Here is a 55,545-nt window from a genome sequence, read left to right on the forward strand (position 1 = left end):
GGTGACCGTGCTGGAGACCATCCCGGAAACCGGTGCCCGCCTACACACCGAGATGGCGCGGATCCAGAGCGACACAGCACCTGCCAACGCGCGCGAGTGGCTGCGCCAAGCCGGCGCCGGGCAGGCCGCCGACCGCACCGGCTACCAGCTTCATGCCCGGATCGCGATCACCTTCAACGCCCACACCGAGGCCAAACGCAAAGACCCGATGGTAATGGTCGGTGAGCTGGCCGGCCGGCTCCCGGAGTTGTGCGAGCAATTGAGTCGCTGCCAGGTGATCGCCGAACCGATGTCGGATCACGAGATCGCGGCTACCGTGCGCCGCTGCTATGACCCGCGCCGGGATACCGAGATGGCAGTGGAGAAGCTGATGCGCTACCGCGGCGCGCCACCACCGGGAGAGACAGTCGATTGGACCGACGCCGGACCGATGATCGCCGACGAGCTGGACAAACAGACCTACTCCCACGACAGCGCCTACTCGCGTACCTGGGTGATGGTGGACCCGCCGCGTGGATTCTTCGATGAAACCGTCCTGCGTTCGCTCATCGCTGGCCGCGCGGATGTCCGTCGCAAGCGGGTCGCATTGACCCATCGGCCGCTCTCGTCCGCCGACGCTGCCGAGAGTGTGAACGCCGACATGCTCTCGGCGGTCGGTGAGGTGACCGCGACGCGTGGGTTGTCCACGGCCCGCGCCAACCTCAGGGTGGCCGCCACCAATCAAGCCCGCGTAGAGCAGGCCCGCGGCGCGGGAGTCACCGACTACGACCTGGTGATCACTGTGAGCGCCGCGTCCGTCGAGGAGCTCCATGCTGGTGGCGAGATCACCGACGACCTGGCCACCGGCGCACATTTGCGGATCCGGCCCGCGTTCGGTCAGCAGGCCGCAGCGTTCCAGACCGCACTCGGGATCGGTGTCCTGCTACCCGATCACGCCACCGTCAGCCGCACTCTGCAAGGAGAATGAGATGCGCCGACTCTATGGTTCTCGCCGTTTCGTCGAGGACCGGCTGCTGCGCTCGTATGAGGCGCGCACCCCAAGACTGAAACCGGCGTCCCCGGACGCGCTGGTGCTGGGACGCCAACGCCGCCGAGACGCCGCCAAGGCCAAAGCCCGCGCCGATGCCGAGCACTACCGCGAAGAGCTCGCCGCGCGTGACCCGTCACGCCGGGAACCGCGGTGGCGGCGAGCATATCGGTTGACCGACCGAGGGTTCGCGGGAGCCGGCGGGGGAGCGATGGGGGTGATCGACCCGCCTCCGCGATTCCGGGCGACGACCGTGCAGGCCTGCGGGCTGTACCCGTTTCCGATCGGGGACACCCACCCCCTGGTGGGCACGCCGCTAGGCATCAACTCCAACACCGGTGGCACATTCTGCTATGACCCGACCTCGGCGACCTACTGGTCGAGAACCCAGGTCACGCCGAGCCTGTTCGTTCTCGGGTTGCCATCGTTCGGAAAGTCCAGTCTGGCCCGCGAACTGGTGATCGGTGAAGTCGCCGCCGGACGCTGCCCGATCATTTTCGCCGATACCAAAGGCGAATACACCAAGCTCGTCGACGATCTCGGTGGCGTGGTGATCGGGCTGGGCCACGGCCACGGCCACCTCAACCCGCTGGCAGTCGGCGCCCTCGGTTCGATCGTTCCTCGCCTGCTCACCGCCGGGCGCCCGGACCTCGCCGCGAAAGTCCGCGCCGAAGTCTTGGCCCGCCGCAGGCGTTTGGTGCAGGGCTTGTGCGAGATCGAGCGCGGCGAACGACTGGCCCAGATCGAACGCAACATCCTCGGCCAGGCGCTGCGGATGCTCGATGAAGACCCCCGGTTCACCCCGACCGAACCGCCCCTGATCAAAGACCTGGTCGCACTGATCGAGACCGGCCCGGACCAGCTGATGCGCCGCGCCCGCGCCCGCGAGCACAACGACTACACCAGCATCGTCGCCGGACTGCTGGCCACCCTGGACGCGCTGCTCGACGGGGACCTCGGCACCGTGTTCGCCGGCCACACCTCCCAGCCGCTGAACCTGGCCGACGAGGTCCCCACCGCGGTCTGCGTCGATATCTCGGCCCTGTCGGCCAGCGACGAAAAGCTCCTGGCGGCAGTGATGTTCGCCTGTTGGGAAGACGGTTTCGGTGCCGTGGAGGCCGCCCACACTCTCGCTGATGCCGGCATGACCACCCAGCGCACGTTCTTGACCCTCGTCGACGAGTTGTGGCGGGTACTCAACGCCGGCCCCGGAATGGTCGAGCGCATCAATGCCACCACCCGGCTCACCCGCACACTCGGAACCGCGCTGGTGATGATCACCCACACGGTCAAAGACCTCGAATCGCTGCATTCCGAATCCGATGTCAAGAAGGCCAAAGGGTTCATCGAACGTTCCGGTGCGGTGATCGTCGGCGCACTTCCTCGCGACGAGATGAACGCCCTGGACCAGATCATCCCGTTCACCGCCGCCGACCGGGCCATGGTCTCGGCGTGGAGCACCCCCGGAATGTATGACACGGCGACCGGGCGCCAGGCCGCCTCACCGGGCCGCGGCAAATTCCTGCTCAAGCAAGGCACCCAGCGGGTGCCCGGGGTGCCGTTCGAGACCCGCTTCACCGATATCGAGATCCAACGCGGCTGGCACGACACCGATACCCGATTCGCGGGGGTCCGAGCAGCATGAAGACACCCAACGTTCCCTCGAGCACCGACCGCCCGATCTATGCGGGCAATTCCGAAATCGGGTTCTATGCCATGGCCAGCATGCTCGGGCTGTGGCTCGACGCAACGGCAACGGTGTGGCTGTCGCTGTGGCTGGGCGGCGCCGACCCGGTCAATCCGCTGATCGTGGTGCTGGCATGGGCTGCCGGCCGACTGACCTGGACCACCGCGGCGATCGGATGGGCGCTGGTGTTCCTGGCCGCGCACCTGGCAGCGCTGGTGTGGGCCGTGCGGCGTTGGCGGCAACGTACCCACGCGCGCAAAGATATCGCGCGACGTTTCGATTTCGTCGCTCAATGGATGGCCAAACCCTCCGATGTAGGTGCGCTGTCACGGGAGGCAGGCTTGGCCACCTCGGCGCGACTGGGCAGCGCTGCGTGGCCGGGCAACCCGCTGGGGATGCTGGTGACTTCGCGGGGAACGCCGGGCTACGAGCAGGTCAAGACCGAATTCGAGCCGGCGAGCATGCTCTACAGCGGCTGCGAGGCGTTGACCGTCGATATTTGGGGCCCGCGACGGGGCAAGACCACCAGCCGGGTGATTCCGGCGATCGTGGAAGCTCCGGGGGCGTGCGTGGTGACCTCGAACCGCCGCGACGTCGTCGACGCCACGCGCGGTGTCCGCGAGAAGCGACGCGGTGGCGAGGTATTCGTGTTCGATCCGCAGCGCATCACCGGCCCTGGCGAGCCGCAATTCTGTTTCGATCCGCTCTGGGCGGTCACCATGGACGACCGCGAAATGTGGCCGGATCGCGCGGAGAAATTGGCCGACATCTTTCTTGCCAACACAATGCCACCGGGAGCCCGACCGGACCCGTTCTTCGATCCCGAAGGCCGCGACTTGCTGGCTCGACTGTTCCTGGCGGCCGCGGTATCCGATCAGCCGAGCACCCGGGTCTACGACTGGATCACCGAGCCCACCCCGCAGCCGCTCAAGCATCTCCAACAGAGCGAATTCAGCACGGCCGCGGCAGCATTGTCGAAATTCATCGGATACTCCGCGCGGCAGAAAGACGGTCTCTTCGGCACAGCGAAGAAGATGACCAACATCCTCTCCCGCCCGAGCGTGCAGAAGTGGGTGAACGCGACCGCAGGACGCCCGAAGTTCGATCCGCAAACCTTCGTCACGACTCCCTCGACCCTCTACATACTGTCCAAGGAGGGCGTGGACAGTGCTGGAGCGCTGGCCACGGCGCTCGTGTGGGCGGTCTGCGATGCCGCCGAACGCTACGGCGAACGCTGCGGTGGCCGGATGCCGGTACCGATGGTCGTCCCGCTCGATGAGCTGGCCAACGTGATCAAATGGCCCGACCTGCCGGGCAAATTCAGCCACTACGGCGGCCGCGGCATCCTCATGATGGCCGTGCTCCAGAACTGGAGCCAAGGCGTCAACACCTTCGGCGCCGAAGGCATGCAACAGCTGTGGGATGCCGCCTCGATCCGGTACTACGGCGGCGGTGTCGCCGATGAAGCGTCGTTGGGCAAGCTCAGCGAGCTGATCGGGCCGCGCTGGGAGATCGCGACGTCAACGAATATGCAACGCCCCGCCGACTTCCTGTCCTCCGCCAGCGGGCATATCTCGGTCAGCCGCGACACCCGTGAACACAAGATTCTCCCGGTCGCGCATCTGTCGCAGTTGCCGCGCGGGCGAGCGGTGATGCTGTGGGACGGCAAACCCGCGCTCGTGCGCCCGGTCCCGTACTGGGACCGCCCCTACGCCGCACAGATCCAGAAATCGCTGGCGACATACGCGCCCAAGAGTTCGCTTGAGAAACCCCGGCCGGCGCTTGAGGCGGCCCCACCGCGGTGGTGTGCGCGGATGCTGCCGCACCGGGCGGCTGCGGCGTTGCCCGAGGCTGCGCATGTGCTCACGTCCGGCCCTGCCGAGATCGAGGACCAACCGCTATGACCGGTCAAGCCGACAACGATATGAAGGTGAACGAGCAGGTTGGCAAGCAGCTCGCCGAACTGATGGGACGGCGCTTCGCGCCGAGCCTGCGCGATGTGGCCAACACGTTGGCCGACCGCAAGTTCACCGAATTGATCAGCACCGCCAACGGCGGGCGGATCGGCCGTCAGCTCGATCAGTTGGCCGCCCGCATCGCCGAGGAGAAAATCCAGGCACTGGTGCAGGGCCGAGCCGGGCCGGCCGAAACCCTGGTCTATCCCTCACTCGAGGAGTTCTGTGTCGACTTCCTGTTCCCGCTGTATGCCGCCAACCTGCATTCCACGGCGATCAAGTGGTGTCCGTCCTGGTCTGTGCATATCGCGGCGACAGTCCGGCTCGAGGCCCTGTGGCGCTCGTTCGAGCATAACCGCCTGGAAGGCTTGCCCGGCGTGGCGAACTGGCTGGTCAGCATCGCAGACCCCATCATGGCGAAACTGATGGACCCCGACGGCCCGTTCGTCTTCTGCGATCCGATCAAAGGCCACGAACACAACGGCGAAGACCAGGTCGCCGATCTCCCGCACACCCCACTGGCGGAGGGCACACCCTATGCCCGCCGGCACCCTCCTGAACCGGCGTCGGCCCCCGACCCGCGTTGACGAGAACTAGTTCGGTGACATCGAGAACAAGGACGAGATCATGACTACCCCTCCTTTGGAAGATCCAGGCAAAGAGCTGGCCGCCGCGCTGCGCACCGCGGTGCTGGCCGCGGTCAAAGTCGGTGAACTGCTCTACCGGCGCCGCGAGCTCATGCTGCGCCGCGAGCTGGCCGGCGCACAGTCCTCCGCGCGCGACATCGAGCGACGGGTGAATACCGAACGTCGCCTTGCCGCAGACCGGCTGCGGTCGGCGCGTCCAACCATGCGGGCACTGGCCGCGGTCACCCCGGACAGCGTCGCCACGGTCTATCGGGATGCAGTGGCCTGGCGTGATCAGCTCCCCGAGGCGAAAGAAGTCGCCGAATCCATCGAAACCTACATGCGCGGGTTCGGCCTGGACCCCGACCAACTACGCGCGGCAGGCAAGGAATTCGCGCGACGCGTGGAGCCGACGATGCGACCGGGCCTCGACCTGAAGCTGACCAGTGACGATCACGCACGCGCGGCCGCCAACGCACCGGAATTGACCGATCATGTAGCCGCAGAACGCGACCGGATCCGACCTGCGACACTCAAGGTATTCGGGGAACATGTAGGTCCACGGCGTCGGGCGGAAGTACTGGCCGAGCTCGACCGCGTCGATGAAGCTGCGGCCCGAGCGGTCTATGAGCGCACGCAGGGATTGACGGGCTCGCAGCAGCTGACACCGGCGATGCTGGCGGATTGGCGGGCAGCCGAGGCGATACGGTGGGCAACCAACGCTCAAGCCGGGGATCTGGCGTTGTTCGCCGCGCTGGTGTTCGACGGCGAGGCCAGCACGGACACCGATGACTCCGATCCTGCGGCCTCACAGATGACCGACCTATGGTTGGCGTGGCGGGCGCGGGAAATCGAGGGCCTTTCACACCCCGATTTCGCGCAGCTGTCCGGACTGGTGTTCGCCGCCCAACTGGACCGTGCCCACGAGTTCATGGCCGACTTCGACCCGGACGGGTACGCAGAATGGCAGCGAATGCGCTCCATCGATCCGCAACGCGCCGATATCGCCTTGGTGCGCCGCTACGAAACCGAGCAAGCTACACAGTGGGCTGGCGAGATCGGTGACGACCTGTGGAAACACGGATTCGCGCGCACTGCCGCACAGCACCCCGACGAGGGACTCGACGATATCGCTCGGCGAGTGTGGACCGCGGCGGGAAAGCCGGAGCCGGCCTGGGATCCCGAGTCCACCACGCCGTCGCTGGAAGAGCGGTGGGCCGCCCAGACACAGGCCGCAACCCGGGTGATACAGCAGGATCCCGACCTGTGGCGGGATTGGCAGGCATGGCGCGCCGATCCCAACCACCCGCCCGTAGAGATGGCCGCCCAGGAAGCGGACATGGTCGCCGAATACCACGAGTTGATGGCCGAGACCTGGGCCGAAGACGCGCGCGAAGCGGGCACGCTGCCCGCGTCCGTATCGACGAAAACTCGCGACCAGCTGATGGCGGCGTGGCGGCTGCACACCGCCGGCCAGCAGGGCACCGACCTGCCGTCCGATGCCGACCGTGCGGTTCTCGATCGGGCGCAAGCCTGGCTTCGGTCCCGCGACCCGTTGGCATACATGGCCTATCAGGCGCATCTGGACGCGCTGCCCGACACCGACCGCACCACTGCGCGGGCGGAATTGGTGCGGGACTACGAAACCCACGAAGCACGCCGATGGGCCGAAGCTTCCGAGGTGTTGGGCCAGGTGCCTGAGGGAACTTCGACACGTGACCCTGATGCCCTGATCAAAATGTGGCGCGCCTACACCGCCGCACGAGACGAACAACGAGCCGCACAGCAACCGGCGACATCCGGCGGAGGCGACAACACGGCCGCTGGCAACACCACCCGGTCACGCGGGGGCCAGAGCAAAGAAGGCGGACGCACCGGCCGGTCGGCCCAATCGCAGCCACCCACGCTGAAAGAGCTGGTGGGTAACCGTATTCCTGACTGGGTCTACAGCAAGCCTGCATGGAACAGGGGCGCGGAGCGCGCCTTTCGCGGCCTTGTGGAAGCCGGCCATGACCCCAAATACCTCGCCGATATCGTGGCGAAGCTTCGTCACCATGAGGCACGAAGTCCGGTGGCGCTCACGATCTGGGCAATGCGTGAAGCGGTGGGCCAAAACGGTGCCGACCCGGCCGGCACTGGCACGAACAACAGTAATGAGAACCCGGCCGACCAGGGCCCGGGGCGTGGACCGACGACGGCGGGGATGGATCCGGCGGCCGCGCGAGCATGGAAGGTCGCCAATCGTGCGTTCGGGACCGCGCCGACCTCGCCAGTACAGCCTTCGTCAGGTACGACCCCGGGGTCGACGGTTCCGCCGATGGGATCACCACACCGTTCCCACGACCAGAGCCGATGACCGACCAAGGAGGTCAACGCCGATGGATGATCAGCAAATCGACACCGAGGTGGCCCGCCAGATCCAAGCGCTGGTGGCCAAGACCGCAGCCAAGAAGCTCGCGCAGATCCTCGAGGCCGATCCCGACCTCGCACGCACGATCGAGACACAGGCACAGCAGACCGCGGAAGCGCAACTTGCACGGCTCGCTGCCGAAGCCGCCCAGAGCGCGGCACCGCGGCGTTTCGCCCATGTTGGCGAATGGGTAGATGAATATCTGTCCTACGCCTATTGGCGTGATGTAGAAGGCATCGGAGACAGCGACCTCCGCTGGTGTGCGCATTGGGGGGAGCACCCCGAGGCTGCTGAGCGTCTGGGTCCTCTGTTTCAGCGCTACCTTGAGCTATCGGGCACACCCGAGGGCATGTTGTCGTGGTGGGAAGATGCCGATCACGCCATGACGAAGCTGATGGCCAAGAACGGACCGTTCAGCCGGTGCAGCCCGGGGAAGCACTACGACGGCGAGGACGCACAAAACCTGCATTGCGAACCCGCGCCAGACGAGATCGTGCAGCAATGGACAGCGCTGTGAGCGCCAGTCCTGTCGAAAAAGTCCGTCGACTCTGCGTCATCTCACCCGATCGTCATGAGTGGGCCGCAGCAGCAGTGCTGGAACAGATTTTGTGCCCTTTACCTGGATGGCGCCGCGATGGACACGGGCGGTACTGCTCGGCGGGATCGCCGGTGCGGTCCTGGACTCGATGCTGTCCCAACATGTCGGTACCGGCCGCCATCATCAACCGATCGGCTCCATCGAGCCAACACTGTTCGACATCACCTGACCGCTCGCGCCGCGGGCTACCGGAGACAGGTAACGACGAAAGAGAGCCGCCATGAGCACCGACATAGAACAGGCCGAACGACGCGCCATCGCCCGCCAGCTCCACCACGCGACATCCGGAGCCAGTGAGGTCACAACAGCTCTCGACATGTGGTGCGGCAACGGTGACTACGCCACCGCCTCCGAACAGACACGCGACGCAGCCGGGCTGCGCGCCCTCGCCGAACTGGAAGCCACAGTGGAGAACCTGACTGCGGTCCTGGAACACCTCGCGAGCACCGTCGCCGGACCAGGGACGCCGAGCAGGCCCACCGGTGAGGTTCAACAGACCCACTAGCCGGAATCGCCGCAGGCTGCCCACCGCCCTGGCCGCTCCGCAGCGCCTGCTACGAGCGATGCTATCGTATCCCGATATGTATCGGGAAACGATAGGGTCGCGGGAGCCAGCTGGTCAGCGATCCAGGATGCGTGCGGGTTTCCGCCAGCACAGCACCGCCGAAACATGCGATTCCGGCGGATGCCTCAACGACGAGCACAACGCTGGCCCAGACGGCCAAGGCCGAGCGGAGGTCACCATCAACCTGACAAGGCCGCTTCGGATACTGCTGTTCGCAGGGTTGCTGTACACCATGGTCAGCGAAGTGGTGCAGGTCATCGTGTGGCCCTCGGTCTGGCTCGAGCGCGACCTCGTTGTCGATGGGATGCCGGTCGAAAAGGTACAGGTCAGCATGAGCGGAGCTGGTTGGCTCGAGCGGGTGGCCTGTGCTGGGCCGATGGTGTTGCTCGTGGCGTTGGCCGCGTTTCCCGTCTTCGCGGTGGTTCGCCGGATAGCTCGGGAAGGCATCACCGGTGACAACATTTTCGCGGCTGCTTTGAACACTCGAATTCGAGCATCGTTCCGGTGGTGCTGCCTCGCGCTGCTCGTCTATTTCGCCGCCTCGTTCGTGTCCGATTGGCTGCTGGGCCAGCACCTCGGCGGCGATGTCTCTCAGCCGCCCAGTGGCATCGCGGTCGTGCTTCTCGTCGGCGGGGGCGCCGCCTGCACGTTCCTCGATGCGGCGAAATATGGGCGCGGTCTGCGCAGTGAACTGGACACGATCCTATGAACACCGCCACCGCCACCGGCACCTCCAACGATCACGAGATCGAGATCAGGGTGGATGCGCTGAGGCGGCAGCGAGGCCTGACGTGGGCCGAGCTGGCCCGTCGCGCCGATATCACCGAAGCGAACCTGTACGCACTACAACGCGGCGATAAGACCGGCATCCGTTTCGGAACGCTGCGACGCGTGTGTGATGCGCTGGAGTGCACCCCGGGACAACTGCTGGTCTACACCCCGGAATCATCTGAGTCCGATGCCGGTTCTTCGACACCACCGCAGCCGGCTCCGGCGCAGGTTTCCCGTGCCTGAACCCGCAATCCGCTGCCGACCTGCAACGCACTCGACAACGCTGCTCGGTGTGCTCGGCACCCCACCGACAGTGAGGGCGGGCTCTCGGTAATGGTCCACTCTCGCCTGACGAACCACGCGACCAGCAACGCCCCGACACCTCTGGAAACCCTCGCTATGGGCAGGTACTGCCACGAATGCGGCTACGCGCTCAGCGACCCAGAAGCCAACTACTGCTCGAAAACCCACCAGGGCCGGGCCAAGAACCGCCGCCGACTCACGCGGCAGCGAGCCGGCGGCGACTGGGTTCAGTGCCCCACACCGCACTTCGACGCCTTCCCCGACCACGGAGCAGCCGTGATCGGCGCCGCGCACCGAGGCGGCCTGGCCTACATGTGTGGATGCGGCAGTCATCACGTCTGGCCCTCGCTCCCACCTGACTCGAGGAACGTGCCGTACTGCCTGTGGTGCGCCGCACCGCTGTCCTCGACCACGAGCGTGTACTGCAACGAGGACCACGCCACCAGACAGGAGAACGCCCACCATCGTGCCGCCGCTGGAGCCCAGCCGTGCTCCGACCAGGACAACAAAGGATGGGAGCACCGCGGAACCGCCCTGCTATGGGCGCGGCAACATAAGAAGACATCCTGGATCTACCGTTGCCCGTGCGCTCTCTTCCACATCCGATCGAGCATCGAGATCGATCGACTGCGTGTGCGGCTGCTGCCTGACTCCGCGACCACGACCTACGTCCATGGCACCACGCCCAGATCAGCTTTTCGGTCCGACCCTGGTGAACGGGTATGGCATGGCACCGTATCCGCTGCTCTCGCGGTCAGCCCGACCGTGGTGGCGACCGACGGGTCGGCCAAAGCCGGGAGTATCGGATGGAGCTTCGTTGCCAGCGACGGCCGATGGGCCATGGGTGGAGGCCACGACCGCGATCGCCCGCAGCGACTCGTCGATCACGGGCTGATGACGACATACGCAGAGCTACGCGGTCTCCTGCTGGCCTTGAACGCTTTCGATTTCGACCGGCCTCTGGTTTTCCTCCTCGACAGCGCCCCGGCCATAACATTGGCACGCCGGTGGCGGGCGGGCGCACTCACGGCGATGCCTAAGGGGTACAACAGCGCCCCGTACCGAAAAGGCCAGGCCTCGGCTTTGACACAGCTGGCCGAGCGTGTGCACCGCCACGAAGCACCCCTGTCGTTCACCCGGATATCTGCCCATACAGGGCATCTCCTGAACGAAGCCGCGGACAGCCTTGCCAGCATTGGACGTAGGTACTACCAACGCGACGTCCCGTACAGCAAGGGCTTCAACCGTGCGGATGGACTCGTGCAAGCGTTTCTTCAGTCACCTTCCGCAGAAGCATTGGTCTCGGAGTGCTGAGGCACACTTGCCGGTGCTGGCTGTTTTCACCCACTCGCCACCCGCTCCGGACGCCGACCCAGCCACATCAGCATGGCCAGACGGAACACACTCGATAGATCGGAGTCCAGAAAGCCAGCCGCGGATCGCCCAGTCAAGTCGGTTCGCGATCTTCCACTGGGCAAGTACCGTGCAGGCCAATCAGCCTGGCGAACTGCACCACATCAACACTGTCAGGTGGGGCATCTCGTCCATCCCTCCGGCAATCGCTCGACCATGCCAGGCATCGGACCAGCGCCCACGGTTGCCGGTCCGCGGTGTCCAACTCACCGAGAACGACAGCTCGAGTTTGTCGGCACGATCTGCCATCGTGGTGGTCGTGAATCGTCAGCCTGGACTTCAACGGGCCAACCCCGATTTCACCGGACCGTGCACCGCGGGCCGGCAACCTTTCGTCTCGCATGTCGCAGCGACAGCGGGGCGCGGCCAGGGCACCGGTTTTCGAATCGGTGCAGTCCAGGCTGACACCGCCGGCCCGGCACACCGGCACGGTAAATTTCACCAGGCGATTCGGAGGCGTGGCCCGGTGGATTCTGCGATGACTACCCGCAGTGGTTTCCAGTGTTTGTGGAGGTAGGGATCTGTGGAGGCTGTGCGGCTTTCGGGCATTGACCTGGCCCGGTTGCGTATCGGGGGTCCGGCCGCGCTCGACGGTGCGATGCGTGACGGCTTCCGGCTGTACCTGGCGGGGCAGGGGTTCGCGGAATCGACGCAAACCACCTACTACAAGCGGGCGCGAGGATTCCTGAAGTGGCTGATGGGTACCGACGCGCATCGGGAGGCGCTCACCGATTCGACGGCTCGTGATGATGCGGTGCTCGACTATTTGTCGACGACCACGGTGGCTACGCGCAAGGTGACCCTCGCGGCGATCCGTGCGCTGTACGACTGGCTCGGGTTGGGGCCGGTTCGCGTGGATCCGGTCACCGTGGATCGGGCGCGGCCGCCAGTGCTCTCCGATATCGAGCAGTCGGGTGTATTGGACGCGGCGGCCGCGCGCTCTGCGCGCGATTACGCGCTGATTGTGTCGTGGCTCGATGTCGGGCCGCGGCCGTCGGAGATGCGGCGTCTGGACATCGGTGACGCCGAGTTGTCGGCACGCGGGGGGCGGCTGCTGTTGACCCGCCCGGACGGGCAGAAGCGGTGGGCGGAGCTTACGCAGGCGACGACCTGGGTGCTGTTGGGGTGGCGCACCACCCGCACCACCCTACTGGGGCCACGTCGCGCAAAGTCGGGGCCGCTGTTCGTCACGCTGAGCCGGTACGGGCGGATCCAAGCCGATCAGAGCGTGGAATACATTGTCGGTGAGATCGGCCAAGACGCCGGCATCGAGGGCCTCACGCCGTGGACGCTGCGAGCGACGGTCAAGGCCCGCCTGTACGCGACAGGCATGTCGGCCACCGAGGTCGCCGCGCGGATGGGCCAGAGCTATGTCGACTCTCCACAGGTTCGGGCCCTCTTCGTAGACTCCGATACCGTGCCGGCCGCGCCCCGCCGCTCGGCGGCGTCCGGTCAGCTGAGCTTGGAACTCGGCGTCTGACGCGCCGGGCGGCCGCGCGCAGCGGAGGCGTGGTCTTTCTAACGCTCTCTACCGTCGATGTTGCGGTTGCGGTCGGGTGTGCGTGGCGGCTGGCGAAGGGGCGCGGACTGGTGGTCGCGGGCCGGCCGCGCAGTTGATGTGGACTTGGCTGCCGCCGTGTCGTTGCCGCGTCGGCGTGGCGACGACACGGCGTCGGTGTCCGGCGTGGCAGGTTCGGAGGGGCGGCGTTTCCACCCGAATCGGGGCTGGCCTGCGTCGCGCGTGCGGTCACGTCGTTGGTTTCCGCGGCGTCTGTGCTCGGGGATGTCGCCGGCGGGCATGTCGAAATCGCTCACGTCGCCGTGGCCAGTGACCGCGGCCGCAGCGGCCGGCGCCGCCACGGTGCTTCGCGTCGGCGCGGGTGTGGTGGCGGCGCCGGCTGTGGTGAATCGGCGGTGGATCTCGGTCAGTTCTCCAGCGGATAGGGCCGTGAGCTGGCGGGCGCGGGCGAGGTCGCCGGCGGCGAACGCGGCGCGGGTGATGGCGTCGACGGTGCGGGCGATCTGGTGAAGCACGGCGACGTTTGCCAGCGCTGGATTGGCGTGCTGGCGCGAGGCGAGCAGCAGCACCGCCCATCCGTTGGCGGTGTTGCGGCGCTGCCACTGCGGTAGCGGTGCGTCCTGGTGCGCGGGGAGCTGTGCGTAGGTGCTTAGGGTGCGTGCGGCGCGGGCGATCGGCCCGGGTTTTGTTTCGTATGCCAGCGACCAGGCCGATAGGACTCCGGACGCTTGGCGGGCGGCGGCGGCGAACGCGGCGGTGTCGTGCGCGGGGATCGAGGTGAAGGTGTTGGCCCATCGTTGGAGTTCGGCGAGGGAGGCGTTGATGTCGCGTTGCGCCAGCTGCGCGGCCCGCAGCGGGGCGGGTAGCGTTTGCGGTCGGACGGGGATGGCGGATTCGTCGCCGCGGAGGTAGCGGGCGAGGGCGTCTTCGGCCGTTTGCCAGGCATGTTCGGCGGCGGCGCGTTCGGCGGGGTTGTCGTCCCATTGGTTGCGTAGCCGGGGCAGTGTGAGGTCGGAGGCAATTGACCCGCCGGCGGGCAGGATCGGTGGGCGGGCTCGGCCGCTGTTTCCGCGGCCGCCGCGTGGTGGGCGCAGCCCGACGCACCAGCCGCGTACCTCGGAGGTCTGCGGGTCTCGTGCGCGGCGGACCAGCACGCCTTGGGAGTGCAGCGTGCGGACGAATTCGGCTTCGTTGCGTGAGGCGGCGAGCGAGGCGCGCACGATCCGTTCGACGGTGTCGCGGTCGGGTTCGATGGTGGCGGTGCGCATGGCGTGTTTGGCCTCCCCTCGAGCAATGCCCGCGGCGCGGGCGGCGGCGTAGATCTGGGCGCGGTGATATCCCTGTGTGGTGCGGCCGTCGTGCCGGCCGAGCACCACACGCAGGTCGTGGCGCTGTTCGAGCTCCTTGCAGGCGGTTTGAGCGTGCGCGAAATCTCGGTAGGTGTTGACGCGGGTGCCGTCTTCGCGGACTCCGCTGGCGGCGATGTGGATGTGGTCGTTGCCGCGGGCGGATAATCCGTGGCGGATCGCGACCCAGCGTGTGTCCGCGCGTCCGGACCGGGTGCCGGAGAACTCCATCAGGTCCATGAATTCCCGTGCGATGGCGGCCCATTTCTCATCGGGTAGTTGGCCTTCGTCGGCGTGCAGGCTCAGCGAGCAGTGCCACACGTTGCCGTCGCGTTTCGGTTGGAGCGGGTTCACCACCGCTCGGCCGTCGGCGTCGATGATGGTCCGGCCGGCCGCGTCGCGTAGGTAGTTCGGGACCAGGACCTGGGTGCCGAACGCGCGGCGGGGTGCGTCGATCTCGCGCGCGATCGCGCGCGCCTGCGCGACCGAGAGTTCTCCATCGAATCCGAGACCTAGCGCCGACGCGTGCCCGGCGACGATATGCGGGTTGGTGTGCTGGTTCTCATCTCCCGGCCCAACCAGATACGCCAGCAGTCCACCCATTTCCGCACCACGTGTGATCTTCGGAATCACCAGCGCGTCACCACCTGTATGGCTGTACTTGCGCGGTCGGCGTAGCTGGTCACAAGCGAGTGCACGCGCGCAAGCTCGTCGGCCTGGTCGCCGAGTTCGTGGGTGGCGTTGACGGCTTTGGCGATCTGGTTGAGGTTGTTGCCGATTCCACGCAGGGCACTTTGCACTCGGAACAGCTCGTGCACCAGTTCCCGGAACTCGTCTGGCGAGACGGGGATTTCCGCGGCGAATACGGCCTCGCGGAGCAGACGCGGCGGGCTGACCTCGGCAATTGCCGCCAGCTCGAGGAGGTCTGCTTTCTCCTCCGGTGACAGCTTGACTTCCACTCTTTCCGTGCGGGCTCCACCTTGGTTGTTGGCAGTACGGCGCCGGCGGTTGGCCCTTGCGGCATTTCGGGAGTGTGACTTGGTGAGAACGCGCACGGCACGCGGCTCGGCTGGGCGGGGGGACTGAGCGTTGGTCACCGAACCCACCGCCCTTCGTCCTACGCATCGACCGCGGCGTTCGCGGCCATAACCTTCAATTCCAGTGCAGCACGGATGGATCAGCTCCGCCACCGTCGCCCTCACTTAGCACGTCTAAGTCCATAACTTGCTCACGCGAATTGCGGAAAGCTGAAGCACCGACAGGCTATTCGGTAAGGCTTCAGGGAGCGCCTTGACGGGCCGTGTGGATGGTTGATTAACTCCCGGCGTAGCCAGTGGAACTGTTTAGGCATCCGTAGCATTGCTTTATGACGGAACTGGAAGAACTCGAGAATGTGATTCGGGCGGAAGCCGATCGAAAGATCACGGCGGGGCGGGCATTGAATGCTGCGACCGCCTCGGTGCTCGATGCGCACGAGAACTACCGCCGGTGCTACGGGGAGGCAGTCGCGGCGGGTTTCACGGAGGCCGAGTTGAGACGCCATGGCCTGACGGTCGATGATGTTAAGCCTTCGCCATCGAGGACGCGCTCGAAGGCGCTCGGACGGCGAAATGGGCGCGGCAGGACTCGGTCGGTAGCTGCGGCTACGTCCGCTGCGGAGTCAGGCGTCCGAGAGGGGACGGGGGGTGACGCGGCGCGGGAGGATGCTGCATGGTCTGCATAGGTCACACACAGCGATTGCCCCTGGTCCGCAGCGCGGATCAGGGGCAATCGGTGTTGACAGATTCCTGGTACTGGGGGCTCCGTGCCGGGGCGATGGCGACTAGCGGGTGTCTTGACTTGTGGCGCTCCAGTCGAATTGGAGTTCGCCCTTGTCGGCGATGGTCTGTTCCCACCAGTCGCGGTGTTCGACGTACCAGGAGACGGTTTGCGCGATCCCGGTGTCGAATTCGTGGGTGGATCGCCATCCGAGTTCGGTTTCGATTTTCTCGGGGTTGATCAGGTAGCGGCGGTCGTGGTTAGGCCGGTCGGGGATGTGCTCGATGGATTCGGCTGGGTCCTGCCCCAGCGCGACCGCGACGCGCTGGGCGATTTCAAGGTTGGTGACCTCTTTTCGTGCCGAGATGTCGAAGATGGGCAACAGTCCTGGGTCTGTGGCGGCCTGCGGCGAGACTGGCTCAAGATCCGCGTGCAGTACCTGGTGCACGGCGGCGCAGTGATCAGCGACGTGTAACCAGTCCCGGCGCTGCATGCCGTCCCCGTAGACCGGGATTTTTCTGCCTCGCAGCAGGTTGGTCACGGCGAGCGGGATCAGCTTCTCGGGGAGCTGGTAGGGGCCGTAATTATTGGCGCAGTGCGTCATGCGCAGGCGCATGTCGGGGTAAGTCTGCATGTAGGCACGGATGATTTGGTCGCCAGCTGCTTTGGATGCCGAGTACGGGGTTTTGGCGTTTAGCGGACTGCGTTCGGTGAACCATTGGTCGCTGGGTGGGAGTTCGCCGTATACCTCGATTGTCGATACGTGTACGTGGGAGGTGACCGGTATGAGTCGGCTGCATTCGGCCATGACTTGCGCACCCATCGCGTTGGATCGCATGAACGCGCTGGGTCCGAGTATGGCGCGGTCGTTGTGCGATTCGGCGGCGAAGTTCACGACGTAGTCGGGTCGGTAGCGCTGGTAGATCGCTTCCATCGAGGCGAGGTCGGCGATGTCTGCGTTTTCGAAGGTGACGCGGTTGGCGACCGGGGCGAGGTTGGCTTTGTTCCCGGCGAAGCCGATGTAGTCCACTGCGATGATTTGTGCGTCTGGCTCCCACTGCGTGAGGTGGTGCACGTAGTTCGCGCCGATGAATCCGGCCGCGCCGGTGACAAGGTATACGGGAGCCATGCTCCCTACGCTAGACGAATCTCGAGGGGCTCTCGAGTTCGCCCGTTGACCCCCGACCAGTTGGTAGGGGTCGCGGGCCTGTCCGTTCTTGTTCATGACGGTTCCTGTTCGTGATGTCGGCGGGTGCCGCAGATTTCTTCGAGCGTGCGCGGTCCGTCGTCGGTGGGTACGCGGTACCGCTTGGTCTGTCGCATCTTGGGCGAGTCGGGTTGGCGGGCCGGGGACGGCTGGCGGCCGGCCGCCCGATAAACACAGCATGGAGCGCAGCGGAATTCCGTTTCCGCCGGACGCCGGTCCCGCCCTCGCTGCCCCTTGGTCGGGGATGCGATGACGGAACCGGTGTCCGGGGTGGGTTAGCCCTTGGTCAGGCAGCCGTGAACGGTGTCGATTACTTCATCGACGGTGCTCGCGGGCATGCCTCGCCAAAGTGGCAGGCACATGTGACGGGCGGCGAACTCGTCGGCACGCGGGAAGTCTGCGCCGAGGTTGAACCGTTCCAGCACTGGGAGGGTGTGTAGCGGCTGGTCGTATACGCCTTTGCCGAGTCCGATCCCCCTCGTGTGCAACTGCTCGCGCAGTCGCGCCCGGTCGGTGTGCGAATCGAGGATAGTCACGCACTTGTGACCGCTCACCTCTCCGTAGCGGGTCGGGAAGGTCAGACCCGCGTCGGATAGAGCCTCGGTGTAGCGGTCTATGACCGCTGTCCGCGATTGGATGTCGTGGTTCAAGTGGTCAAGTTGGGCTTTCCCCAGTGCTGCGCCGATTTCGGTCATTCTCCAGCTGCCGCCCCATAGGATGTGGCGTCCGGCTGGGTCCTTGCCTTGGTCTCGGTACATGCGCGCCGTGCGGTTCAGGTCTGGATCATTGGTCGTGATCGCTCCGCCTTCTCCACCGGTGGATACAACCTTGGTGGTGAAGAAGGAGAATGCACCGGCGTAGCCGATTCCTCCGGCGAGTTGTGTTTCCAGGCTGGAGCCGTGCGCGTGGGCGGCGTCCTCGACCAGGGGGATACCGGTGGCGGTGCACTTCTCGACCAGAGCGGGAAGCTCTGGGGACAGGTACCCGCCGATGTGGACCACAACGACGGCCGCGACGTCGGGTGTCAGCTTGCGCTGTGCGTCGGTGATGTCGGGGTATAGACCCGAGTCGTAGACCCGTATGGCGGCTCCGGCGTTGATCGCTGCCGCTGCGGTGGCGTAATTGGTGTTGGTAGGGACCAGCACCGTTCGGCCCTGTACTCCGATGCTGCGGAAGATGATTTCCAGGGCGATCGTTCCGGAGTTGACAGCGACCGCGTAGCGAGTTCCGGCCATGCGGGCAACCGTGGCTTCGAATGCCTCGGTGTGCTTGCCCAAGATCAGCTGACCGGATTGCAGGATCTCGCGTACGGCGGTGACCGTGGTTTCGATCTCGTCGGCGGGGACTTGTGCGGTAAAGGGCGGAATCATCAGCGCACCGCCCCGCCCATTGTGGCCGACCAGGGGGTGTGTGAAACCGGCACTTCATCCGGGCTGGCAGGCTCCCTGTGGTGGGGGAATTCCAACGGCAGGGATCGGCCCGTGACGGCGGATGCGGCGTCGCGCGATGCGTGCATGGAGAGAGTCATCTTGCCGGGCAGCACGGTCCACCAACCTTGTATGCCGTCGTGGGCGCGGTGGTCGATAACCGAGTAGTTCGGCTGCGTTCCCCACTGGTCGGAAGCACTACCGGCGTGCTCGGTCTTGCTGCATACCCACGCAACCCCGCTTTCCGGGTCGATTGTCTCGGTGCCGAGCAAGGTGGTTACTTCTCGGGTCAGCTCGGCTGCGTACGCCAGCGGGACCGGCCAGCGGCCTCGGCCGGTGACGGACTCCTGTGGTCCGCCGTAACGGGAAGTCAGTACCACCCCGCCCACCGCTGCGGGTGCCAGCGCGGGCAACCCGAATTCCAATCCGACAATTGGACCGGCAAGGCTACCGCGAAACGCCATCAGCGGCTCAAGCCGCGAGCGGAGCTCGCCAGCGACTTCGGAACCGGAGTTTGCAAGCAATTCGTGGGTGCCGATTCCTCCGCATGCCACGACGTTTGGTGCGCTGATGAATCCGGCGGCGGTCTCGACTCCGATCACGCGCCCTCGCTCGGCGATCACCTGGCGGGCGTGCGCGCCGGTGAGTATCGCAGCGCCGTTGGACAGGCATTGCGTGGCGAGGTCGGCAAGTAGGGCGCGGGTGTCGATCACCAATTCGCGTACGGCCGTGGCCTGCAATTCCCGGTCGCGCAAGTTGGCCAGCAGGGCGGCGGCCTCGTCGGCTTCGACCGGGGTGGAGGTCATACCGAGGTCCCGCCACCGGCGCTGGTAGTCGCGCATGGTCGCCTCGGTGCCGATGTACCGGCAGTCGCGGGGCTCGAGCATGCAGTGTCGGAACGATGCGAAGTACGCGCGCTGAGCTTCAGCGCACAGTGCCGCGACCTGGGGATGGTGCCGGGCGTAGAGCGCTCCGCCGTGGATGATTCCGTGGTTGCTGAGAGTCGATCCGGACCCGAGCGAGTCGCGCTCGAGTAGCGCGGTGCGCAATCCGGAGTTGCTGAGTCGGGCGGCGGTCATCAGTCCTGCGACACCCCCGCCGATTACGATAGCTTCAAATTCAGTAGACATATTGTCCCCTCCTGAATAAAAGATGGTTGAAATTTCGGACGAATGTTCGCGTCGTAAATTGAGCCGGTTCGATGCACGCGCTAGGTTCCTGCTCCGCCCAGTTCTGTGGGTCGGCGCGTGACTGCCCGGGTGTCAACCCTGGCGCTTCCGTGGGGCCTTACGGCCCGTTCTAACTGGGACAAGTCTGTTTGGATGGTGTATCCAGTTGCCCGCTGGGCGGGACCAGGCTGCGAAAGTCGATATGTTCGCGCATGCTCTATGGAGTTTTCAAAGAACCGTTACCGGCACATCCCGGCCCTATCTCTAAAAGAGATAGTTCCTACATTTCGCGGCCTGCATGGCCGCCGATCCCCTAGCCTCCCTTCCCTCTTGCTTATGTTTCTATACTACCATTTCCTACGTTTCAGTTTGATGATTCATCGTGTGTCATATTTCTCTGTTTTAGTTTCCTTTTTTGCTTGTGTTTTTGGCCCGGCCTTTGCAAGCCTGCCTCCCCGGCGAGGGGCGGGGGGTCCGGTGGGGCAGCGCCCCCCGCGCGCGGCCGCCAGGCCGCGATGTTTTCCGGCGAACGGACACAGCGAGGGTGTGGGTGTTGGTGTCGTCCTTCGCTGAGCCTGGGGCGTTTCCGATCACGGCAGGTCAGGGACGCACAAGCCATGCTTTTCGGCTTGTGCGTCCCTGACCTGCCGTGATAGCCCCTGGTGGGCTCAGCGAAGGACGACACCAACACCCTCGGGCCGGGCGCGGGCGCGGCCGCCAGGCCGCGGAGGCGGGTAAGGGGCTACCGGGCGCGGGCGGCGGCGCCGGCGCGGCCACCTTCGCCGGTTGCTGGCTGGGTGGTGAGCCTGCGGGAGCTACGCCACGGCGGGAGGGCTCGGTGTCGCGGCAGCTCGAAATAGCGATGCGGCAGGCATGACCGCCGGCCACGGCTGGAACGCGCGCAGCGCCGGAGCTGGGTGCCGAATTTCGGTCTTGACCTGGTGTTTCCTGTTACCTATCCAGTTCTAATTGTAGGACTCAGAATGCAATAGAGGCGTGCGTGTGAGGATGACGGGCCGCTCGCGTCCAGCCTTCCGGGATTCGAAACGTAGGAATTGTAAAGTTTCGAGTGTGGATTCGGATCTGTTGGTCGTGGAGATCGAGACGTTGCGTGATGACTGGTCCGCGACGTGGAAGCATGCCGCTGACGACAAGTTCGTCCAGGTGAACCGGTTCGGCATGGAGCCTGTGGCGATGATGCTGTCGCCGGGGATGTGGCGCGAGCGGCAAAGGGTGAACTCGGATCTGGCAGTTCCGGATTCGCATGTGCGTGAGCGTTCTTCGACGGATGCCAGGATCAATGTCGCCGAGATCATCAAGGATCTCCAGGCTGGGATTCACACGGCGGTGATGTTCCGCGGTGCGCCGCGGGCGGTGTTCGCACCGTATGAGTGGGTGCGGATTGCTGTGCCCGAGTTGGGTTTGACGCCGTTGGAGGAGGTTGTCGAGGGTCTGGCGTCCGCGGCGCACAGCGTGGGCCCGCAGGTCATGGTGGTGTACCGCAAGTCGCGCACACAGCGCGCGGTTCTCGAGGAATTCGCGGATGCGGCGGATCCGGTGTGGGAGGTCGACCGTCGGCTGTCGTCGCTGCGGGGTCCGGTGCCGTCGTGGCGGCGTGCCAGCTTGCGGGCGGTGGTGTACGTGGTCGACGGGCAGGTCGCGCGGGTGCGCGCGCTGGACCCTGGGGCCGTGTGGGAAGACCTGCCGGGTGTGCACAGTCTGGCGCCGGTGTCGGCTCCGTTGTCGCGTGGCGAGATCGATGAGCGGTTCCCGTCGCTGACGGTGTACCCCGGCGATGATCGTCCCGCGGTGGTCGGTTCCTCGCGCGAATACGTCGATTTATAGCTCTAGGGTGCCAGTCGGGGGTAGACCACAGTTCCGGCGGTGTCCGGAGCACTGATCGTTGCTGTGGCTCGCCGACTCCGCCGGCGGCGGACAGGCGGATGGTCGTGGCCTCGTCGGCCAGGGTGGTGTTCTCGGGCATGTGCCCGCCTCCTTCAGTGTTCGGGTGGGCCCGGCAGGTGGGGGCCTGTCTGGGCCTGGGGAGTCCGGGAGTGGATGTGACTGCGGCCCCGAACGCACTCCGGTCTGCGTAGAGCACATCGGGTCTCCCGTGGTCGATTGCGGCGGGTGCTGGGTGGGCCTTGGCCGGGAGCTTGTCGCGATCTTGTGGTGTGCGGCAGCCGGCACTGTGAGATTTGGTGCCCGACCTGTCCGGTCTCGGCGAGGTCGCACAGGCGGGCGTTGGCCGATGCTGCGGGCATCGGCCGGGCCCGGCCCGGCCGATGGTGTCGTTATTGCCGCGGAGCGGGTTTGATGTGTCCGGATACCGAGCGGGCGATCCGGTAGAGGATGCCGCTGGGTTTGCGCTGTGTTTCGACTGTGTCGGCGCACTCACCGCCGCAGGATTGGGCCGATATCGTCGCTGAGTTCTTGGTGCGGTAGTGCATCGTCCAGCCACCGGGGCATCCCGCTTCGGCCCGTGTTTTCCCGCATGCAGCGCATACCTCGGGCTGCCATCGGTCGCGGTGGATCACCGGGCTGTTCTCTTCGCAGGCAAAGCAGTAGGTGATGGTGCCGTGCGTGAGGCTGAGTGGGCGGCCGTCGGGTCCGTTCTTGTCCACGGAGCATCCACAGCACACGGTGACAAAGTCGGGATCGAGGGTTTGCGCGGCGATCTCGGTCATGCCGCATGAGCAGACGACGTTTCCGGTGTCCGGGTGCTCGGTGAGGGGGTGGATGTGGCTGCGCCCGCCGGTGTGCGCGTGGAGCACATCGGATTTTGCGCGGGTGGTTCTATCGGTGAATCGCGAGATCGTTGATCGGTGAATCTCGGCACCGGCCCTGGCCGGAAGATGTTGGGATCGGCGAATTGTGACACCACCGACGCCTAAACGCGGCTAGGGTCCGGGGCACTCATCCAGTGCCCTGGATCCGATCCGCCGCACGCGTCCACCGATTTCGATCGAGCCATCGGGCTTCGGACATGTCAGGATCTGCGATCCCCGACCCTGTGTGATGGTCAGTACGCGGCTGAGGCGTGCCGTCAGGAGCAACGCCGCGGCACCCGTCGCCTCGTCCTCGTCGATTCCGTCGCCGCGGCCAGGGAAGGCTCGGGCCCGGACCTGGCCGGCGGTCTCGTCCTGCCAGGCCCACGCGTAGATCCATTCACCGGGTGGGGGTACCGCGAGTTCGTTAATCTCCTCGGCCGAGTCGTACTGCTTGAAGATGCGGGGCGGCGCCCACTCTGCGCGGGCCGTGATCCAGGAGAACTCGCTGTCACGACACGTGGTGACAATCCCTGCGGCAGTTTCGAGTTCCGATGTGCCCAGCAGCCACGCCGTACCCACGCAGGGGTGTCCAGCGAATGGCAGTCGAACCGAGGGTGTCCAAATGTCGATTGTGGCGCGAACGGGATCGTCGACAAACACCGTCTCGCTGAATCCGAGGTCACGCGCGATGGCTCGTCGCTCAGCGTCGGAGGCGACATTCAAGCCGTGAACGACGCCGAGCTCGTTACCGAAATCGCCTGCTGGTCCACAGAAAACACTCAGTACCTCATGATCGATCACCCGACCCAGTTAACCGTAATCACAGGCGTGACCGTTGTCTGCGGGGTCGCGATGAGCACGCTTTATCGGCCCCTAAGGGAATCGCTGACCAGTCATCGAGTCACTGGGGAGTGTTCGGCGTCGCCGAGACCGGCAGCCGATTCCCGATCCGGCCAGTTCGCAGATGCGCTCAAGGATCACTAGATGGGGCTTCGGACACGCCCAGCGGCCGGACACGCCGACCGAGGTGACATCGAAATTCACCGATGCGGTCGCCTCGGCTCGGCCCCTGGTGACGTCGAAATTGACCGATAACTGATCTCAGAGTTCACCCTTACAGCCAGCGCGGGCGATTGCGGCGGTGCGGCGGTGGTGGAGGGCTTGGGCCATGAGCTCGTCGCGGTCTTGTGGTGATCGTTGTGCGGTGGCTTCGGCGCGGCGGGCGACGGTTTCTGCGGTCGCGGCGGCCTCGGCGAGGTCACACAGGCCGCGTTGGATTCGGCTGGCGGAGAATCTCCTCGTTCGAGGAGGCGGCGGAGTCCGGCGGTCTCGGCGGCGAGGTCGGGGGTGTCGGTTGGGTTCGGCATAGGGCCCTTCTCGGTGCTGCGGTGTGCGGCATGGGTGTGTTCGGGTCGAATACTGGGGACGGCTGGGAGGCAGCCGCCGATAAGGCAGCACGGAGCGCAGCGGAGTTCCGATTCCGCGATCCGCGGGCCGGGCCGGCCCCGTGGTGGAGGCCCGGCGCCGGGCAGCTTCCTTCTGCCCGGTGCCGGTCGGTGTGGCGTGGGCTATTCGTCGGCGGCTGTGTCGATGCGCTCGAGGCGGACGTTTTTCAACACGGTCTGGTCTTGGCCCTTGTAGGTGTCGTGGGCTTTGACGGTGGCGCGGACGATGCGCACGCGGTCGCCGCGGTCGTAGCCGAACGCGCCCATTGCGGTGCTCGACCATTTGAGTACCTGGCCGTTGTCGAGCGTGAGCACCAGCAGCATTCCGGTTTCCATGCGGTAGCTGAAGTGGTTGGCCTTTTCGTAGGGATAAGCGACGGTGACGACTGCGGTGTGGTCGGTGATCTTGGCGCCGATCTCGCCCGCGAATCCCTGGGTCAGATTGTTGCGGCGTTCCTGTTCGGCGTACGCGGCTTCCTCGTCGGCGAGCAGTTGCAGATACGCCGCTTCGGCGATCAACCATGCGCGGTAGGGCGCTGCGTCGCGCTGGTGGGCGGCGTCCCGGGCGTCGCGGCGGATGCGGGCCCGCACGCTGCGCACCTTGACCAGCTGGTGACCGGCTCCGTTGCAGTAGAAGCACCACGGGGCCTCGCCGTGTCCGTTGTTCCATCGGGCGTTGGTCGGTCCGTGATATAGGCCGTTGTCGCACCGGCACGGCTCTTTGACCCGGTCGTCTCCGTGGGCGGTGGGGAATGGGTCGACGTAGACGGTGGGGTCGTCGCTGGTGACCATCTGGTCAAGGGTGAAAGTCGCGGGGCGGCGGGTTTTCTCAGTGGTGATCATGTCTCTAATAATAACACCTTACGCACCTTACGCAAATCTTTCTTTGGTGGTCTCGCGCACTCCGGCGTTCGGCCGGTCAGACCGAGGCGGGTCGCTCGCCTTCGGTTTGGGCCTCGTCGTTGTCGGCCGGTAGGCATGCCGCGCCCGCCGGCGGGCGGCCTTGCGTGGCCGGCTGCGCCGTCGCGAATTTGGCACCGTCGATGGCGCGGCGGCGCAGCTCGTGAACGCGCTTCCGGTGGATTTTCCACCGCCGGACAGCTTCGCCGGTCAATTCCTCGAGTTCTTCGACATCGGCGAATGCGGCGGCCATTTGCGCCATGCGGATACCGATTTCTTCGAAGTGGCGGCGGTAGGAGTCTTCGACGACATCGCATGCGGCGGCCCATGGTCTCACCGGCATGTTCATGGTGAAGACCTCGGACACGTACAGTACGAGCGTTTTCAGCGACGGGCGCGGGGTGATATCGAGCCCGCCACGGGCGCGCGTTATGACCTGCTGGGGGGTGGGCTCGTGCCCGTTGTCGACCAGTTGCCGAATCAGCCCGAACGCGACACCGGGTAGATACCCCTGTAGGTCGTCCTCCTCGACCAAGGCCAGCACGGCGGCGGCGTCGGCACGGGAGGCGTTCAGCAGCGCCGCTATCAGATGGTTTTCCGGGTTCGCAACCACCATGACGCGGTCGGTGATGTGCTCGGCTATGGCGGCGTAGACGCTGCGGTCGCCGGGCGGGATCTGTTCGGCCTCGGGCACCGGCGTGGCGGTGTTGGTGGCCAATCGCAGCGCGGGCCGTTCGGGGCCGCGGCTGGGGTCGTCGGGCTGAGGTTGCATTCTTCGCCCTCCTGTGGCCGGTAGCTGGCTCCGGCGGCGCGGCCGCATGTCCGGCGCGGTGCCGCGTTTGTCTCCAGTGTATGGACGGCTGGGTATGGCGGCCATGGTGGCGCTCGCTCCGTTCTTTGTGGGTCGTTCGTGGTCGTATCGCTTCGCGGCCCCCGCTTTCGCTCCTTACTTGTCGCGCTCAGACGGCGGCGGCGAGCGGGTCGGGTGGGGTGATCATGGCGCGGTAGCCATTCCAGTCGAACCGGGGATTGAGTGTTTCGGCGTCCTCGATGAGGAGGGCGGCCCGACGGAGGTTGCCCGCGCGGTAGGCGTGAACGGCGGCCGCGGCGAGGCGTTCGGCGTGGCGCTCGGCGTGGCGCTCGCGCGTGCGCTGGCGGCGGTCGCACTCGGCGGGGGTGCGCTCGAGGGTTTCGGGGTGCTCCCGGATTATCTCGAGCGCGGCCGCTTCGACCGCACTGCGGCCATAGCGGCGCGTGAGGGCGCGCAGGTCGTAGGCGACGACGGCGCGGGCGGCGGCCTCTGCCGGGGCCGGGCGGTGTCGGTACCGGCGGGCGTAGCCGGGTCCGTAGTCCTCAACGGCGCGGCCGATCATGGCCCGGTGCGCCGGGCCGATTGGTGGTCTCATGGGTCGGCCTTCCAGCGGCCGGGCCACACACCGATAAAGGACACTTACGCACCTTACGCATTGGCTGTGTGCCGCCCGGCCGGCTGAGTTGGGCTGGATATCAGCTGACGAATATCTCGAGTTGCGCCCCTTCGATCTCGCCTCCGGCGGCCAGCTGGGCATAGTAGCGGGCGCGCTGCTCGGCACCCTCGAGTTCGGATTCGGTCCTGGCGATGTGTTGGGACAGCTGGCGAATCCGTTCATTGTGTATCCGCTGCAACACCGGGGCTTCCAGTGCGGCGGCGCGTGTGAACAGTGCACCGAATTCGGGCAACGTCTGGAAGTGCCGCACGATCGCACACACCACAGCGCGCACGCGGTCACCGGTGCGAGCCGGTACGCGGTCGGTGGTGACGTCGTAGCGGCCTTGGACGAGCCGAGATACATACAGCCACTGCAAGTTTTCGACCTCCGACAGTGTCACGATGGATGAATCGGCGAGACGGATGCTGTTCACTTTCGGGCGGTCAGGGCGGTCCTGACCAAACCTGCCGTAAGCGCCGCCGGGCTTGTCGGCGCGGCCGTATTTCACGCGTACCCGGCGCGGCTCGACGCCACTTTCGGCGGCCTCGTGGAACTCGACGGTGAACGTGCCGCGCACGCTCGGCGCACTCACCTTGTAGTAGACGCGGGCGGCCTCGTGATCGATCTCGACCACTGCGCGGCCGGTGCCGAACTCGCCCAGGTCGAGCGGTATACCGGGGGCCGGTTCTGTGGCGGCCCGTGCGCTGGCGGCGGTCGGTCGGTTCTGGCGCGGGCGTTCGTCGGCGGGGCGTGTGAGCAGGGCGGCGAGGGCTTGCGCGAGCTCCTCGAGCGGCTGGCCGTCGGACACTGTGACGGTGTGGGCGTCGTCGTCGATCGCGGGGGCCTCGCCCTCGGTAACGGTGTAGCCGACGGCGTCGAACTGCTCGAGAAGCCGTGCACGGACGGCGGCCGCTGGTTCGGTGACGGGGGCGACTTCTGTCGGTTCGTCCTCGAAATCCTCTATGCCCAGGGTCTGGGAGATATCGAATACCGTCACCATCCGGAACCGGGTTTTGAGGGTGTCGCCGTCGCTCTCGGCGGACTCGGGGGCCTCGAGGGCTGGTTGCTCGGACTGCTCCTGGTCGGCTTCCCCTTTTTCGGTTCCTTTGGGCGCGTTGATGCGTAGCCCTGTCGTGCCCCTGGGGACGTAGCGGCCGCGCAGGCGCCATCCCTTGTAGCTCTCGACGTCGGTAACGGTCATTCCGCGTTCTGCGGCCTGCTTGAAGATCAGCGCAACGTTTCCCAGCGAGTAGCGCAGCAGCCTCGGACTGGTCAGCCGCGCAAGCTGATTGATCATCTCGGCCACCGCTTCGGGATCGCTCAACAGGTCGTTACCGCCATCACGGATGGCCTTGTCTGCGGCGTCTCGGGCGGCGCGCTCTTCTTCGGTGTACTTCTTCCGCCTGGCCATTGTCCTGATCACTCCTTATACCGGATTGACTGTTTCTATACCAGCCAGCTTACGCACCTTACGCACATTGCGCAAACTGGGTGTGGCTGGCGCGGTGGCTTATTCGATGTGCCACCCGGTGAGGTAGTCGCGCCAGACGGCGCGGTACGCCTCGGCGAATGTGGGCTCTTCGGCGCAGCACTTCCATGCGTGGTCCTGGCTGGCGTCGTAGAGGCCGAGACACCAGAATTCGATACCGGCGCGCTCGGTCGCTAGGTAGTGGTCCTGGGTGGTCAGCAGCAGATACAGCGTCCTCGACGGTGCGGCGTCGAATTCGATGGCGTGGCATCCTCCGCCGGTTTCGACGATGCGGGGGCGGGCGTCCATCTGCGTGAGTAGGTCGAGTTCGGGCCTGTGGGCGGCGAGAACGCGGGCGGCGATGTCGGGTGTGAGGTTGTGTGTGGGCATGTGCGGGTTTCCTGCCGTTGTTGGGGTGGGTCAGAGGGTGGCGACCAGGGCGGCGGCTACGGTCTCGCGGTGCTGGCGGGCGCGGCGGGCGGCGTCGGTGCGGTCCTCGGCGAATTCGGCGAATTCCTTGCAGCTGCATCCGGCGGCGCTGGTGCGGTCGTGGGCCATTCCGCTTTTGCCTCCGGGGCGGTAGCTGCCTGCGCTGAATGCCCATTCGCCGGGGCGTAGGTCGTCGGCGGGCCGGTACCACCCGCGGGGGACCTTGGTTGATGTCCGGTGCGCCTCGGCCAGCAATGCCAGCCGCGCCGACAAGGTGAGTACGACGCGGGCGGGATCGTCGGCCGGTGTGGTGAGCAGTCCGCGGGCGTGCAATCGGGCGGCCGCCGCGGGCGGGATCTGCGATAGGCCGATACGGATTCCGCCGGCGGCTCGGCGGCGGGCTCGGCATTCGGCGATGTGCTCGAGGTCTGCGCGCATGATCGCGGTCAGCCGGGCCGGTGTTGTCGGCTCGGCGGTGATGAGGCGCGACGCGGGCGGTGTGTCCAATCGGTGCGCCTGCCATTCGATGCGGAATCCGCCGGACCGTTGGGCCTGGATGCCGAACCCGCGCCGGGCGGCTCGGCGCAGCAGGATCAGGGCGGCGGCCTCGTCGTAGGTCGCGATGGTGGTGTCCTCGGCGGTGCGGGTCACCTGGAACAGCAAGGGACCGGGCGCGGCCGCGCCGGCGCGGCCGCTGGCGGGCGGGCGGGTCACCGGGCGGCCTTGTAGGCGCGGACATACACCAGGCGGCCGGGTCCGGCGTTGGTGCCGTGGAATCGGCGCCCACCGCGCTCGAATCGCCAGAAGTGGCGGGACCGGCCGGGGCGGTGCTCGATCACGCGGGCCAGTTCGCCACCGGTCCACGTTCTCAGGGTGCGGCCGTCGCGGGAGACGTATCCGACCGCGTGCCCGAGGCCGTAGGCCAGTGAATCGAGTATCGCGCGGGCGCGGGCGTCGGAGCAGCCGTTGCAGTGGGATCGGTCGGTGTCGCGGTCGACGCTGTAACCGGCGCCGATTCCGGCGCGGCCGTCGGCGTCGGTATTGCTGTACCGGTGTCCGCAATCGGCGATGCCGTGGCGGGCGTACCACCCGCATTCGATCCCGTCGGGGGGTGGTGTAGGGGCTGAATGCCTCGGCCGCCCCGTAGCGCTCCTGGTGGCGCAGTGCACGCCGCCCGCTGGTGAGCACCGGGTGCCCCTCGAGGATTCGCGCCCGCGCCGCACTCGGGCGGCCGTGCTCGGCGATCCATGCCCGAATTTCGGCCATGGTGGCGGCGTCGATGGTCCATGCGTCCTCGCCGCCGCACAGCGACAATGCGCCGGTGCCGCTGCCGTATCCGTCCAGTCCTAGCAAGGTCTCGACGTCATAGCTGCCGGTGGTGAACTGCCCGGCCGGGTGGCCGTGGGCGGCCGGTCCGCCGATATGGGTTGCGTCGTAGAACTCGACGACTGCGCGGGTGTCGGTGAAACCGCCGAACAACGGCGATCCTGCCGGGACATAGCGCACGGTGAACCGGCGGCCTGCCTCGTTGATGAATACGCGGTCGAATTCCGGCGCGTTGGTGACCATTTCGGGTCGTCCTCTCGTGTGGAAGGGGCCCCGGCGCGGCGTGGCATCGCCGCGCCGGGGCCTGGAGTCACGCTCGCTGGGCGTGATCGGGTCGGGGTGCTCGGTCAGTGCGGGCGGGCGGCGGTGATGCTGCGGCGCTCGCCGGTGATCTCGGATTGATTGAGGCTCGCCCGTTCTGCGGCCGCGCGGCCTTTATCGACGGCGTCGGCGGCGTAGGTGGTGCGCTTGTAGCGTTCGGGTTTCACGGTGGGGTGTGCGCGGTCCTTGGCGGCTATGGCTCGGTCGGCGTCGGAGACCAGTACCAGCGCATGAGTGGTGGTGTTGGTCTCGGTGTCACGTTCGTGGGCGGCTGCCTGTTCTGCCTCGCTGAGCCGGGCATAGATTTGTGTGTAGTAGCCCGCCATCCAATCGATGCGGTAGCTTCGCGCGCTGGCGCCCGACCAATAGGGCGGCATCGCCTTGGCGGCCCCGGCGAGCATTTGCGGGTTCAGGATCGCGAACAGCAGACGTACCCGGCTGGTGTGGACCTTGACGCCGTAGACCTTCGCGACGCCGCGGCGTGCCCAGAAGACGGTTTCGCAGTGCAGGGCCCGGCTGATGTGGGTCAAGAGTTTGATCTGTTGGCGCAGGTATCGGCCTTTGAGCCGGAAGGTCAAGCACTCGACAACGTTTGCGCCTTCGCGGGTGGTTCCTCGGGCTTCGCTCTCGCTGATTCCGTGTTTGGCCAGCAGAGCGAACGCGCGCTGTTGGCAGAGGTCGCCTTCGGGGGTCCCTGCCTGGTCGTCGGCGAGGTTGAGCAGTTTTCCGACCAGTTCGGCGATGTTCTCGCGCTTGGTGGTGGTCACGGTCCAGAGCCTTTCGGTATCTATTCGAATCGGGTTACGCGCCTTACGCATTTGGCCCGTGGGGTGGCGGTGGTCACCCCACGGGCCGGGCAGGCGTCAGGAGATGGGGGCGAAATCGGTTTCGAGGGTTCGCGCCACGCGGGCGAGGATGTCGGCGGCGCGGGTCAGGGCCTGTGCGGCCCCCGGGCCGCGCCCGGCGGCGAACGCTGCGCGGTCGCGGGTGGCGGTGAGGTGATCACGTAGTGCCGCGTGGAACCGGGCGGGGTCGTCGGCGCGGGGGTCGGCCAGCAGTAGGGCACCGAGGATTTCGCGTACCACGGTGGCGGCGGCGGGGTCGGTGGCGTGGCCTGCTCCGGGCGCGCTGTAGAGCCGATGCATGCGGCGCAGGAATCCGCGCGTGTCGCAGCGCAGCGGCAACCGCTCGATTGTTCCCGGATCGGCTTCGGGCCGCCATACTCCGGCGAGAGTGTATCCGGCTGCGCTGAGGGCGTTTTCGGCGGTGGTGGTGTCGTAGTCGAGTTGTTCGATGTACTGAAGTACTTCGATGCCGTGGCCCTGCTCGGCGACGCGGTAGACCTGTACGCGGTTGCCTCGGCGCTGCGGGTGGCCGATCGGGGCGCGGCGGGCGATGAATTCGACGGCGACCGGCGGCGCGGCGGGCGCGCGGACGTGGGCGGCGTGGGGCTGGTCGGCGGTCAATTCGTGGACGCGGCCAGCGGGGTATGCGGCGGTGAGACGCGCGATCGCCTCGGCGCTGGTCTCGTTGACGATGTCGAGCTGTACGCCGTCGGCGGCGGTGTGCCAGGTGACCAGCGCGGGCATGTCGTCGCCGTGGTGCCGCCATTGGGCATAGTCGCCGTTGGGCAGGGTGAACCGGATGAATGTGTAAGTCATGGCTATCGGGGTCCTTTCGGTGTGGTGCCGCCGGGGGTTGCCCGGCGGCGCGGGTGGTCAGGCTTTGACGGGGGCGGCGGTGAGCGCGGCGCGGATTTCGGCGGTGCTCGCGCCGTTGTCGAGTGCGCGCCGGATCTCGGATCGGATGGCGGCGTGGTGACCAGCGAGCCACCCGGTGGCCTCGGCGGGGCAGGCTGCCAGTTCCGCCCGTTCGCGGACGATGCCGCGCAGTGCGGCATTTTTCAGCTTCGACCGGAAAGCGTCGGCTTCGGCGAGCTCTGCGGGGTCCGTGGTGGCGCGGTACAGGGCAATGATGGCGGGGTGGAAATTCGACATGGTGACAGCTTTTTCCTTTCGGGTTTCCACTGAGGGGCAAGAATTCGGCGGGTGGCCTTCTCCGGTTTCACAGGAAAGGCGCGAGCCAGAAAACAACAAACTTACGCACCTTACGCATTACCCCGATAGGTCGGGGCAATGCGGTTCAGTGCGATCGGTGTCAGTTGCGCCGCTCGTCCTGGTAGAGAACGCGCATGTCGGGCCAGCGCTCCAAGAGGGCGGCGCAGACGCCGGGGTCGGCGAGCCGGGCGCGGATGTGGTCGGGATCGCCGATCAATTGCACATCATCATCGCCCGTGATGATGACCGCGCAGGTTCGGGCATCGAGGGGCTTTTTGGTCGCGGGGTCGAACATCAGCTGGCCGACCATGTACTTGATCGCTTCGGTGATCATCGTCTTGCGAAGGAGATCGACGGGCATTTCGTACGCGGGGATTGTCTGGTTATTCATTTCCTGGCCTTTCCTCTCTGGCTTATGTTTCTATTCTAGCATACCTTACGCACCTTACGCGTACTGAATAGTGGTCTTGGGGGTGGGATAATTCACGGTTGTTTTTGGCTTCTAGGGCTTGCGTTTTTGGGTGCGCCTTTGGAGGGTCTGCCTCCGCGGCGAGCGGGCCGGGGTGCGGGGCGGCAGCGCCCGCTCGCGACCGCAGGGAGCGCGCGGCCGGCAGGTCGCGGGCCCGCGCCCCTTGGGGTGCGCGCGGCCGGGGCCGCGGAGTTGTTCGGTGGTGCGGGCGAACAATACAGGTGGTGTGCGGTGTTGGTGCGTTCCTTCGGTGGGGCCTGCGATGCGTCCGGCGCGCCGTGGTTCGGTACGCCAGGTGGAGCGCCCGCACCGCAGCTTGCGAGGAGCGGACGAACGACCTGGCGTGCCGGGCCGCGGTGTGCCAGCGTCGTGGGAGGCCCCGCCGGAGGGACGTGCCGACACCGCCTTGCCCGCGCCGCCGCGCGGCCGCCAGGCCGCGGTACTCGGCGCCGATCACCTTGCCGCGGATGTGGTGCCGAACGCGTCTGTCACGGAACCGGTGCGGGCTGGTGGGTGGCCGGCGCTGGGGTGGTGTGTCCGGTCTGTGTTGTGCTGCTGGGTGTTTGGGTGGGCGCGGGTGAGGAAGTCGAGGGGCTGGGAGTTGTCCGCTCGGGGTTGTTGTACTCGCTTGCGAGTTCCGCCGGCGGCCGCTGGAGTGATTTGGTCGGGCACGGGCGCCGCCGCGCGGCCGCAGGCTGCGAGCGGAAGCGGCCACGTCGAGACGCCGGCCGCGGTCGGGGTGGTGAGTGGTTTCGGCGTGACTGCGCTGGGAGGTAGTGCGCGGGAGCTACGGAGGTCCGGGAGGGCTTGGTGTCGCGGCAGCTCTGATTCTTGTCGCGGCCGGTGCAGAGCGTGGGCCGGCTGCGTGTGGTGAGCGGTGGCGGACTGCGCCGGGTCTGAATGGGGTTGTCCCGGTTGTAGGCTGGCGGTGTGGCCTGGGCGATGCAGGATCGCATCGCTGTGCACGGTGGATCGGGGAAGGGTGGCTGCGATGAGTGGTGTGTCGGAAGTGGAGCGGCTGGCGGCGCGGATGCTGGTGGAGTGGGAGGCTCCCTCGGCTGATGAGGTGGCCTCGGTGGTGGCCGGTGACAGGTGGCAGCCGCAACGCGTGCCCGATGGCGTCCGGTTCGATGTGACGTTCCCGGGTGCGGCTGGGCTCGAACTGTAGAGGCGAGAGACGAAGAAAAAGGGGGCCGGAACCTGGGCAGGTTCCGGCCCCTTTCGTCGATGTTCGGGTTGCTCACTGACTCCCGGCGAGATCGGTGTTCAGGTCGGCGATGAGGGTGGCCATGGCGTGGCAGGCGTCGGCGGCGGCCTGTTTCCAGCCCGAGGCGGCGGGGCGGTTGGGGCGGGGTGGCATGTGCTCGGTGTAGGTGTGGCTGGCCAGCACGGTGCCGTGGGCGTCGTAGAGCTCGATGGTGAGCGGCGGCTCCTCGGGTGGGTTCGGTTCTCCGGTGATGCCCAGCTCGAGCGGTGCACCGGTGTCGGGGTCGGTGAGCAGGTGTTCGTTGTTGACGATCTCGATGGCGTCGGCGAGCAGGATCGGCCAGGCGAATTCCCAGTCCGCGGTGTCGGCGAACGGGTTGGGTGGGTTGTTCAATTCCTCGATGGCGTAGTAGCTGCCGATCTCGCTGTTCAAGGCGTTGGCGGACAGGGCCAGGGTCGGAGTGGGCACAGTGTTCCTTTGGGTCGTGCCGGAGGTCGGCTCATGGTTCGGTGGCACATGTCGTTGTGCGGGATTCGGTCATCTGCGTTGTCGACGACTTCGGGTGGATGGTCAGCGCCGCATGCAGGGGGGCAGTGCGCCTTGTTCGGTCTGGTCGTCGCCGCGGTTGGCGGCGTCGATGATTTGTTCCATGCTCAGTGCGTGCCGGAATCGGTGGCCGATGGCGGATTCGATTTCGGCGTGCTGGGCGGCGTATTCGGGGTTGAGGCGTGCTGCGGCGATCAGGTCGCGGCGGCGGGCCAGGACACAGAATCGGCAGCTGAGCCGGGACATGTCGGCGTATGCGGGGTGGACGTCGAGGTCGGCTTGTTCGATGCGGTCCCAGACGCGGCTGGTGGGCCAGTCGTGGATGGGGTTCCAGTTGTAGATTTCGCGGCGGCCGCTGCTGATGGTTGTGTCGAGGGCCAGTGGTGCGCGGCGTGCTCGGGCGGCGGATTCTTCGGCGCGTAGGCCCATGATGTTGAGCAGCCGGGCCGGCCGGCCGCGTACCTTGCCTGTTTCGCGCAGGTGGGTGACGATGCGGGTCATCTCCTTGCGGATGGGTCCGCGTTTGTGGTCGGAGGTGCACCAGCGACGTTTGGCGTCGGGCCAGCGGCCGCGGCCGGCGACCCGTTCCAGGATGGTTTCCACGGCCCGGTTCGGGTGGCGGCGGGCAACAACGGTGAACGGCAGGTCGTAGCGGGCGGCGTGGGCGGCGGCGAGTTGCACGGTGCCGGGCCATTCGGCCTCGCCGAGGTCGGCGTGCACGACGGTAATCCGGTCGCGCACGCCGGCTGTCTCGGCGGCGTCGACGACTTCGGCCAGCGCGGCGGAGGAGTCTTTGCCGCCGCTGGTGCTAAAAACCAGAGCGTCGAAGGTGGACAGGTCGGGTGTGGCATGGGTCATGTGAATCCTTGCGGGAGGTTGGTTTTAGTGGTGCGTCGACCACCCTCAGAGGGGTGGTCTCAGGCGATCTCGAAGTGGTCGCTGGTGCGTCGCAGCCGCAGCGGTCGTCTGGACCCGGGGTGCTCGAGCGTGCGTGCGGTCTTGGCGCAGATGATCGAGAACAGCTGTGAGTGCACGTTTTGGACTGCGATGTATCTCGCTCCGCGTGGGCCGGTGAGTGTCGCGGTGACGGTGTGCATTTCCACGTGGTAGGTCGTGGTGCCGATCGTGAGGGTTTCGGCCGGGTACATCTCGCGAGGTGGTCGCGGTGCACCGTTGCTGTGTTCGCCGTTCATCGGCGGTGTAGGGCGAAGGTGGTCTCTTCCGGGCTGGTGATGTCGGGTTCCTCGATGCCACCGACTTCGAGGTAGGCGTCGGTCGGGTGGCCGTTGGCATTGATTGCGAGGAGGGTGAGTCCGCCGTCGTCGATGGCGATATCGGTTGCGGCGGGCAAGGTGTCGAGCCAGGTTTTTAGGGTGTTGCGGTCGATCATGGTGTTCCTGTCGGTCTGCTGGTGGGTTCGGGTGCTGTGTGGTGTCCCCGAGGGGAGCCGGGTGCTGCGTCCCCTCGGGGGCTGGGGGGGGTTGTCAGCGGAGGAGGCTGTAGGGACCGAGCCAGTTGTTCAGGGCGCTCAGGTGCAGATGCGGGTGGTCGGCGCGGCCGATGTCGTCTTGCTGGCGGTAGTCGTCGGCTTCGCGCTCGTAGATGAGTTCGGCGACAGCGGCGATTGCGTCGCGGATCTCGGGGGCGAGGTCGGCAGGCCCGGCGTAGCCGGCCGCGGCGGCGCGTTGCTGGGCGGCGTCGACGGCGCGGCGGGTGAATCCGAGGATGGTGTTGAGGTCGTCGGGGTCGGGGTTGTCGTGTTCGTACCGCAGGAGAGCGATGTCGACGCGGTTGAGGTCGGAGGCGGCGCGGACGCTGGCCACGGTGTCGGTGATGAGCCGGGCGGTGGTGTTGTCGGTTGCGCCGTGCTGGTGGCAGACGCGCTCGAGAGTGCGGGCGAGCTGGGCTTCATTGCTCAGGGGGTGGAGCCTTGAACGGGTCGGTGATGCGCATGGTGTGGTGTCCCTGTTCTTGTTTGTCGCAGGAGCCGGGCACATTCTGAGTGTCGGGTTCCTGCGTGATCGGGGGTGTCGCGAAGGTTTTCGCCGTTCTGGTGCTGTGGTCGGTGGTGCGTGGTCTCGGGTCCTCGTCGTCGGCCTGGCGGATGGTTTGGCGGCGGCGGCGTGATCTGCGATTGCGGGCGAATGCCCGAATGGGTCGGCGCGGTGGGGGCAGGTTGGCGGTGCGGTGGCGGTGCGGTGGGCACGGGCGCCTGGGCCGGGTACCGGTCGGGGGAATGGTTGGTGGGTCGTGAGTCATGGGCGGGTTCTCCTGGCCGTTATGAGGTGAGCGCGGCGGGGTGGCCGCGCTCGTCGAGTAGTGCGTATTGCGCGGCGCGCGTAGCGCGGCGCGCGGCGGGATCGGGGCGGGGGCGGCGGACGGGTGTGCGGAACCGCGGTGTGGTGCCGAAGAGTGCGAGGTCGATGGGTACGGCGGCGGGTAGGCGGCGTTCGGTGAGCCAGAACCGTGTCTTGCCGTGGGCGTGGGCGCGTTCGTCGAGAACGAGTTCGAGTTCGGTGATGGTCGGGTCCGGGAGGTCCTGGCGGCGGTATCGGCGGGTGAAGTCGAGTTCGCGGTGGGCGCGGTCGATTTCCTCGGCGATGTGGGCGCGGCAAACGCTGACCTTCCACGGGTAGCGGTGCTGCCCGTCGATGCGGATCGTGTTAATCCGGTGGGTGGCGCGTGCTCGGCACTCGTGGCCGGTGCCGCGGGTGTTGGTGTCGGGGTCGGGAGGTGTTGTCCAGACGAAGGTTTCGCAGGCGGGAACGTGCCATTTGTGGGTGATCTCGCGACGGGAGATCACATCAGGGTCGGCGGGTCTCATGGCTGCTGGCGCTGATGGTCGAGCGTGGGGCGGTGGGTTCGGGTGTTCATGTCGGGGGCTTCCGGTGGCTGGCCGGTGTCCGTCACGGAGGCCTCGCCGGCCGCGCAGCGGCCGGCGAGGCCGGGGCCGGGCCGGCGAGGGGTGAGTGTGTGATGGTGTGGTGTCGGCCCGGTGGTTGGGTGGGTCGGGTGATCGACGTAGGCCGGCTGGGATTGGTCCGCTTACAAGACAGCACGGAGCGCAGCGGAGTTCCGTTTCCGCGGGCCGCCGGTGCGGGCTGTCCGGGTGAGCGGGCCGGAACTGGGGTGTTCCGGCCCGCTGCCGGTCATGCTGCCAGCGGTGCGGTGTCGGGTTCGGCTTGGTCGTGGTCGGTGGGTGCCGGGTCGGTCTGGTCAGGGGTGGGTTCGGCCGGGGTGGGCTGGTGTTCGGTGACGGTGACCTTTACCGCGCTGGCTTTGGTCTTGCGGGTGGCCGGGCCGGTTTTGCGGGCCTGGGCGCTCTTGCGTGCGCGTGTGGTCTTGGTCGGCGCTGCCTTGGCGGCCTTGGTCGGGGCGGCCTTCGCTGGCGTGGTCGTGGTCGGCGTGGCCGACACGGTGCCCTCGGCGGCCACTTCGGCGGCGGCCTCGGCCTCGAATGCCTCGGCGCGTGTCATCTCGCCGAGTATTGCCCGCTCGATCGGGGTCGGGGTGTATCCCGCGCTCTGCAAGGCGGCCAGCAGGGAGCGGGGAACGCTGACCGTGTCGGCGGGGTAGTGCACGCTGCTGCTCTGGTGCAGGGCCGCGCGCCAGTAGGTTGGGTTCTCCTTTTTCGTCGGGTCGTTGCTGCGGCGCTGCATGCTGGCTTCGACGGCACCGATGGCCAGTCCGATGAGCATCGCGGCGGCGCGCGGGTCGGTCATGTCCTCGAACAGTGCGCCGGTGGACATCGCCGCGTCGCGGTCGACGCCGAGTAGATCGGCGGTGATGGCGGTGACGGTGTTCTCGGCGGTCAGGCCGCGCCGGGTGAACATCACCTGCGCGGCCCAGCTGAGCAGTCCGGTGGGAATTTTGGCGGGCCGCTTGCGGCCCTTGCCGGTGAGCTTGGCCAGCAATTCGGTCTCGAATTTGCGGCGCGCGGTCGTGGCGGCGCGGGCGTAGCGGTTGCCTGCCTTGACGATTGCGTTGTCGGTGCGCTTTTGCTCCCGGTCCTTGTCGGTGAGCACATCGTGCCCGTACTGGCTGAATTGGAGTCCTTCGGCCTTGGGGTCGGTGCAGTAGTAGAGCGGCGTCCAGTACTCGTCGAGGTCGCCGTCTGTGGCCTCGACTTCGGACCGTTCGAGGTACACCGCCCAGCGCGCCGGGGTCTTGATGTCGTCCTCGGTGGCGCGGTGCCCGTCCTGGCGGCCGTAGAGTTTGCCCAGCGGGCAGGTGGTCCGTGCCTCGTGCGACCAATCTCGGATCTCGCGGTCCAGGATGGTGAATCCGCGTTGGCGGTAGGGTTCGCTGGCGGCTTCGCGTCCGGCGGTTTCCTCGCGTTCGGCGCGGATCTTGGCGGCTTCGGCGTCGAAGTTGTTGCGCCCGGCTGCCTTCAGCAATCGGGTTTCGGTCTGCTCGTCGCCCTCGAATTCCATGAGGGTTGCGGCCTGGGTGAACGTGAGCTGTCCGGTTTCGGCCTTCTTGCGGGCGTCCTCGGACTGGCGCAGGGCCTTGATGGCGCGTACCTCGGCGGCGTCGACGCCGAGTTTCTGGCCGACTTTGGTCGGGGTGAATCCGGGCAGGTTCAGGAAGTTTTCGACGTGCACCACCTTGTCGCGGGCGCTGGTTTGGGTGCGGTGCTCGTTCTCGCGCCACTGTGCGGTCATGACCTCGGCGGCGAGGGTGGTGGCGTCGTCGTGGGGTTTGCGGCGCAGGATCACCGGGCACGGGATGTACCCTGCTTCGATGGCGGCGAGCATTCGCGATTGTCCGGCGATCATCTGAACCTGTCCGTCGTCGTTGATGTAGGCGGGTGGGTCCTGGACGAATCCGCCGTCGCGGATTCCATCGATGAACGCTTTGGTCAGGGTGACTTCGGATCGCATGTTGTCGCCGAACACGACTTCGCGCGGGTCGACATCGAAGGAAATTTTGCCGGTCGGGGAGGCGTCGATCATGGCCAGTACTTCCGACAACGGCGTCCCGTTGATGGTCGGCTCCTCGACGGTGGTCTCTGGCGCGGGGTTATGGTGTTGCGCTTCGCTGGTCGGCCCGACCTCGGCCGTGGTGATGTCCTGGGGCGTGGTGATTTCGGTGGTCGTCATGATGTCCGGTGTCTCCTCTAGGCTGAGCGGAGCACCGGGCGGATAGTGGCCGCCCGGTGCTCCTGGTTGTTGGTCTGGGTTGGGTTTCGTCGCGGCGGTCCTCGGGGGCCGCTGGGGTGATCGGTCACCGTTGGTGGTCTTCGGCTTCCTCGTCTGCCTCGGCATCGATGGCGGCGTAGTCGTCTCTCCATTCGCGGTAGGTGCCGAGGATGGGACGGTGCTTGATCAGGTGGGCTGCGAGGTCGGCGTAGGCGGCGGATGCCTTCGTGTAGTACTCGTCGTGTGTGCGGTCCAACTTTTCCGGGTCGTCGCACTCGGGGTCGGCGAGTTCGGGGCTGTTCGCGATCGTTTCCAGATTCATCGCCCGGATTTGCAGCTCGAGGGCGCGGGCGTGTTCGGGGGATGCGTTGGCCGGTTCGGCCGGTTCGGTGTTCCTCGGGCGTTGCCAGGGCATCGGGGCGTGAAAGTCGGCGTAGGGGGGCCTCGTCGGGGTGTCGTGACCACGACGGCGCAGTAGCCGCGTGAACATGCGCGGAAGTCGCATTCGGGTTTCCTCGGGAGTGGGGGCGGGGGGCGGTGGTTTCACCGGTCCTCGGCGGGGCTGATCCGAACGGATCGGGGGCCGTCGTAGTTGTCCGGGGCGGGAGCGTCGCCGTGCGGGTCGTGAACGCCGTCGATGATGGCGTAGCTCGTGGCCCAGTGCGGATAAGTGTTGAGCGCTGCTCGGTGTTCGATCAGGTAGGCGTCGAGGGCCCGGTATGCCGCGTCCATCTCTGCGCCGTAATCGCGGCCGGGCTCGCAAGGAGTGTCGGCAAGAACGGCGTTGTTGGCAGCGGTTTCGAGGTTGATGGCGCGGCGGCACAGCTCGAGTGCGTGTGCGTGCTCGGGGCACTCGGGTTCGGGGTCGGTCTCGGAGGGCCAGCGGAACTGCCAGGGCATATGACCGCCGAACGGCGGGGAACTGTCGTCGGCCTGGCGGTTTCGGGGCCGGAGTCGGCGGGCGAGAGCGCGGGGTATGAGACGCATGGTGTCCTCAGAGGGTGGGCCGGGCGCGCACGCGCGCGCCCGGCGGTGGGTGGGGTGGGTGATCAGAACGGCGGTCCGACGTAGTCGTCGTGATCGTCGGGTTCGTCGTCGTAGTCGTCGAGCTGCTTGCGGCGCTCGGCGATGTATTCGGCCAGTTCGAGCGCTTCGCTGTAGGACACGCACAGGTCGAATGCGACTTCGTTGCGGTAGGCCGTGACCCCGCCGATGATGTGGCCGTTCGAGCGGCCGAAAAAGGCCGTGTCGGTGCGGGATCTCGGGTCGCGGGACATCGGCAGACGGTGGGTGATCTCGCGCAAGATCGTGGCGCGTTTGTCTTCGGCGGCGGCGATCTGGTTCCGCTTTTCCCGGCGCGCGATCAGAGCCTGACGCAGTGCGGGAACGATGTTTTCGCGCACCGCCGCAGCGATCTGTTCGGGCTCGGTGGCCGGATAGGTCGCGCTCAGCCGGTGGTGGGTGCCCGGCGGGCTGTACTCCTCGAGCGCGGCAAGGTCGGCTTGGATCTTGAGTTTGCCGGTGGGGGTGCCGTTTGAGTCGTGCAGCAGGGTGAGGCGGAGTCGTTCGTCGTCGGCGGGGCCGATGAGGTAGGCCACGCTGCGGGGTTCGGTGGGTGCGCCGGGTTGGGCGATCCAGTGGTTACTCCATCGGCCCTCGGCGCTCAGGTGGGCGGCGAGGTCGGCGCTCCACTGGTCGGCGGTGTAGGGGGTGGCGCTGTTTTCCATCTGCTACTTTCGTGGAAGCAGGCACCGGGCGTCTTCCTTACGCCCGGTGCCTGTTGTGGTGGTTACGGGCGGTCGGGGGCTCCGGCGTAGCTGTAGACGGCGGAGTCGGGGTCGAAGTACCGGGTCACGGTCTCGTCGCCGGAGGCGAAGAGCTGGCGCACTTCATGCACGGCGGTGTCGTAGAACTCGGCCAGAATCTTGCGGCTGAATCGCGTGGCCGGGCGGCTGTGGATCTCGGCCTCGGTTCGGTTGGGGCTGAGGTTGATGGTGTGCGTGACACCCTTGGCGGTCTTCTGTTCGTGGTGAACGTTGAGGGCTGCGTGGTATCCCCGGTGCTTGTTGTAGTTCACGTGCAGGTCTGTGTAGGCCTGCCAGCCTTCGGCGTTGGGTTCCCCCACGGGCCAGGTGGCCTTGATCCAGCGGTCTCCGAGTTTCTTGCGGGGTTCGGGCTGCGGACTGTTGTTCGTGGTGTTGTTCATGGGCTTGCGTCCTTTCTGTGCGGACCGCCGGGCATATTCTGGAAGTCCGGCGGACTGCATTTGTCTTGTCGCGGTTTCGGTGTCGGCGGCGGCTATATTCCGTTGGCCTCCTCAAATTCGATTCGGTCTCGTCGGATGAGCTGATTCACGCTCAATCCGTCGCGTTCGGCTTCGTGGTCGATACAGAGCGCGTCGGAATCGTCTTCGGCGTTCTGATCGGCGCACCACGGGCAAACGGTCATGGTTTCCTCTTGGGCTAGAAGTCGTGGTGCCGGTACTTGGTGTCGAGCTGTCCGTCCGTCCATTCGGCTTCGACTCGGCGCGCGATTTCCTCGGCTTCCTGCTTCGTGCAGTAGCGCAATGCGGTTATGCCGGGATCGTTCGGGAAAATGGCGAGCCGAAAATAGATGTCGACATCCCTATAGATCGCGATCATGCGACCGTCGGTATTGACGGCATAGAAAACCTGGAGGATTTCGCCTCGTGGCGCTCGCTCGACTCGCGTATCCGGTGTGAGGTGCACGGCCCCGCGCGCTCCGGACTCGGTGCGCCGGAACGTGACGAGGATTTGTTTACCGCTGTTCTGCGGCACGGCGGTAATGACTGTTGCCGAGCCCCATGCGCGGGGTTCCAGGTAGATGTGGTCTCCGGTGGACAGTTCGCGCGCTGCGATGGTCAGCATCTGGTTTCCCTTCGTAGCTGTGGTGCCGGGGGCGCGGGTCGCGCCCCCGGCGTCGGAACGGCTGGCCCTACTTGGGATATGCGCGGGCGTCGGCGGCGGCTTGTGCCTCCTCGACGCTGTCGGCCCGGTCGCCGGTGATGTGGTCACCGGTAGAGGTGCGCCACATCGACCAGGAAAAGGCCCCGAACACTTCCGGGGTCGCGTTCGGCGAGATGGTGACGTAGCAAGGGCCGTAGTCCTTGTGCAGCACCACTCCGTCGAGAAGCGAATTCCGGTAGGTCCAGCCGTTCACGTCGTAGCGGATTGCGGCCATTGCCGCCCCCTTTCGGGTAAGTGGCCCGGCGTTGATCGCCGGTCCTTTTCTGATTCCGCTACGTGGAATCGGTTCACACTGTGGAGTTCTCAAAGAGCCGGGGTGCGGGTTCGGTTTCCCTTTCCCGCCCCTTCCGTGCTTCTAATATTACCATCTTACGCACCTTACGCAATTTCTCGTGTGGTGAACTGGGTCACACAGGAATTTGCGGTGCGTTCGGCTTTTACGGTGTGTATTCGGGGACGCGGACGCCGAATTTGGTGGCGGCGATCTGTCCGGCTGCGAGGAATCGGCGCACGAATTCGGGCTGTATGGCGCGGTGGTGGGCGGTGGTGACGAGGTTTATCAGGGACAGGTTTTCGGCCTTGGCCTGGCGGGCGGCGTCCTGGGCGTGGCGGACGGCTTCGTGTGAGGCGACGCCTTGGCCGGTGATGTAGTAGAGCATGGCGGCGGTGGCGAGCAGGTGCGCGCGGGCGCGGCCTCGGGCCTGGTTGGCGATGTCGATGTATGCCGACGCGGCGGCGTTCATGTCGATGAGGGCGATGCCGAGCAGGGCGTCACGGGCGGCGGGGTCGATGGTGACCAGAATGCTCACGCGGGCAGCCAGGGCGGCGGGCGGGTATTCGTTGTGCCGGACCAGGGCCGCGACCTCGCCCAGTACAGAGGGCACGAATCCGCGTGTCTTGCTGTGGATGCACGCGGCGCGGCGGTCCATGAATGCAGGGGTCTCAACGGGGGTGTACCGGGCCTCGATATCGGCGCGGGCTTCGAGGATGATGAGTCCGTGGGTTACTGCGGCGACGGCGACGGCGGTTGTCGCGGGGTCGGGGATGATGCCGCAGTCCTGGGTGTCGAGATCGGTCCATGTTGCTCCGCGCTGGATTTGGTGGGCGTGCGCGCGCATCAGGACGGGGGTGCCGTGGGATTCGACCTGATCGCGTACGCGGTCGGCGAACAGGAGGCCGGTTCCGGCGTGGCGGGTGCTGGCGACGAGCACCATTCGAACGGCGTCCATGTCGCGACTGTCGGCCAGGCGGGCGATGTGGAGGGCGAAACCGTCCTGGTCTTGGTCGATTTCGGCCCCGATCACCATGTCGATGCGTCCGGCGCGCACGAACATCACACACAGGGTTTCCTGCGGGAAGTGGCGCAGCAGGGCGGGGACGGCGGCGACATAGTCGGCGGTGGTGAGTTTGTCGATCGGGTTGGCGCGTTTGAAGATCACGGGGTGTGGTTCCTCCTATTGGTGTGACGGGCGGGTCCGTTGTGGCCCCTTTCGCTCTCCGTCATGATTCTATTCTAGCCGAACCTTACGCACCTTGCACATTGTGGGCTGTGGTTGTTCACACAGTTGGATCTATCGAAACACGTTGGCGTTCAGTGTTTTTCGTGCTGCTTTGGAGGGTCGCCCCGCGGCGAGCGGCCGGGGTGCGGGGCGGAGCGCCCGCGTCGCGACCTGGGGGAGCGCGCGGCCGCCAGGACGCGGACCGCACCCTGCGGGTGCGCGCGGCTGGCAGCCGCGGGGTTCTTCGGTGGTGGTGGGCGAATTGCAGGGGTGTCCCGGTGTCGGTGTGTTGCTTCGGTGGGGCCGGAGTCGTGGGGGGCGCGGCAGGTTCCGGCGCGCCAGGTGGAGCGCCCGCGCCGGAGCGCAGCGGAGGCGTGGACGAACGACCTGGTGTGCCGGGTTCTGGTGTGCCAGCCTCGGCGCAGGTCTCACCGAAGCAACACATCGGGCGTGGCTGTTGGCCGTTCGTCGACCACCACCGCGCGGCCGGCAGGCCGCGGTCGTCGGAACCATGCACCCGGGTCGCTGGCTGCGGTGCCGGCGGGACCACCGCGTACGTAATGCCGCTGGTAGGTCATTGTGCGGGAGCGACGGAGGCCGGGCAGGCTCTTTGCCGCGGTAGCTCTGATTTTTTGGCTTTGTGTTCGCTGCGGGCTGAGCGTTCGAGTGGTGTGGCTCCTGCGGTGGTGGCCTAGACTGATCAGCGAATGGCGGCTGTTGTCGTGGAATGGTTTGCCGGTGTTGTTTTTGTCCGATCCGAATTGGGGTAGCGGTTATGGCTGATGTGTCGGCGGTGGATCGTGAAGCGGCGCGTGTTCTTGCCTCGTTGGGCGACGTTTCCGCGGAGGACCTCGAGGCGGTCGTGGATGGCGAGGTGTTCCGGGGCGGGGATTTCGGTGCTGTGAAGTCGGGGGTTCGTTTCTTTCGTCCGCTTTATGATGTCGATGGTTCTCGGCTGGAGCGGTAGCGACACTTTCTTGGCAGGAGCGTTCGGCGGCCCGGTTTCGGGTGCCGACCGCTTCTGTTTTCCTGGGTCAGTCGCTGTCGAAGCTGGCGGTGATCGTTTCGATTGCTTCGGGGATGCTGGAGTGCGGGATTGCACTGTTGAGCCGTGCTATGTCGTTGTCTGACAGCGGCCTGCGTGCCCAGTTTTCGGCCTGTTCTCTGGTGATCAGTTGGCCGGGGGCTGGTTCGGCAGGCGTGCCTACGAATACGCCCGGTTCGGGTGTGATCGTGGTGCCGCACAGATCACATGCACGGTTGGTGCCCGCCATCGCGTGGCAGTTCGTACAGCGGTGGCGTAGTCCTGCGGCGATGACCAGGTCGTCGAGCCAGGAGAGATGGCGGTCGTCGACTGCGGCGTAAAGCATGGTCAAGGCTTGTTCGGCGGTGGCTGCGGGTGTCATTGGTTTCGTTGTCCTGTCGGGTTTCATTGTGGTGCTGTAGTTTCCGGCTGCCGGGCCGCGCAGCGGCCCGGCAGCCGGGTCTGGTGGGGTTGTTGGGTGGGCCGGGTTGCCAGCGCGGGCCGGCTGGGTGCTGGCCGCTGGAAAAACACAGCACGGAGCGCAGCGGAGTTCCGATTCCGGCGGCCGGACGGCGGGGCGGGGCCGGTTGTGCTTTGTGGGTGTTCCGGGTAGGGAAGCCCTGGGGTGTGCCGGGGCTTCCCTGTCGGCGCGGCGGCCTATTCGTTGGTGTATGGGTTGTAGTCGGGGACGTCGATTCCGTATGCCTTGGCTCCGAGTGGGCCTCGTGCAAGGAAGCTGCGGGCGGTCTCGATCTCGACGTCTACGCGGTGGGCGGCGATGAGTGCGCGCACGGTGACCGGCGGCGTCGTATCTTCGTCGAGTGTGGCGTAAATGGCCTGGTGGATCGCCTCGTGGGCATGGTAGCCGTGGCCGTCGGCGAAGAACAGGATTGCCACGGCTCCGAGCATGTGAGCGCGCGTGATGCCGACGAGTTGATTGGCAATGTGGGCGTAGATTGCGACGGCGGCCGGGATGTCGATGAGCGCGATGCCGAGCAAGGCATCTCGGGCGCTGCCTGATTCCTCGATCATTGCGCCGATTCGGGCGGCCAATTCGGGCTCGGTGCGGCCGGTGGCGTGTGTGCGGTCGTCGTCGGTGACGGCTTCGCTGTAGAGGGCGACGACTTCGCGCAGCGTGGCCAGCGTCGCGCGGGTAAACCCCGCGCGGTCGGCGCGGTAGTCGCCTTCGACGGCGGCCACGTCGGCGGCGTCGATAGGGGCAAACATCCTGTCGAGGGCGTCGCGGTCGGGGATGGGGCCGCGTCCGTCTATCAGGCGGGCCAGGGCGACGGGGGTGCTTGCGGGGTCGGTGAGCGTGCCGGTTTCGCCGGTGTCGAGGTCGCGCCACTGTTCGCCCGCGACGATGGCGGCGGTGTGGCTGCGGCTCAGGATCGGGATCTCGTGTTCGCGCAGCGATTCGGTGATGAGGTGGGCCAGGTGTTCTCCGGCGGTCTGGTGGTCCTCGTCGGCGATGACGGTGAGCACTACCGAAAAGTTGCCGCGAATGATCTCCCCGGCGACGCTCGCGGCAAGGACTTCGTGAACCGAGAACAGCGGCGCACCGGCGATGGATACCAGCCGTTGTGTGTCGCGGTCCAGAACCGCGATGACAACGACATTTTCGAGATCGTCGGTTGTTGCTGCGGGGTTGTCCAGAATGAGGGCGTGCAGCGAGGAAATGAAATCTCCACGGGTCATCTGGCTGTAGTCGAGCATTTCTATCCCTTCTGTAAAGCTTTGGCGGCCTGGTGTTCCGGGCCTTTCGCTTCCCTCCGCCTTACATGTTCTATTCTATAATCTTACGCACCTTACGCACCGTGTTTTATTGATTTCTCGGGGTGGTTTATTTCACTGTTTTATTTCTGCGTTCGGCTTGCGTTTTTGGCCGTGCCTTTGGAGGGTCTGCCTCCGCGGCGAGCGGCCGGGGTGCGGGGCGGAGCGCCCGCGTCGCGACCTGGGGGAGCGCGCGGCCGCCAGGGCGCGGATCGCACCCGGCGGGTGCGCGCGGCCGGCGGCCGCGAAGTTCTTCGGTGCTGCGGGCGAATACAGGTGGCGCCGGGTGTCGGTGTGTTCCTTCGGTGGGGCCTGGAACGGGGAGGGCGCGCCAGGTTCCGGGCCGCCAGGTGGAGCGCCCGCGCCGGAGCGCAGCGGAGGCGTGGACGAACGACCTGGCGGCCCGGGTTCTGGTGTGCCAGCCTCGTGGAGGGCCACGCCGAAGGAGCACGCCGACACCACCGGCCCGCAGCTCCGCGCGGCCGGCAGGCCGCGGTCGTCGGCGACCAGGCCCGGGTCGCCGGCTGCGGTGCCGGCGGGACCACCGCGTGCGTAATGCCGCTGGTAGGTGATTGTGCGGGAGCGACGGAGGTCGGGCAGGCTCTTTTGCCGCGGTAGCTCTGAAAACACTGAACCCACTACCGATACGGGAGCCGGGTGCGGAGTCCGAGCGTGATGGACTGCGCCGCGGAGTCGGTAGGGCGAGTTGGTCTGGAAGTGTCGTGATAGGTGCTGCGATGGCCAGGGGACCGTAACGCTGGTGCATCCTGCGATGTTCGATATCGGTGTCGCAGGGTTTGCGTAAGGCGCGTAAGGTGTCGTGCATGGACGTGATCGAGTACGACTATCTCCGGTCGCATCTCTCCCAGGAGTTGAAGAAGGCGTACCACGATGATGGGATTTCTGTGGTCGCCTACCTTGACCACCCTGTCGGTGTACTGATGTCGCGGGGTGTGTGGGCGCTGGGGCAGCAGGAGAAAAGCGTTCCTCGGACGTTGATGGATGAACCACTCAATTCCCGGGCCGCGCGTCCGAAGTTGCGGGTGCTGCGGGAGCGGTTGGAGAAGGGCCGTCACATCACGTTGACGGTCTGGGACAACGAGGCGATCATCGCCCCTTACGACTGGGCGCGGGAGGCGTTCCCGGACTGGGATCTGCCCGAGGTTCTGCAACCTGCTGCGGAGGCTACGCAGGGGGAGAACTGCGTTCAGGTGGTTTACCGAGCACCTCGGACGGTGGCGAAGTTGCGTAAGGAGTTCGCTGACGCCGAGGACCCGGAATGGGAGATGGACCGGCGTCTGTCTGCGACGCGCTCGTACGTTCCGGCCGACCGGCGGGCTCGTATGCGCGGCGTGGTCTATGTCGAAGGCGGCAGGATCGTCCGGATCCGGGCGCTGGATCCGGACGGGGAATGGACTGATCTGGGGGACAGGGTCAGCCTGGCTCCCGTGTCTGCACCGTTGACTCGTGAGGAGGTCGATTCACAGTTGCCTGGTCTGAAGCTGTATCCAGGGGATCTGCGACTTGCCCCTCGCGGTGCATCGCGCGAATACCTCGACTACTGATCGGCGCGTTGGTGTGGTCGGTTATGACGAGGTCCTGGTTCCTGGCCCAGTGTTGCGAGCCGTCAAGCCGAGCTCTGATTTCAGGACGATCCGATGAAGTTCCGCACTAATGCCGTCAGTACTCCTGGGACGTTGCTCGTCACCAACGAGGCAGGTCCGCCGGATGGCCGGTGTGTGGTGTTGAGTCACCCGCTGATGATGGGTTATAGGGCGTTCCGTGCGTTGATGGAGATGCTGGTGGCGCGGGGGTATCGCGTTGTGGCATGGGATCATTTCGGGCAGGGTGTTCACCGGCCCCCGCGTCGATTGAATCCCGAGGTGAATTTGTCCGTTCTCACCGCGCACACTATCGAGGTCATCACGGGGCTCGGTCTGAACAAGCCTCATATCGTAGGTCAGGGATTGGGAGCGATGGTGGCGCTGGGTGTGGCGGCATGGCGTTCTGATCTCGTGACGTCGGTGACCGCGATCGCGGGGTCGGTCGATGCTGAACGGCACCGGAAAGCGGTCAATGCGCTGGCCGATCACGTCGAGCACCATGGGGTAGCGGGAGAGATCGACGTGGACGGAACGAGCGTGCAGGTCGTTGATCTACTGACGCGCGTCAGTTTTGGTGCATGGACACGGCAGAACCGGCCCGATTTCGTTTCTGAGTGGGGGGAGCGGTATACCGAACTGGACCGGATCGCGCCCTCTCTGCGCGCATACGCGGAACGGGAGAGTCTGGTCGGTGAGCTGCTGCGTGGCTGCGATGTACCGGTGCTCGCGGTGGCCGGTGCGCAGGATGTCCTTTTTCCGCCGGCTGTGAGCGGGGAGGCGGTAGCGCGTGCCACCGGCGGTCGATGGGTCACGGTCGAGGATGCGGGTCACAGTGTGGCGCAAGAGCAGCCGGAGGCTGTTATGAAGCACCTGGAACAGCATTTCGCTGCGGCTGATCGGCCCGACGAGCATTAGCGGTCAGCCTGGGTCGGTCACCGCCTGGAGTGGGCCGTCCTCGCGCTTTTCGGGCCAGCTCGGTTCAGCGGCTGTACAGGCTGAGCATCGGCCTCCGTTCAAGTATCCCGGGTGAGTCCCGCGGAGGTCGCCGGCCGATGCTTGCGACGGTGAGTGGCGCAGGTTCAGAGGTGAGTGGCGCAGGTTCAGATGTGGTGCCAGCGCCTCTGGACGTCTCTGATCAGTGTGAGGTGTCCTTGGGTAGGCGGGGCTGCAGGTTTTGTGCGAGTTCGGCGGTGCGCGCGGCAGCGGATGCCGAGGAGGCCACATGTCTTGGGGTCCGGCTGGCATCGGTGCCGGTGGCGGGAATTTTGATGTTCCTGAGCTCTCGCACCTGGTCGAGGTTGCGGGCAAACAGCCCGTCGTCGTGAGGGTGTCGCATGATCTGTTCCACCGCGTCAGTGAAGGCGGTGTAGTCGCGGTAGGTGCCGGTGACAAGGGTGCGCATCTCGCGCCACGCCTGCCCTAGAGCGTCGTCGCGGATCGCCCACGGTTCGGCGAGTACGTACATGTGCTCGGTGAGCTGTTGACGCTCGAGATCGGTACCGGCCCGCGCCCATTGTCTACGGATCTTGTACACCCAGGCAAAGTCTGCGCGCATCACCTGCTCGGGCCAGCTCGCGGCCCGGCGGCCGTTGTAGTAGCTCGTATGGGCTGGATTGGCGAGCCAGTAGGGGCGTGACCGGGCGGCCTCGGCGCTGAGCGGGTCGCGGATCGGTGACCAGGGCCCCTGGCCGGCTGTTTCGCGGGCTTGTCGCTGGGATCGCCACTGCACCGGTGACATATCGGTGTCGGCGCCATCGAGCAGATCGATGATCGTGCGCGCATACAGCTCGGTCATGGCCTCGGGGTGATTCTGCCAGCGGTCTTCCGCCGCGCACAAGTACTCCCAATTCTCCCGCACGTGCGAGCAGTCGTGGTCGCGCCAACGACTTTCCAGTGCATGGAGCGTTTCGGAAAGCTGTGCCCGTTCGTGCTGATCGGTGGTTTGTGCCAGCGTATCGAGGATTCGGACCGCGGCCGCGCGATCCGCACGCATCTGTTGCTCGGTCGCGTCGTGTGCACCACGGGCGGTGTAATAGCTCGGGTTGCAGGCATCGATGTCTGCGGCGTCGCTCTCGGCTCCGTGTGGTGGTTGATCAGTGACCATGAGTCATTCTCTCGTCCAACGCTGTTGGCTTGCGAGCATAGTCGCTAGTCATGGCGTCCGGGTCGGCCGCTGCCGCGGTTGCTGAGCGGGATTGAAGACCCGCAGGATCTAACGCGCGCATCGACGCCGCGATAGGCGACCTTGGCTGCCGTGCCGACATGTGCTGATGAGAATCGTGGTACACGCGCCTGCGCTCGCCCTGTGATGAGCGTTGCGGCGTAGCCCATCTGGTCGGCCAGTTTCTCCGGTTCGCTGGCTTCAGTTCACTGCCGAGGCAGTCAATGGTTCAATTCCTGATGACATCTTCACGTTCAGGAGGAGAGAGAATGGCTGCGCGTGTTCGCTACTCGGAAGAGGAACAGGAGAAATTCGTTGCGCAGGTGAAGAGGCTGCGCAGCAAGGGACACACGTTGAATTCTGCGTGTTCTCGTGTTTCTTCACGGGCGAATGGGTCTCCGACGACGAATACGCTTGCGATTTGGGTCCGAAAGGCAGAGAGCGCCGCGCTGCCCGCCGAGGTTCCAGCGGCCGAGTCCGACCACGCCGAACGTCTTGATGACAATTCTCAGGTTCCCGACACAGGCTCCGATACTGCGCCGACCGAATACCGGGGACGATCCAGCGACGAGGACGTGGTGTCTGCGCCCGACTGGATCACCGAGCAGCCGACTGATGCTTCGCCGGCCACCGGAACGAGTCTGACCGGTGAGCGTGCTGGTCGCGACCGAGGGCAGGCGCATGTGGGGGAGCTGGTGCATGTGCCATCGAATGGGCTGGAGGAGTTGGTGGAAGAGAACGATCGGCTGCGGCGCGCGTTGGCGGAGGCTGACCGCGAAGTGCGAGCCATGCGTGACTTGCTGGTGGTCTACGCTTCGCGATAGCTCGCGAGCAGGGCGCTCCACTATCGTGGCGAGCCGGGGGGCGCTCGGCCCGGTAGGCCGCTGTGCGCGGTAGTGCTGCAGGGGCTGGCTACCGCCTGGCATGGGAAGCTCGGGCCGTGACCGAATTATTGCGGTGTCCGATTGTCGCTACGGTGACTCCGTTCCGGCGTTCCGGTGTTGTGGATCTCCCTGCGTTGAGTGACTATTTGGGCCTGTTGAAGGCGGTGGGGGTCGAGTCGATCCTGGTCAACGGCACCACTGGCGAGTTCGCCAGTTTGACGGTGCGCGAGAGAATCCGGGTGGCCGAGCATTGCCGCGGCGGGTGGAGTGGCCGGTTGGTGGTACACGTGGGTTCCTGTGCGGTCGCTGATGCCGCGGAACTGGGGCGCCATGCGAGTGCGTTCGCCGACGGGGTGGCGGTAATGAACCCGTACTTCTACGCTCACGCTTGCAAGGCGGGGATGGCGAGCTATTTCGCGGCTGTGTTGCCCAGCTGCACACGTCCGACGTTGCTGTACAACTTCCCTCGTCATACTCAGGCGCCGATCCCCCCGTATCTTGTCGCGCAGTTGGTGCGGCAGTTCCCGCAGGTGATCGGGGTGAAGGATTCCGGGAAGGACCGCGCGGTGACACGCGAGTACCGGACTGTAGGCACAGGTTTTGGGGTATATGTCGGTGACGACCGTGTCGGTGCCCGGATCGGTGAGCTCGGGGCAGCCGGTGTGGTCACCGGCGCCGGCGGCCCGATCGCTGAAATACCGGTAGCGATCGCGGCGGCCGTGGCAACAGGGGATATCGGTCGAGCACAGGACCAGGACCTGCAGGATGCGTTCGACTACTACACCGACGCCCGGAAGCGGTCGTCGATCAGCGATATCGCCTTCGCCAAAGCCGCAACGGCTGCCAGGTTACCCGGGTTCCCCACCCAGGTCCGGCCACCGCTGGTGGCTGCATCGACCGGGCAGATGCGTGAGATTCATGCGGTCGTGCGTTCGACGCTGACACGGTATGCCGCCCGCGGCCTGGGCGGCTGATCGGTAAGGGTTCAGCTCTCGATGATGTGATCGCACAGGGTGTGGGCGAGCTCGCGGACTCCGGAATCGAGGACGCCGGCCTGGTAACCGGCCCAGTCAGTGAGCTTGAGCCTGTCGCGATCCAGGCCTCGAGCGATCATTCGGTGCCGGATCTGCTCTGCAGGACAGTCGATCCATACCGTCACGATCGGCAGATCCTTGTCGGCTTCGGCGTGGTCACGAAGGAACTCGCCGAGCGCTGTGCCCGCGGCCGCGGCAGCGCGCAACGTCGACAGGAACGGTGCATCCAGTACCACTGGATGGTGCTGTGCGACGTGGAGGCCGGCATCGACCAAGCCGGCGTATATGCCGGGTGCTACGACCTTGTGGTACATCGCGGAGTCGCGGTCCGACTCGTCTCCAGTCAGCCGCTGCATGACCGAGTTCTCCAGCATGGGCGCGAATCGGTCCTTGTCCAGCACGACGGCGCCGGTATGTTCCGCGAGGACCCGTGCTGCTGTGCTCTTTCCGGAGCTGGGGAATCCGGTGACCACGACCGCGCCGTGCTCGAGGACCGGGGCGGCCGCCTGGGTGAGTTGCTCGCGCACGGTGGTGGGCGGGGCCGTTGGAAGGTGTTGATCCATCACGGTTGAACTCCATCACATCGTTCTGGCCGGCGGCCGGTGGCCAGACGACCGGGTCGCGTTTTCCCGGGCTGTGGCTCAATGGGAGCCGGCCGTGGTCGCGCGCACCATGATCAAGGAGGTGACGTCCAGGTGCGGGTGATGGCGGCGGGCGGTCACGGCGAATCCGAGCTGCTGATACAGCCGGATCGCGGCAGTGTTGGTGTCGCGGACATGCAGGCCCAGCCAATCGACTTGTGCGTCTTCTGCTGCCCACCGGCACAGTTCGGTACACAGTGCCGCGGCCATACCTTCTCGCCGGTGCCCTGGATCGGTGTAGGTGCCCCAGACCATCGCCCACCGCTGGCCGGTCGCGACGGGCGGATCCGGCAGGTCGAATTCCGGGCCTTCGCTCTCACTGTCGATGAACGCACCGGCCATGCCCAGCCATGCCTCGTCGGGATGGGTCTCGACGGCCACGAGTGCTTGCCGGTGGGGCTGGGTGCAGCGCGCGATCCGGTCTTCCCAGCCTTGCTCGTCCACCGCGGTTGCTTGTTCGACGGTTTCCAGGAACGCCGAACGTGCGTTATACAGCGCTTCCAACCGCAGCGCGCGCAACCGCGGCCCGTCACCCGCGCGTGCGTACCGTATCGTCCACATGCGCGTTCAGTCCTGCTCGTCGGCGGGCAGAACCGCGCGTATTCGAGCAGCCAGCTCTACTGCCTGCTCATACGACCAGGGCAGCACACCGTTCTCGGCCATCAACGCGTGAAACTGCTGTTCGCGGTAGGGCACACCGGGTGGCAGGGGCGCTATATGCCAATGCAGGTGGGCATTTCCCTGTTGGCTTCCGAGGCTGGCGAGGTAGAGCCGTTCGGTGGGCACCACTGCTTGCACGGCCCGCCCGACCCGGTGGACCAGGCGCATAAGGCGCGCGAATCTGTCCTCGTCCAGGTCGGCGACAACCTGTTCGTGGTGGTGTTTCGGCGCGACCAGCACGTGACCGAGCAAGGTCGGGTACCGGCATAGGAACGCAAGGTTCTCGCCGTCGTCGGCCACGACCTGCTCCAGGTCCGAATCATGGCGGCCTGCCACGATGGCGCAGATGAAGCAGGGCTGTGTGCGAACACGCCGCTCATAAGAGTCCAGATCGAACGAGATACGTTCCACACCAACGATTCTGCCTGAGGCGAACCTCGGCGAGGCTCATTTCGTTGTCGGCCGTCCGATTCTTGGCCAGCATCGCGCTCGGCGTTGCGACGGGTGTCGTCCTTACACTTCTTACTTCGTCGTGGGCCTTCGAGGAGGGTTCACTGCGCTGAACGGGTCATTTCGAACTCGGTGCGGGGATCATCGGGTGCGACGGTGCGCTGGAGGCCGGTGCGGACAAAGCCGTGGCGGGTGTACAGCCGTTCGGCGGGGGTGTTGTCGCCGATGATCTCAAGCCGGATCTGTGTGCATCCGCGGGTGGTGGTGTGAGCGATGACGGCGCGGACCAGGAGGCCAGCGATGCCGCTTCCCCGGGCGGCCGGGTCCACCCACATCGACCCGTTGACTGGACTAAGGCAGGACACGCCTTCCGATTAGCTCGGCGGTTGCCGTCGTGCTCGGTATACATCGCTTGTCCAGGTGAAAGGCGGTGTGGTGGTGAGTGTCGAGCGTGATCTGGCTGCGATTAGGTTGCCGCGGTGGGGCCGTGTCGAGCCAGCCGAAGGGGTCGTGCCTTGGCTGGTGGTCGACGACAACGGCGACCCGGTTCGACCGGTCAGAATTTTCTTGATGGACTTCGTCGCGCAGGCGAACGGCGCGAGTTCGGTGCGCAGTTACGCTTACGCGTTGCTGCGGTGGTGGCGTTGGCTCCACGCAGTCGGCGTTTCGTGGGATCGGGTGACCCCGGCGGAGGCTCGGGATTTGGTGTTATGGCTCAAACAGGCACGTAAGCGACGTAATTCGGCTCGCACCAGCTCGTTGAAGACCGCTGGCACGCTGAACCCGATCACTGGGAAGTACTATCTGGACGATCGCTATGCGGCGTGCACTATTCGCCATTCCAATGCGGTGGTTCGGGCGTTCTACCAATACTGGATCGAGCTCGGTGAGGGGCCGGTAGTCAATCCGGTCGGTCTCGTTCGCCGGCACGGGAGTCGGGGCAATGCCCACCACAATCCACTGGAACCATTCCGGCCGGAAGGGCGCCTCCGCTACAATCCCCGGCTACCCAAGCGGCTTCCACGGGAGATCTCCGACGACAGGTGGCGAGACCTGTTCACGGTATTGCGGTCAAACCGGGACCGGGCGCTGCTGTCGCTGGCTATCAGCTGCGCAGCGCGGGCAGCCGAGATACTCGGTGTGCGATTGGCCGATCTGGACTGGGGCGAACAGAAAGTTCGAGTCCTGCGGAAGGGAACCGGTACGGCGCAATGGCTTCCGGCCAGCCCGGAGGCATTTGTGTGGATTCGCTTGTACCTCGCCGACCTCGGCGACACGGTGAGTCTGCAGGATCCGTTGTGGCAGACATTGCGCCGCCGCGACCTGGCGACGGGTTGCGCCGGCAGCCGTTGTCCTACGATGCGCTTCGGAAGGTCGTGACCAGGGTGAACGAGGCGCTGGGCACAAACTATTCGATGCATGATCTGCGTCATTCGGCCGCCGTGCGAATGTCTCGTGACCGGAATCTTTCACTTCGTGATATCCAGGTCATACTGGG

The 55,545-nt window shown here is 66.2% G+C and carries 60 protein-coding genes (2 of these 60 running past the window's edge); 21 read left to right on the forward strand and 39 right to left on the reverse strand.

The window, feature by feature from the left end; genetic code table 11:
• From ON22_RS33745 to ON22_RS33795, 12 genes are all read left to right on the forward strand, one after another.
• Positions 1 to 967, forward strand: the 3' portion of a protein-coding gene (locus tag ON22_RS33745) for an SCO6880 family protein (RefSeq protein WP_033247152.1). 557 nt of this gene lie to the left of the window's left edge; the window shows 967 of its 1,524 coding nt (coding positions 558-1,524); its start codon lies off the left edge, out of view; the stop codon is at positions 965 to 967.
• A gap of 1 nt (position 968) precedes the next feature.
• The gene (locus ON22_RS33750) at positions 969 to 2,672 is read left to right on the forward strand and encodes a putative type IV secretion/conjugal transfer ATPase (RefSeq protein WP_051158432.1); all 1,704 of its coding nucleotides are present in this window, start codon (positions 969 to 971) and stop codon (positions 2,670 to 2,672) included.
• Positions 2,669 to 4,618, forward strand: coding sequence for a type IV secretory system conjugative DNA transfer family protein (locus tag ON22_RS33755; RefSeq protein ID WP_051158433.1), 1,950 nt, complete (start codon positions 2,669 to 2,671; stop codon positions 4,616 to 4,618). Before ON22_RS33750 ends, ON22_RS33755 begins: the two co-directional genes overlap by 4 nt.
• Positions 4,615 to 5,256, forward strand: coding sequence for a DUF4913 domain-containing protein (locus ON22_RS35140; RefSeq protein ID WP_051158434.1), 642 nt, complete (start codon positions 4,615 to 4,617; stop codon positions 5,254 to 5,256). The genes ON22_RS33755 and ON22_RS35140 overlap by 4 nt, the downstream gene beginning before the upstream one ends.
• Positions 5,257 to 5,296: 40 nt before the next feature.
• The gene (locus tag ON22_RS37110) at positions 5,297 to 7,651 is read left to right on the forward strand and encodes a hypothetical protein (RefSeq protein ID WP_157170461.1); all 2,355 of its coding nucleotides are present in this window, start codon (positions 5,297 to 5,299) and stop codon (positions 7,649 to 7,651) included.
• A 22-nt stretch (positions 7,652 to 7,673) separates the two neighbouring features.
• Positions 7,674 to 8,222: a DUF4913 domain-containing protein gene (locus tag ON22_RS37115; RefSeq protein ID WP_051158435.1), complete on the forward strand. Its 549-nt coding sequence runs from the start codon at positions 7,674 to 7,676 to the stop codon at positions 8,220 to 8,222.
• Positions 8,223 to 8,328: 106 nt separating this feature from the next.
• Complete coding sequence (locus ON22_RS37120; protein WP_156052435.1) at positions 8,329 to 8,472, forward strand: hypothetical protein; 144 nt, start codon at positions 8,329 to 8,331, stop codon at positions 8,470 to 8,472.
• Between the two features lie 51 nt (positions 8,473 to 8,523).
• Positions 8,524 to 8,808: a hypothetical protein gene (locus ON22_RS33775; RefSeq protein WP_033247150.1), complete on the forward strand. Its 285-nt coding sequence runs from the start codon at positions 8,524 to 8,526 to the stop codon at positions 8,806 to 8,808.
• Positions 8,809 to 8,935: 127 nt separating this feature from the next.
• Positions 8,936 to 9,577 (forward strand): hypothetical protein, encoded by a 642-nt coding sequence (locus tag ON22_RS33780; protein ID WP_033247149.1) that lies wholly within the window; start codon positions 8,936 to 8,938, stop codon positions 9,575 to 9,577.
• Complete coding sequence (locus ON22_RS33785; RefSeq protein WP_063820704.1) at positions 9,574 to 9,882, forward strand: helix-turn-helix domain-containing protein; 309 nt, start codon at positions 9,574 to 9,576, stop codon at positions 9,880 to 9,882. The genes ON22_RS33780 and ON22_RS33785 overlap by 4 nt, the downstream gene beginning before the upstream one ends.
• A gap of 336 nt (positions 9,883 to 10,218) precedes the next feature.
• Positions 10,219 to 11,256 carry a ribonuclease H family protein gene (locus ON22_RS37125; RefSeq protein WP_157170462.1) on the forward strand — a complete coding sequence of 346 codons (1,038 nt, stop codon included), beginning with the start codon at positions 10,219 to 10,221 and terminating at the stop codon, positions 11,254 to 11,256.
• 622 nt (positions 11,257 to 11,878) lie between these two features.
• A complete protein-coding gene (locus ON22_RS33795; RefSeq protein WP_033247147.1) occupies positions 11,879 to 12,835 on the forward strand; it encodes a tyrosine-type recombinase/integrase in 957 nt (318 codons plus the stop codon).
• Between the two features lie 38 nt (positions 12,836 to 12,873).
• On the opposite strand, the gene ON22_RS33800 is transcribed toward ON22_RS33795, so the two are convergent.
• From ON22_RS33800 to ON22_RS33820, 5 genes are all read right to left on the reverse strand, one after another.
• Entirely contained in the window at positions 12,874 to 14,853 is a 1,980-nt protein-coding gene (locus tag ON22_RS33800) for a relaxase/mobilization nuclease domain-containing protein (RefSeq protein ID WP_156052433.1), read from the reverse strand.
• The gene (locus ON22_RS37130) at positions 14,850 to 15,179 is read right to left on the reverse strand and encodes a MobC family plasmid mobilization relaxosome protein (RefSeq protein WP_051158437.1); all 330 of its coding nucleotides are present in this window, start codon (positions 15,177 to 15,179) and stop codon (positions 14,850 to 14,852) included. Before ON22_RS37130 ends, ON22_RS33800 begins: the two co-directional genes overlap by 4 nt.
• An 863-nt stretch (positions 15,180 to 16,042) precedes the next feature.
• Positions 16,043 to 17,107 carry a dTDP-glucose 4,6-dehydratase gene (locus ON22_RS33810; protein ID WP_033247146.1) on the reverse strand — a complete coding sequence of 355 codons (1,065 nt, stop codon included), beginning with the start codon at positions 17,105 to 17,107 and terminating at the stop codon, positions 16,043 to 16,045.
• Positions 17,108 to 17,460: 353 nt separating this feature from the next.
• Positions 17,461 to 18,555, reverse strand: a complete 1,095-nt coding sequence (locus ON22_RS33815; RefSeq protein ID WP_033247145.1) for a DegT/DnrJ/EryC1/StrS family aminotransferase — start codon at positions 18,553 to 18,555, stop codon at positions 17,461 to 17,463.
• Positions 18,555 to 19,742, reverse strand: a complete 1,188-nt coding sequence (locus ON22_RS33820; protein WP_081596039.1) for an NAD(P)/FAD-dependent oxidoreductase — start codon at positions 19,740 to 19,742, stop codon at positions 18,555 to 18,557. The genes ON22_RS33815 and ON22_RS33820 overlap by 1 nt, the downstream gene beginning before the upstream one ends.
• Positions 19,743 to 20,852: 1,110 nt before the next feature.
• Between ON22_RS33820 and ON22_RS33825 the strand changes: the two genes are divergently transcribed.
• Positions 20,853 to 21,626, forward strand: coding sequence for a hypothetical protein (locus ON22_RS33825; RefSeq protein ID WP_033247143.1), 774 nt, complete (start codon positions 20,853 to 20,855; stop codon positions 21,624 to 21,626).
• 449 nt (positions 21,627 to 22,075) lie between these two features.
• Here ON22_RS33825 and ON22_RS33830 read toward each other — a convergent pair whose 3' ends face one another.
• From ON22_RS33830 to ON22_RS33890, 13 genes are all read right to left on the reverse strand, one after another.
• Positions 22,076 to 22,468: a hypothetical protein gene (locus ON22_RS33830; RefSeq protein WP_043740997.1), complete on the reverse strand. Its 393-nt coding sequence runs from the start codon at positions 22,466 to 22,468 to the stop codon at positions 22,076 to 22,078.
• A 213-nt stretch (positions 22,469 to 22,681) separates the two neighbouring features.
• A complete protein-coding gene (locus ON22_RS33835) occupies positions 22,682 to 23,353 on the reverse strand; it encodes a PhzF family phenazine biosynthesis protein (protein ID WP_051158438.1) in 672 nt (223 codons plus the stop codon).
• Between the two features lie 767 nt (positions 23,354 to 24,120).
• Entirely contained in the window at positions 24,121 to 24,840 is a 720-nt protein-coding gene (locus ON22_RS33845) for a hypothetical protein (protein ID WP_033247140.1), read from the reverse strand.
• A 76-nt stretch (positions 24,841 to 24,916) separates the two neighbouring features.
• Positions 24,917 to 25,669, reverse strand: a complete 753-nt coding sequence (locus ON22_RS33850) for a hypothetical protein (RefSeq protein ID WP_033247139.1) — start codon at positions 25,667 to 25,669, stop codon at positions 24,917 to 24,919.
• 187 nt (positions 25,670 to 25,856) lie between these two features.
• Positions 25,857 to 26,303, reverse strand: a complete 447-nt coding sequence (locus tag ON22_RS33855) for a hypothetical protein (protein WP_156052432.1) — start codon at positions 26,301 to 26,303, stop codon at positions 25,857 to 25,859.
• Positions 26,304 to 26,403: 100 nt separating this feature from the next.
• Positions 26,404 to 27,777: a hypothetical protein gene (locus ON22_RS33860; protein ID WP_033247137.1), complete on the reverse strand. Its 1,374-nt coding sequence runs from the start codon at positions 27,775 to 27,777 to the stop codon at positions 26,404 to 26,406.
• A gap of 99 nt (positions 27,778 to 27,876) precedes the next feature.
• Positions 27,877 to 28,224 carry a hypothetical protein gene (locus ON22_RS33865; RefSeq protein ID WP_033247136.1) on the reverse strand — a complete coding sequence of 116 codons (348 nt, stop codon included), beginning with the start codon at positions 28,222 to 28,224 and terminating at the stop codon, positions 27,877 to 27,879.
• A 30-nt stretch (positions 28,225 to 28,254) separates the two neighbouring features.
• Positions 28,255 to 28,977, reverse strand: a complete 723-nt coding sequence (locus ON22_RS33870) for a hypothetical protein (RefSeq protein WP_033247135.1) — start codon at positions 28,975 to 28,977, stop codon at positions 28,255 to 28,257.
• Positions 28,974 to 29,432, reverse strand: a complete 459-nt coding sequence (locus ON22_RS35150) for a hypothetical protein (protein ID WP_051158439.1) — start codon at positions 29,430 to 29,432, stop codon at positions 28,974 to 28,976. Before ON22_RS35150 ends, ON22_RS33870 begins: the two co-directional genes overlap by 4 nt.
• A 504-nt stretch (positions 29,433 to 29,936) precedes the next feature.
• The gene (locus ON22_RS33875) at positions 29,937 to 30,677 is read right to left on the reverse strand and encodes a hypothetical protein (RefSeq protein ID WP_033247134.1); all 741 of its coding nucleotides are present in this window, start codon (positions 30,675 to 30,677) and stop codon (positions 29,937 to 29,939) included.
• Positions 30,678 to 30,773: 96 nt separating this feature from the next.
• Positions 30,774 to 31,571, reverse strand: coding sequence for a hypothetical protein (locus tag ON22_RS33880; protein ID WP_033247133.1), 798 nt, complete (start codon positions 31,569 to 31,571; stop codon positions 30,774 to 30,776).
• Between the two features lie 57 nt (positions 31,572 to 31,628).
• Positions 31,629 to 31,907 carry a hypothetical protein gene (locus ON22_RS33885; RefSeq protein ID WP_156052431.1) on the reverse strand — a complete coding sequence of 93 codons (279 nt, stop codon included), beginning with the start codon at positions 31,905 to 31,907 and terminating at the stop codon, positions 31,629 to 31,631.
• A gap of 160 nt (positions 31,908 to 32,067) precedes the next feature.
• On the reverse strand, positions 32,068 to 32,358 hold the full coding sequence (locus tag ON22_RS33890) for a hypothetical protein (protein WP_033247131.1): 291 nt from the start codon (positions 32,356 to 32,358) through the stop codon (positions 32,068 to 32,070).
• 1,069 nt (positions 32,359 to 33,427) lie between these two features.
• Here ON22_RS33890 and ON22_RS37135 point away from each other — a divergent pair.
• Positions 33,428 to 33,604 (forward strand): hypothetical protein, encoded by a 177-nt coding sequence (locus ON22_RS37135; protein ID WP_156052430.1) that lies wholly within the window; start codon positions 33,428 to 33,430, stop codon positions 33,602 to 33,604.
• Positions 33,605 to 33,676: 72 nt separating this feature from the next.
• Here ON22_RS37135 and ON22_RS33895 read toward each other — a convergent pair whose 3' ends face one another.
• The 14 genes from ON22_RS33895 to ON22_RS33960 form a co-directional block, all read right to left on the reverse strand.
• Positions 33,677 to 34,111 (reverse strand): hypothetical protein, encoded by a 435-nt coding sequence (locus tag ON22_RS33895; RefSeq protein WP_033247130.1) that lies wholly within the window; start codon positions 34,109 to 34,111, stop codon positions 33,677 to 33,679.
• Between the two features lie 102 nt (positions 34,112 to 34,213).
• Positions 34,214 to 35,047 (reverse strand): phosphoadenosine phosphosulfate reductase domain-containing protein, encoded by an 834-nt coding sequence (locus ON22_RS33900; RefSeq protein ID WP_051158440.1) that lies wholly within the window; start codon positions 35,045 to 35,047, stop codon positions 34,214 to 34,216.
• Positions 35,048 to 35,106: 59 nt separating this feature from the next.
• Complete coding sequence (locus ON22_RS33905) at positions 35,107 to 35,382, reverse strand: hypothetical protein (RefSeq protein WP_033247128.1); 276 nt, start codon at positions 35,380 to 35,382, stop codon at positions 35,107 to 35,109.
• A complete protein-coding gene (locus tag ON22_RS33910) occupies positions 35,379 to 35,579 on the reverse strand; it encodes a hypothetical protein (RefSeq protein ID WP_033247127.1) in 201 nt (66 codons plus the stop codon). The genes ON22_RS33905 and ON22_RS33910 overlap by 4 nt, the downstream gene beginning before the upstream one ends.
• Before the next feature lie 94 nt (positions 35,580 to 35,673).
• Entirely contained in the window at positions 35,674 to 36,012 is a 339-nt protein-coding gene (locus ON22_RS33915; protein ID WP_033247126.1) for a hypothetical protein, read from the reverse strand.
• Positions 36,013 to 36,467: 455 nt separating this feature from the next.
• Positions 36,468 to 37,013: a hypothetical protein gene (locus tag ON22_RS33920; protein ID WP_033247125.1), complete on the reverse strand. Its 546-nt coding sequence runs from the start codon at positions 37,011 to 37,013 to the stop codon at positions 36,468 to 36,470.
• 325 nt (positions 37,014 to 37,338) lie between these two features.
• Positions 37,339 to 39,291 carry a ParB/RepB/Spo0J family partition protein gene (locus ON22_RS33925; protein WP_033247124.1) on the reverse strand — a complete coding sequence of 651 codons (1,953 nt, stop codon included), beginning with the start codon at positions 39,289 to 39,291 and terminating at the stop codon, positions 37,339 to 37,341.
• 124 nt (positions 39,292 to 39,415) lie between these two features.
• Positions 39,416 to 39,835, reverse strand: a complete 420-nt coding sequence (locus ON22_RS33930) for a hypothetical protein (RefSeq protein WP_156052429.1) — start codon at positions 39,833 to 39,835, stop codon at positions 39,416 to 39,418.
• Between the two features lie 38 nt (positions 39,836 to 39,873).
• Positions 39,874 to 40,317, reverse strand: a complete 444-nt coding sequence (locus ON22_RS33935; protein WP_156052428.1) for a hypothetical protein — start codon at positions 40,315 to 40,317, stop codon at positions 39,874 to 39,876.
• A 62-nt stretch (positions 40,318 to 40,379) separates the two neighbouring features.
• Positions 40,380 to 41,057 carry a hypothetical protein gene (locus ON22_RS33940; protein WP_033247121.1) on the reverse strand — a complete coding sequence of 226 codons (678 nt, stop codon included), beginning with the start codon at positions 41,055 to 41,057 and terminating at the stop codon, positions 40,380 to 40,382.
• Positions 41,058 to 41,119: 62 nt separating this feature from the next.
• On the reverse strand, positions 41,120 to 41,536 hold the full coding sequence (locus tag ON22_RS33945; RefSeq protein ID WP_156052427.1) for a hypothetical protein: 417 nt from the start codon (positions 41,534 to 41,536) through the stop codon (positions 41,120 to 41,122).
• Between the two features lie 256 nt (positions 41,537 to 41,792).
• Complete coding sequence (locus tag ON22_RS33950) at positions 41,793 to 42,218, reverse strand: hypothetical protein (protein WP_033247119.1); 426 nt, start codon at positions 42,216 to 42,218, stop codon at positions 41,793 to 41,795.
• Positions 42,219 to 42,285: 67 nt separating this feature from the next.
• The gene (locus tag ON22_RS33955; protein ID WP_033247118.1) at positions 42,286 to 42,531 is read right to left on the reverse strand and encodes a hypothetical protein; all 246 of its coding nucleotides are present in this window, start codon (positions 42,529 to 42,531) and stop codon (positions 42,286 to 42,288) included.
• A 223-nt stretch (positions 42,532 to 42,754) separates the two neighbouring features.
• Positions 42,755 to 43,756 carry a DUF4192 family protein gene (locus tag ON22_RS33960; protein ID WP_033247117.1) on the reverse strand — a complete coding sequence of 334 codons (1,002 nt, stop codon included), beginning with the start codon at positions 43,754 to 43,756 and terminating at the stop codon, positions 42,755 to 42,757.
• A gap of 835 nt (positions 43,757 to 44,591) precedes the next feature.
• On the opposite strand from ON22_RS33960, the gene ON22_RS33965 reads away from it, so the two are divergent.
• Positions 44,592 to 44,783 carry a hypothetical protein gene (locus ON22_RS33965; RefSeq protein WP_033247116.1) on the forward strand — a complete coding sequence of 64 codons (192 nt, stop codon included), beginning with the start codon at positions 44,592 to 44,594 and terminating at the stop codon, positions 44,781 to 44,783.
• Between the two features lie 67 nt (positions 44,784 to 44,850).
• Here the strand turns inward: ON22_RS33965 and ON22_RS33970 are convergent, their stop codons facing one another.
• Together ON22_RS33970 and ON22_RS33975 are read right to left on the reverse strand one after the other, a co-directional pair.
• Positions 44,851 to 45,249: a hypothetical protein gene (locus ON22_RS33970; protein ID WP_156052426.1), complete on the reverse strand. Its 399-nt coding sequence runs from the start codon at positions 45,247 to 45,249 to the stop codon at positions 44,851 to 44,853.
• Between the two features lie 248 nt (positions 45,250 to 45,497).
• Positions 45,498 to 46,556, reverse strand: a complete 1,059-nt coding sequence (locus tag ON22_RS33975) for a DUF4192 family protein (RefSeq protein WP_033247114.1) — start codon at positions 46,554 to 46,556, stop codon at positions 45,498 to 45,500.
• An 881-nt stretch (positions 46,557 to 47,437) separates the two neighbouring features.
• Here ON22_RS33975 and ON22_RS33980 point away from each other — a divergent pair.
• Together ON22_RS33980 and ON22_RS33985 are read left to right on the forward strand one after the other, a co-directional pair.
• Positions 47,438 to 48,178: a hypothetical protein gene (locus tag ON22_RS33980; RefSeq protein ID WP_156052425.1), complete on the forward strand. Its 741-nt coding sequence runs from the start codon at positions 47,438 to 47,440 to the stop codon at positions 48,176 to 48,178.
• A gap of 93 nt (positions 48,179 to 48,271) precedes the next feature.
• Positions 48,272 to 49,132, forward strand: a complete 861-nt coding sequence (locus ON22_RS33985; protein WP_033247112.1) for an alpha/beta fold hydrolase — start codon at positions 48,272 to 48,274, stop codon at positions 49,130 to 49,132.
• Positions 49,133 to 49,352: 220 nt separating this feature from the next.
• On the opposite strand, the gene ON22_RS33990 is transcribed toward ON22_RS33985, so the two are convergent.
• Positions 49,353 to 50,321: a hypothetical protein gene (locus ON22_RS33990; RefSeq protein ID WP_033247111.1), complete on the reverse strand. Its 969-nt coding sequence runs from the start codon at positions 50,319 to 50,321 to the stop codon at positions 49,353 to 49,355.
• Positions 50,322 to 50,647: 326 nt separating this feature from the next.
• Between ON22_RS33990 and ON22_RS37140 the strand changes: the two genes are divergently transcribed.
• Positions 50,648 to 51,202 carry a hypothetical protein gene (locus ON22_RS37140; protein ID WP_156052424.1) on the forward strand — a complete coding sequence of 185 codons (555 nt, stop codon included), beginning with the start codon at positions 50,648 to 50,650 and terminating at the stop codon, positions 51,200 to 51,202.
• Positions 51,203 to 51,354: 152 nt separating this feature from the next.
• Entirely contained in the window at positions 51,355 to 52,236 is an 882-nt protein-coding gene (locus tag ON22_RS34000; protein ID WP_033247109.1) for a dihydrodipicolinate synthase family protein, read from the forward strand.
• An 11-nt stretch (positions 52,237 to 52,247) separates the two neighbouring features.
• Here ON22_RS34000 and ON22_RS34005 read toward each other — a convergent pair whose 3' ends face one another.
• The 4 genes from ON22_RS34005 to ON22_RS34020 form a co-directional block, all read right to left on the reverse strand.
• Complete coding sequence (locus ON22_RS34005) at positions 52,248 to 52,859, reverse strand: P-loop nucleotide/nucleoside kinase family protein (protein WP_051158442.1); 612 nt, start codon at positions 52,857 to 52,859, stop codon at positions 52,248 to 52,250.
• 78 nt (positions 52,860 to 52,937) lie between these two features.
• Positions 52,938 to 53,498 (reverse strand): GNAT family N-acetyltransferase, encoded by a 561-nt coding sequence (locus ON22_RS34010; protein ID WP_033247108.1) that lies wholly within the window; start codon positions 53,496 to 53,498, stop codon positions 52,938 to 52,940.
• 6 nt (positions 53,499 to 53,504) lie between these two features.
• Complete coding sequence (locus tag ON22_RS34015) at positions 53,505 to 54,008, reverse strand: HIT family protein (protein WP_033247107.1); 504 nt, start codon at positions 54,006 to 54,008, stop codon at positions 53,505 to 53,507.
• Between the two features lie 140 nt (positions 54,009 to 54,148).
• Complete coding sequence (locus tag ON22_RS34020) at positions 54,149 to 54,382, reverse strand: GNAT family N-acetyltransferase (RefSeq protein WP_051158443.1); 234 nt, start codon at positions 54,380 to 54,382, stop codon at positions 54,149 to 54,151.
• Positions 54,383 to 54,482: 100 nt separating this feature from the next.
• Between ON22_RS34020 and ON22_RS38330 the strand changes: the two genes are divergently transcribed.
• Positions 54,483 to 55,427: a tyrosine-type recombinase/integrase gene (locus tag ON22_RS38330; protein ID WP_231508761.1), complete on the forward strand. Its 945-nt coding sequence runs from the start codon at positions 54,483 to 54,485 to the stop codon at positions 55,425 to 55,427.
• A 5-nt stretch (positions 55,428 to 55,432) separates the two neighbouring features.
• Positions 55,433 to 55,545: the beginning of a tyrosine-type recombinase/integrase gene (locus ON22_RS38335; protein ID WP_231508760.1), read on the forward strand. 190 nt of this gene lie beyond the right edge of the window; 113 of the gene's 303 nt are visible here — the first part of the coding sequence; it begins with the start codon at positions 55,433 to 55,435; its stop codon lies beyond the right edge, outside the window.

Source organism: Nocardia carnea NBRC 14403, assembly GCF_000308515.1.
GTDB classification, from domain to species: Bacteria; Actinomycetota; Actinomycetes; order Mycobacteriales; family Mycobacteriaceae; genus Nocardia; species Nocardia carnea.

Coding starts and splice junctions, on each gene's coding strand:
- ON22_RS33750 (WP_051158432.1), top strand. CDS start 969: ATGCGCCGACTCTATGGTTCTCGCCGTTTCGTCGAGGACCGGCTGCTG.
- ON22_RS33755 (WP_051158433.1), top strand. CDS start 2,669: ATGAAGACACCCAACGTTCCCTCGAGCACCGACCGCCCGATCTATGCG.
- ON22_RS35140 (WP_051158434.1), top strand. CDS start 4,615: ATGACCGGTCAAGCCGACAACGATATGAAGGTGAACGAGCAGGTTGGC.
- ON22_RS37110 (WP_157170461.1), top strand. CDS start 5,297: ATGACTACCCCTCCTTTGGAAGATCCAGGCAAAGAGCTGGCCGCCGCG.
- ON22_RS37115 (WP_051158435.1), top strand. CDS start 7,674: ATGGATGATCAGCAAATCGACACCGAGGTGGCCCGCCAGATCCAAGCG.
- ON22_RS37120 (WP_156052435.1), top strand. CDS start 8,329: ATGGCGCCGCGATGGACACGGGCGGTACTGCTCGGCGGGATCGCCGGT.
- ON22_RS33775 (WP_033247150.1), top strand. CDS start 8,524: ATGAGCACCGACATAGAACAGGCCGAACGACGCGCCATCGCCCGCCAG.
- ON22_RS33780 (WP_033247149.1), top strand. CDS start 8,936: ATGCGTGCGGGTTTCCGCCAGCACAGCACCGCCGAAACATGCGATTCC.
- ON22_RS33785 (WP_063820704.1), top strand. CDS start 9,574: ATGAACACCGCCACCGCCACCGGCACCTCCAACGATCACGAGATCGAG.
- ON22_RS33810 (WP_033247146.1), bottom strand. CDS start 17,107: ATGGCTCCCGTATACCTTGTCACCGGCGCGGCCGGATTCATCGGCGCG.
- ON22_RS33815 (WP_033247145.1), bottom strand. CDS start 18,555: ATGATTCCGCCCTTTACCGCACAAGTCCCCGCCGACGAGATCGAAACC.
- ON22_RS33820 (WP_081596039.1), bottom strand. CDS start 19,742: ATGTCTACTGAATTTGAAGCTATCGTAATCGGCGGGGGTGTCGCAGGA.
- ON22_RS33830 (WP_043740997.1), bottom strand. CDS start 22,468: ATGACCGAGATCGCCGCGCAAACCCTCGATCCCGACTTTGTCACCGTG.
- ON22_RS33845 (WP_033247140.1), bottom strand. CDS start 24,840: ATGATCACCACTGAGAAAACCCGCCGCCCCGCGACTTTCACCCTTGAC.
- ON22_RS33850 (WP_033247139.1), bottom strand. CDS start 25,669: ATGCAACCTCAGCCCGACGACCCCAGCCGCGGCCCCGAACGGCCCGCG.
- ON22_RS33855 (WP_156052432.1), bottom strand. CDS start 26,303: ATGAGACCACCAATCGGCCCGGCGCACCGGGCCATGATCGGCCGCGCC.
- ON22_RS33860 (WP_033247137.1), bottom strand. CDS start 27,777: ATGGCCAGGCGGAAGAAGTACACCGAAGAAGAGCGCGCCGCCCGAGAC.
- ON22_RS33865 (WP_033247136.1), bottom strand. CDS start 28,224: ATGCCCACACACAACCTCACACCCGACATCGCCGCCCGCGTTCTCGCC.
- ON22_RS33880 (WP_033247133.1), bottom strand. CDS start 31,571: ATGACTTACACATTCATCCGGTTCACCCTGCCCAACGGCGACTATGCC.
- ON22_RS33885 (WP_156052431.1), bottom strand. CDS start 31,907: ATGTCGAATTTCCACCCCGCCATCATTGCCCTGTACCGCGCCACCACG.
- ON22_RS33890 (WP_033247131.1), bottom strand. CDS start 32,358: ATGAATAACCAGACAATCCCCGCGTACGAAATGCCCGTCGATCTCCTT.
- ON22_RS37135 (WP_156052430.1), top strand. CDS start 33,428: ATGAGTGGTGTGTCGGAAGTGGAGCGGCTGGCGGCGCGGATGCTGGTG.
- ON22_RS33900 (WP_051158440.1), bottom strand. CDS start 35,047: ATGACCCATGCCACACCCGACCTGTCCACCTTCGACGCTCTGGTTTTT.
- ON22_RS33905 (WP_033247128.1), bottom strand. CDS start 35,382: ATGAACGGCGAACACAGCAACGGTGCACCGCGACCACCTCGCGAGATG.
- ON22_RS33910 (WP_033247127.1), bottom strand. CDS start 35,579: ATGATCGACCGCAACACCCTAAAAACCTGGCTCGACACCTTGCCCGCC.
- ON22_RS33920 (WP_033247125.1), bottom strand. CDS start 37,013: ATGAGACCCGCCGACCCTGATGTGATCTCCCGTCGCGAGATCACCCAC.
- ON22_RS33925 (WP_033247124.1), bottom strand. CDS start 39,291: ATGACGACCACCGAAATCACCACGCCCCAGGACATCACCACGGCCGAG.
- ON22_RS33930 (WP_156052429.1), bottom strand. CDS start 39,835: ATGCGACTTCCGCGCATGTTCACGCGGCTACTGCGCCGTCGTGGTCAC.
- ON22_RS33935 (WP_156052428.1), bottom strand. CDS start 40,317: ATGCGTCTCATACCCCGCGCTCTCGCCCGCCGACTCCGGCCCCGAAAC.
- ON22_RS33940 (WP_033247121.1), bottom strand. CDS start 41,057: ATGGAAAACAGCGCCACCCCCTACACCGCCGACCAGTGGAGCGCCGAC.
- ON22_RS33945 (WP_156052427.1), bottom strand. CDS start 41,536: ATGAACAACACCACGAACAACAGTCCGCAGCCCGAACCCCGCAAGAAA.
- ON22_RS33950 (WP_033247119.1), bottom strand. CDS start 42,218: ATGCTGACCATCGCAGCGCGCGAACTGTCCACCGGAGACCACATCTAC.
- ON22_RS33955 (WP_033247118.1), bottom strand. CDS start 42,531: ATGGCCGCAATCCGCTACGACGTGAACGGCTGGACCTACCGGAATTCG.
- ON22_RS33965 (WP_033247116.1), top strand. CDS start 44,592: ATGGCTGATGTGTCGGCGGTGGATCGTGAAGCGGCGCGTGTTCTTGCC.
- ON22_RS33970 (WP_156052426.1), bottom strand. CDS start 45,249: ATGAAACCCGACAGGACAACGAAACCAATGACACCCGCAGCCACCGCC.
- ON22_RS33975 (WP_033247114.1), bottom strand. CDS start 46,556: ATGCTCGACTACAGCCAGATGACCCGTGGAGATTTCATTTCCTCGCTG.
- ON22_RS33980 (WP_156052425.1), top strand. CDS start 47,438: ATGGACGTGATCGAGTACGACTATCTCCGGTCGCATCTCTCCCAGGAG.
- ON22_RS33985 (WP_033247112.1), top strand. CDS start 48,272: ATGAAGTTCCGCACTAATGCCGTCAGTACTCCTGGGACGTTGCTCGTC.
- ON22_RS33990 (WP_033247111.1), bottom strand. CDS start 50,321: ATGGTCACTGATCAACCACCACACGGAGCCGAGAGCGACGCCGCAGAC.
- ON22_RS37140 (WP_156052424.1), top strand. CDS start 50,648: ATGGCTGCGCGTGTTCGCTACTCGGAAGAGGAACAGGAGAAATTCGTT.
- ON22_RS34005 (WP_051158442.1), bottom strand. CDS start 52,859: ATGGATCAACACCTTCCAACGGCCCCGCCCACCACCGTGCGCGAGCAA.
- ON22_RS34010 (WP_033247108.1), bottom strand. CDS start 53,498: ATGTGGACGATACGGTACGCACGCGCGGGTGACGGGCCGCGGTTGCGC.
- ON22_RS34020 (WP_051158443.1), bottom strand. CDS start 54,382: ATGTGGGTGGACCCGGCCGCCCGGGGAAGCGGCATCGCTGGCCTCCTG.